Genomic DNA, 57,671 nt, shown 5'->3' on the forward strand with positions numbered 1-57,671 from the left:
ATCACGCTATAAGAATGTTTCAACTGATATAGGTCATTTACATCAAAATTAGTATCATCATCCAGATTCAATGTCACCCCATCCAATTTTGTCAGCGTACGTCCGTACGAAAAACGTCCTCCGGCAGCCAAATTATCTTTCAAAGCATAACAAAACATAGGACTTACCTTAAACGTGTATCCGTCAGAATTAAAACCATCAACAATCAGAAATTGATAATTTTGTTCATTATGCTCGGAATAAGAAACAGAGCTTCCTACAATCCACTGCCCTTTCGGAACAAATGTTCGAGGTTCTATATTGCGTTTAAACTCTTGTGCCTGAGCAGTTATCCCCCAGATAAACAACAAGAATAATAATATTTTTTTCACTCTATAATCATTATAAGTTTATTCTTCCAATTCACTCTCGTCATATACCAATTTCAAGTTGTCTAACCACATAGAACTGCCGGTACTTCCCTCAAAATAATCTCCGTATTTACTCGCCGAAGCCACCACTACAATACTTGTAGGAATACGTTCAAGACTGTAATTCAAACGGATAACAAAGGGATGCATATTCTCACCTTCGGTAGACGAATCCCATGTCTGTTCACCATAAGCTATAACGTTATCTCCTTTCGGATCAAAAAAAGTAGCAGCATCTCTCGTATCCACAATCAACGGCCAAGTTTCTCCACCGTAAGTTTGTCCTTCCCAGTCTCCTAGTGCTATAAACACTTGCCCTTTGTCTTGTTCTCCATTTTCGATATACTTTCCTCCGTTATCTACAGTTCCCGAAGTATAACGTATATATCCGGTCAATGCAACTGGACGGGAGGTAAACGAACGTCCCCATCCCAAAATTCCATTCATTTTTTGTGTATCCAAATACTTACCGATGAACAGATTTCCTGCGGCAAACTTAATAACTATTTTTTTAGACTGTAATTTCGCAGAATACTTGCCTTCCACTTTCACAGAAGAATCCGCTGTTGTCAAATCTGTAGCAAAAGCAGAAACAGAAGAGGAACCATGATTACCACTATCCCAAAAGAAATCACTGCTTGAAGCCGCAATATACATAGGCTTACTTCCCGACCACTCCTCAAATCCACAATTCTCCAATTGGAGCGTCTTTTCTGTCGTGAACTGACATTTTACATTGGATGCCATTGCCCCCTCCATAACTTGATATTCATATTCTGAGAAAAGTTCATTATCACTATTCTTCAATCCAGTCACCTCAGCAGTAAGTACAGAACCGTTTCGTACCGCAGGCACCGTCTGCCATTCAGTAGTTCCCACTTTCCGGTAGCGGAATGACAATTCTGATTGTGGTTCTCGTTCCGGCAGCACTTCACCGAACAAAGTCGCCTTTGTTGCCCATATAAGATATTTCTTATCATCCGGAATAGCGACTGTTTGTACAGCAATATCAGAAGCCACAATTTGCCAGTCTACTATACGCTGATAGCCTCTCTGGTCTGTTACAGAAAAACGAATACTACGTGTACCATTCTCCGCTGTATATTTCCGGATTAGTGAAGCGGAAAGATTTATATCCATAGCATGCCCCAAAGAAGCTTCTTTTTTATCGATCGTGATTCCGCCATTTGCGAGCAGATCTTCTTCCTCAGTTGTCAGATTTTTCAAGTCAAAAGTCTGTTGCGCAGTAGGTGCACCAAGAAAATCCGGAAACTGTTCAGAGGCTATTTCAATCTGCGTCAGTTTTGTAGAACCCTTTATCATCACCGTCATATCCTCTCCATCACCTATTTTCATGTATGCAGGTTGTGTCAAGACTAAATTTTGTCCCCCCATTTCAGCTTTAACTGACGGTCGGCGATAAATCGTCTCTTCTGTTTCCACTTCTCCAATAGGAGTTACATCCACCACCAAATTTATCATTCCCCCTCCGGTATCCGGCACTTCCACTTCCGATTCCTTAAATTCATAAGTCAAGTTGTAAAGTGTAGCCGACACCACATCGGGAATCGTATCTATATGTACAAACGGTGCTCCGGTAAGCTTATTGGTTGCCTCAAATGTACAAAATAGCGTATCGCAAGCAACAGGAACAGAGAAATATCCTAATTTTCCGACATCATCTGCCGTAAAATCAAGAATTCCATTTTCAGCCTTTACAGCCACCCCCACCATGCAATTTTCAAAATAAGGATTCATTGTCTCTGCAAAAGCTACAGTAGCCACTGTATTACCTACATTAGCCACGACATCAACTTTTACATCTGCCCCTTTTGTTATAGTAAAAGACTTTATACCCTCATAAAATTTCTTATCGAATGATGCAGAAACCACCTCTCCAGCTGTCACCTTTACTTGGTAATCACCGGAAGCAAGCAAAATATCATCAGGTACATTTTCTACTCCTTGATACTTACGTACCAGTTTCAAATCCTCTTTTTCACGTTGGTAGATACGAACCTTACAGTCTTTCTCCAAGATAGCTTGTTCTTCCGATGTAAGAGCACGGGTAGCTACTACTTTCAAATCATTCTTCATCCCAATAGACAACCGAAGACTCCCCTCACCATCAGTCGCAGTATATTCGTCACGCTGACATCCTGTGAAAAAGAAAAGAAGTAATAACCAATATAAATAATATTCTTTTATCTTCATTTCTTACCTATTTATTCTTTTATAGTAAATGTTAACGTCTTCGATACACTCTGCCCTTTCCGATCAATTAAAGTAATATGGAATTTGTGTGGTTTCTCACTTGGAAAATTCCTCAATAACGGTGTAAATTGAGTAATTACAAAATCCAACTCCGTTTTTCCTACAACCTGCTCTTCCACAGGAAAACCGAGACTTGTCAATGTTTCCTTATATTCTCCCGGTTCAGCCAAATCAAAAGTTCCAGCTTCACCAAACATCATTTTGATAGCATCTCCAAACAAATCATCACCCGCTTCTATTTGCACATTCACATGTCCGATAGTTTCCGACGCATTAAGTTTCACAATAATCTCCAATGGGTTCTCTTCAGTCACAGTCTCATCAAGAACGTAATCAAACTTTTTGCAGGTAATCGTAGGCTCTCCGTCCACATCACCCCCACCATCCGGGAAATCATCTATTTCCGGTTCGTCAGGACGAACACCACCATTTATATTTTCCACATCACAGCTATTGTCCACTTTCACAGAAGCATTAGCATCACCTCCAGTATTCGGATCACCGTCAGCATCGCTCAATTTATAAGTCATGGTTACAAGATAACCGATTGATACACCGGATACCGAACGCGTATTCACTGTCTGTACTTCATCTTTTATTCCATCTTCCGTTAGAGTGCTCAAAAATTTGAAATCGACAATATTACCGCTTTCATTGGCAGGAAAATAAGCAGCACGTACTTCATCTCCCATCTTAAACGTAAGTTGATCATTGCTATTTATTGTTACCGTAACTTCGGTATCGTCTCCCAAAAGCGGTTTCAATTCGTCCGTATAACCTATTTTTACCATAATACAATGCAACTTGCACTCTATCTTAGCAACATTGGTCACTTGATCTTTTTGTATCTCAATACTCTGCGAACCTTGACAATAAGGAACATCAAACACTGGTTCTCCTCCATCTGGAGAATGGGCTATGATTTTGTATTTGCCGACTTTCAATTGAAATATTTCAGGCATATCACTATACTTCCATTCGGAAATTAAAGTTGTTCCGTCTTCATTGTAAATACCAACGATATAACTACCAGCATCTACTGTGACAGCACGAGACAGTGGTGTCGCATTTACATCCACAGAAAGTTGCATGGAGGACAATTGAATTTGTCCATAACCATCCGATTCGTTGCCGAAGTCCATCTTTTCACGATCGCAAGCAGAGAGGATGAAAAGGCTTGCTACAAATATTGCTAATATTTTTATTTTAACTAATTGTTTCATATTCATCAATTCACTTTAATTCATTATTTAGCATACTCTAAATGTACATCATCTATTACTAAGACATTTCCTATACCACGAGTATCGGCATTACCACTCCAAGTATTAATCTCTCCACTATATTCTTTAATAGCCGGACTAGAAGAGGTTGATGACAAAAACACGATAGATATATGTGTCGGTTGTAATTCTTCATTTGAATAGGATATATTTAAAGTAGCCTTATCAGTGTTAGTTGTCGATAAATTCATATATCCATTTCCTAAATTAACAATATTATCTCCTTCTCTATGTTCTATTTGAATCGAAGCGGAAGCAGCTTCTCCATTATATGAGTAAAAACGATAATTAAAAGTCATTTGCGTAGGGCGAGAAGCAAAAGTATGTCCATGAACTTCTCCTGTTGATATATCATATTTTCCAATATACAAAGTGCTAGATGTTTTCTTGTTACAACTCAAACCTCCCCAAGGTAATCCTGTTGTACAGGTACTGCCTTCCCCCCATCCAATAGTTGCTATTTCTGCGGAATATGAACCATTAATTGGAGATGTAGATAATTTCATTCTAGTACTAGCCGACCAAGAAGAATTCACATAAGTAGTTCCTGGATATGCTACATAATAATAAGAGTAAATGCCTGCTTTAGCTGTAGTCAAATCATTCTGTGTACTCCACCAAGGATCCAAATCACTATCCTCATAAGGGTAAAAAGTATAAATATCTATGCTGCCAGGTTTTCCTGTTCCTTTCCACACAAACTTCTCACTCCACGTTTCAAAATCCGAATTAGGAATCTGCAATTCTGCTTCCGTCTCAATACTCAATTGATTCGAAGCCCCTACAATATCACCTTCTTCATCTTTTTTGGTAAATTGATAAGTGTAGCCGGTAGCCGGAATTAAATTAGTCAAAGAAATGGTAGAACCAGACAAAGGACAATTTATAGCATTCCATACACCATCATTTCCGTCATTATCCTTCTGAGAGCATAGGAAATTCCATCCATCTACATTGCCTTTTAACTGCAACGTAGCCTGTTTCGTCCAAACATCTCCTGGATACTGCAAACTAAGTACCACAGGATCTCCCATAGCCGAATTCAATGTCCCTTTACGTCGCAAATACCGAGCCTCCATCTGAATATCAGCATATTGGGATTCATCAAACTTAAACAGCAAATCATGTGATGTTCCATTCGACTTTATGGAACTTGGCACTACTTGCTGTTCTGTCTCGCCTTTCTTCAACCAATAGGTCACCTTGGCGGGATCACCGTCAAGAGTCAAATTAGCCTTCATCTTTGTCGTACCATAAAGAACTGATTGTCCTGCACTCACCGCAAACAGATTATCCTTACTGGAAACTCTAAATTTCAATGGTTCCACATTCTCTTTAGACAATTTATCAGTAGCCCGCAGTTCAAAAAGATGTTCTGTACCCTCTTCCGTATATTCCAAAAAAGGTACTACATTTGTAAAGTCAATCTTTGCAATCTTATCTTTTTTGTCACCCAATCCTGCCATCTGAAACCCTAACTTCTGCATTGCGCTCAGACTTTCTGCAGACACACTAGTCAAGTCCACAGTTTCAGGCCATCCTTGTTCGATCAACGAAAAAGAATGGGTCGTCAAATAACAATGAGCTATTCCACCGGCTGCATTCAAATAAGCATACACTTCTGAAGCTTCCGCTGATTTTCCTTCAACAACGTCAATCGGTTGGTCATCATTAAACCCATTTGCTGTAAAATAAGGTGCCGGAGCACTTAAAGCCTCATCCGAAACAGTGATTTTCACAGGTTCCTGATTAGGAATATCATCACTAAATGATATATTAATAGAAGGAGTACCTGCATCCAAATCAAGTGTCAGAATATAGGCATGGCGAGCTTCAAGAGCATAATCCTCACCAACTTTCAAAGTTACTTCCTGTGAATAACCCTCCTTCTTTTTTACCTTCACACGTACTTGTACTTCTCCCGGCTTGAAATAGGCATAACGTGTTTCATCAGAAACATAGTTCACTGTATTGCCAAGCGAAGTAGTGACTTCAGCCGTATACTCAGAAAAGTAGTCCTTAAATTCATCTGTATAGACAATCGACAATTTAGCATTTGCCAGATAACAGGTCACTTCCACAGTGGTGGTCTGTCCCCGCTTTATAACAAACGGCTGATTTCCCTCATAATAAGGCAACTCGAAACCTTCATTATTGACATCGCCATACGAAGCCTTCGCTACATAGTTATTACCAGACCGAAGAGTCAACTCATCATCAGCCAAAAACTCAGCTAATGTAGCCCACTCTCCACGAAGAGTTTCTCCTTTAAATATAGAAAAAGAGAAATCATTGACATCGGGCACTTCCTGTTCTATTCCATCATTAACCCGAGTATTTGTTCCCACTAATACTTCGGCATTTGCACTAACTTGTACACGTAATGTTCCATTTCCTTCACTTCCCTCATCACGTTCCGAAGAACAAGAAAAAAAGAAAGGTAGGAGACATACACAAAAAGCCAGTTTTACTAATTGTCTGTTACTCATCTCTCTAGAATCTCTTTATATCTTAAAAAACGACCGCAAAAATACAGTTTTCTTTCTTTATAATAAAGTATCCAAAGAAAGATTTATCCCGAAATATGAAAATGAGAACACAATTAGCCTGCCCGACCTTAAAAAAAGGCCATATTTTTAAGCCTATCACAAAAGAATTTCACCTTTTAGATGAAAAACAGAACGTTACCCCCTACATTTATTGAATATAAGACCTATTGATTCAGACACGAGTGTTATTTTTTTTAATAGACTCATAATATAATTATAGTTCCTCTTTATTTCCACCAATTTCATTTTTATATAAAGCCACCTATACTCCCGGCATCAGCACCACCCCAAGTTTCTTCTTTCCATCCATCTTGACCACTATCGGTTTCTCAAAGCGGACATGGCGGAGGAACTTCGTTTCTTCCACAGCCGGTTGCGCATTGAGGAACTCTTGGTTGTAGACACCATCATTCATAAAGGCATTGATCGTGAAGTAACCCACTCCGAACGAGGTAAGATTCTGGAAGAAATGCGTACCCTGGCTGGGATCAACGCGGTAATTAGTCAGTCCCGCCTCCACTATCACACGGGCTGCCGAGATGTGCGGCCACTTCACCGGAATACCCAGCCACGTGTCGCTGCTTCCCCAACGTCCGGGACCGACAAGCACATAGTTCTTCCCCTCGTTCAAGAACTGCTGATTGATCTTTTCTATCTCCCAAGCAATAGCCTGATTATTGGAAGCACTGTAGCCGTCTGTCTTCACATAGACAACATCCTGAATCTCGTTCATAATGCCATGTCCCAGCGAATTATACGAGCGAAGAATCACCTCATCATCCGGTATATCGTTCAAATCCTCATCCAGCATCTCCTTGCTATCCACAATCGGACGGATCTGCAAAAGATAGAAAGTACCCGTCTTATCCTGATCACGACTTAACGTTGCCGCAAACTCAATCTCAACCGGACGACGCATCTCCTGTTCCCCGTATTTCAAAACCAACTGTAAAATACGAGCCAACGGGAAAACATCATGTTGCAGGATATTAGCAAACGTGATCACCTTGCGTCCTCCCGGATACAAACCATCCCGGATTATCTGGTCGTACGGGTCGTATGTAGAAGCGATATACTGCAAAGCACCGTCATTTTCCGCCTCTTTCACATGAAGTTTCAACAGATTAAAGCCGTCATCGATCGAAAAGTCATGCCCTGCATTCTTCAAGTCCAACGCATAGAAACGGGTCTGAGTCTCTTTCAAAGCTATTTCCATCTCGCTGGTCTGTAACACCTGATTGGGATGATAAGGAGAAAAACGAAGTGTCATACCGCCATCCACAATATATTTTCCCAATCCAAGAGCCAGATTCACCGTTCCTTCCTCCGCCTTTTCATCACCCAGCGGATAATAATTGAGCGAGCGTGCCACACCGGACATGGAAGGATAATAACGTTCTCCGTATTGATTACCAACGACTTCCTGCAAAATAACAGCCATCTTTTCCTGGTCTATCACGTTCGACGTAGCTTGCATATAAGCCTTGCTGTCACGGAAGTATACCGAAGCATACACTCCCTTGATGGCATCGGAAAGCATACGCAGCATCTCATAGCGATCGTCCAGATAAGGAATCATATACGTATTGTAAATCCCCGCAAACGGCTGATAATGGGAATCTTCCAACAGAGACGAAGAACGGATGGCAATTGGTGACTTCACCACATCAAAGAAAGTAAAGAAGTCTTCCACCAACCGGTCCGGCAACTTCGCTTTCAGGAAATACCTCAGAATCAAATCATCATCCGCATCCGAAAGGGCAATCTGATACAGATTGTTCGTGTCCATAAACTCATCGAACACATCCGTACAAAGCACCACCGTCTTGGGAATGGCTACCCGTGCATTCTCAAACTCATCAAACTCCGGATGACGCTTCACCATGTTATCTATGAAAGCCAGTCCGCGCCCTTTACCTCCGAGCGAACCGTCACCGATACGGGCAAAATTGGAATAACGGTCGAAACGGTCCCGTTTAAAGACGGCAACGACTCCCTGATTCTTCATCTTGCGATATTTCACGATCGCCTCAAAAATGATGCGGCGATGGGCGTCCACATCCTGAAGACTGCTCCATGTTATCGGTTTCAAAAACTCCGCCACGGGAAACATAGCCCGCGAATAAAGCCAGCGGGACACATGATTACGGCTAATGTGATATAAGAATGATTCCGCAGGAACGGCAAACAGAATATTCTGCAACTCTTTCAGATTCCGTACACGGGCAATCTCCTCCCCCGTCTCCGGATTACGGAAAACAAAATCACCGAAACCGAAGTTATCGGAAACAATACGGCGCAGGTCTACATCCATCTTCTTGGAATTCTTGTCAATAAAGCTGGCTCCGTACTTTGCCGCATAGGAAGCATTCTCCGACTCGGAAGACTGGATAATCAAGGGTACGAACGGATCATTCTTACGTATCTCGGCACATAGCTTGATACCCGCCAGACCGTCTTTCTCTCCCCGCTCCACCTTCGGGAAACGTACATCCGTGATCACCCCCAATATATTATTCTGATACTTACGATAAATATTCATTGCCTCCTGATACGTACGCGCCAACACGATTTTAGGCCGTCCGCGCATACGAAGCGTACGCTGGTGTGCATTCAGAGCCTCCGTAGAGAACTCCTGACTCTGCTTCAACACGAACTTATACAGATTGGGAAGAATGGAAGAATAGAAGCGAATGCCGTCTTCCACAACAAGTATCAACTGTACTCCTACCTCCTGCACGTCATGCTCCAGATTCATCTTGTCCTCCATCAGCTTAATGATAGAAACCAGCAAATCGGTATTGCCCAGCCAGCAGAAAACGTACTCGAAAGCACTCAGATCCTCATTGATAATCCGTTTGGTAATACCGTGACTGAAAGGAGTCAGAATGACGATAGGAATGTGTTCATATTTCTCCTTGATATGCCGTCCGATGTCGAAACTGTCATTATCTCCCGTGCTCGGCATACAAATCACCAGGTCGAATGACATACTTTCCAACTGCGCCAATGCCTCCTCTTCGGTAGACACCTGCGAGAAACGGGGCGGATAACGCAGAGAGAGCGAAGTATATTCATTAAAAATCTTCTCATCGATACGTCCGTCATCTTCGAGCATGAAAGCGTCGTACGGGTTGGCTATCAGCAGCACGTTGAAAATTCGCCGGGTCATCAAATTGGCGAACTGGGTATCTTTGAAGTAAAGCTGGTTTAATTTATATTTACTAAGCATAGAATTATTCTCCTTTCTTATACCAAATCGTCTTGTTTCAAAATCACATTTTGCAAAGTTAATTCTTTAAATCTCATTTTCCATCATCTTCTTTATAAAGTTTACTTGTTTATCTCTTATTATTTTGTAGTTTTGTACCAATAAGTTTATTCAAAAAGACTTTTTATTCACATGAAAAAAGTAACTTTATTAATGAGTGGAATCATGGTAATGTCATGCGCTCCCCAACAAAAAAAAGCCGGTCTACCCCGAGACGGCAAAAGTAGACACTGTAGACGTGTATTTCGGTACGCAAGTTCCCGACCCTTACAGATGGTTGGAAAATGATACCAGCGCAGCTACCACCGCTTGGGTAGAAGCGCAGAACAAAGTGACAAATGAGTATCTGAGCCAAATACCTTTCCGGGAGAACCTCTTGAAACGGCTGACGGAACTGGCTGATTACGAGAAGATCAGCGCTCCTGTCAAGAAACACGGCAAATATTATTTCAGCAAGAACGATGGTTTGCAGAATCAAAGCGTGTTCTACGTACAAGATTCATTGGACGGCGAGCCTCGCGTGTTCCTCGACCCCAACAAATTGTCGGATGACGGCACAGTGGCCCTCACGGGACTTTATTTCTCACACGATGGCAAATACACCGCGTACACCATCTCGCGAAGCGGCTCCGACTGGTCTGAAATCTACGTGATGGACACCGAAAGCGGCAAGTTGCTCGAAGACCACATCGAATGGGCCAAATTCACCGACGCTGCCTGGCAGGGAGACGGATTCTATTATAGTGCTTACGATGCTCCGACCAAAGGAAAAGAGTTCTCCAACGTGAACGAGAATCATAAGATCTATTACCACAAGATCGGCGAACCCCAATCGAAAGACAAGCTGATTTACCAGAATCCGGCTTATCCGAAACGTTTCTACACCTCCGGCACCAGCGAGGATGAACGTATTCTATTCCTGACCGAATCCGGAGCCGGAAGAGGGAACAACCTGTTCATACGGGATTTGAAAAAGCCCGCCTCTCCTTTCATCCAGCTCACCACCGACCTCGATTACCAATATTACCCAATTGAAGTAATCGGCGACTGGATTTATATCTACACCAACTACGGAGCACCGAAAAACCGGATTATGGTGGCGGACATCAACCGTCCGAAACTGGAAGACTGGAAAGAACTCGTACCCGAATCGGAAGCAGTGCTCTCCAACGCGGAAGTGATCGGTGGCAAACTGTTCCTCACATACGACAAAGACGCCTCCAATCACGCATACGTTTACGACCTCGACGGCAAGCAGTTGCAGGAAATCGAACTGCCCTCGCTCGGTTCGGTAGGATTCAGCGGCAACAAGGACGACAAGGAATGCTTCTTCGGATTTACCTCGTTCACCATTCCCGGCGCTACCTATAAATATGATATGGACAAGAACAGCTACGAACTGTACCGTGCCCCGAAAGTGCAGTTCAACTCGGACGACTTCGTAACGGAACAGGTGTTTTTCCCCAGCAAGGACGGTGTGAAGATTCCGATGTTCCTTACTTATAAGAAAGACTTGAAGAAAGACGGCAAAAATCCGGTATTCCTCTACGGGTACGGAGGTTTCGGTATCAGTCTTAATCCGGGCTTCAGCTCCAACCGTATCCCGTTCCTCGAAAACGGCGGTATCTATGCCCAAGTCAACCTGCGTGGCGGCAGCGAATACGGTGAGGAGTGGCACGTAGCCGGAACCAAAATGCAGAAACAGAACGTGTTCGACGACTTCATCTCGGCCGCTGAATATCTCATCAGCCAGAAATACACCGATAAAGACAAGATAGCGATTGTCGGCGGTTCCAACGGCGGTTTGTTAGTAGGCGCCTGTATGACGCAGCGTCCCGACCTCTTCCGCGTAGCCATCCCGCAAGTGGGTGTGATGGATATGCTCCGCTACCACAAGTTTACCATCGGCTGGAACTGGGCCAGCGATTACGGCACCAGTGAAGACAGCAAAGAGATGTTCGAATACCTCAGAGGTTACTCTCCATTGCACAACTTGAAACCGGGCACAAAATATCCGGCAACTCTGGTAACCACTGCCGACCATGACGACCGGGTAGTCCCCGCCCACTCATTCAAGTTTGCCGCTACCCTGCAAGCCGACAATGACGGGACCAATCCGACCTTGATCCGCATCGACAGCAAAGCCGGACACGGTGCAGGCAAACCTATGGCAAAAGTACTGGAAGAGCAAGCCGACATTTACGGATTCATCATGTATAATCTGGGCATGAAACCGAAATTCTAAAGACCGGCTTTCTATTTGCGAACACATAGAAGCCCCGTTACCTGTTTTTTACATCACAGGTAGCGGGGCTTTGCGCTTCTTGGACTCCAAAACTGTCATTTTATCATTATTTAATCAAAATAACGCCTTAAAAATAATCACATTTCAAATATTTCCCTATATTTGCAGATAGTTAGTTGACATTTTATCAGAATTAACCTTTTAAACTATAGTATCATGAACATCCAAAAAATCATGTCCTCTCTGGAGGCAAAACATCCCGGTGAATCTGAGTATCTTCAAGCTGTCAAAGAGGTTCTTCTGTCCATTGAAGATATATACAATCAACATCCTGAATTTGAAAAAGCCAAAATCATAGAAAGACTGGTCGAACCCGACCGTATCTTTACTTTCCGTGTGACGTGGGTGGACGATAAAGGCGAAGTGCAGACCAATCTCGGCTACCGCGTACAATTCAACAACGCTATCGGCCCGTACAAAGGCGGTATCCGTTTCCATGCTTCCGTCAATCTTTCCATCCTGAAGTTTCTCGGCTTCGAACAGACTTTCAAGAACGCACTGACCACTCTGCCTATGGGTGGCGGCAAAGGCGGTTCCGACTTCTCACCACGCGGCAAGAGCGACGCTGAAATCATGCGTTTCTGCCAGGCGTTCATGCTGGAGCTGTGGCGTCATCTGGGTCCGGATATGGATGTTCCCGCCGGTGATATCGGCGTAGGAGGACGCGAAGTGGGTTATATGTTCGGTATGTACAAGAAGCTGACACGTGAATTTACAGGAACTTTCACTGGCAAAGGATTGGAGTTCGGCGGTTCTCTGATTCGTCCCGAAGCTACCGGTTTCGGCGGTTTGTATTTCGTGAACCAGATGTTACAGGCAAAAGGTATTGATATAAAAGGTAAGACCGTCGCTATCTCCGGGTTCGGAAACGTAGCTTGGGGGGCAGCCACGAAAGCCACCGAACTGGGTGCTAAAGTGATTACAATCTCCGGACCGGACGGATACGTTTACGATCCCGACGGTATCAGTGGCGAAAAGATAGACTACATGCTGGAGCTTCGGGCTTCGGGCAATGATATAGTTGCTCCATACGCAGAAAAATATCCGGGTGCGACCTTCGTCGAGGGCAAGCGTCCGTGGGAAGTAAAAGCTGATATTGCACTTCCTTGTGCAACTCAGAATGAATTAAATGGAGAAGATGCACAAAATCTCATAAAAAATGACGTACTTTGTGTCGGAGAAATTTCTAACATGGGCTGTACGCCGGAAGCCATCGATCTATTCATCGAACATAAAAAGATGTACGCACCGGGTAAAGCAGTCAACGCAGGCGGTGTTGCCACATCCGGACTGGAAATGTCTCAAAACGCCATGCACCTCAGCTGGAGTGCCGCAGAAGTGGATGAAAAGCTTCATGCAATCATGCACGGCATCCATGCCCAATGTGTGAAATACGGCACGGAGCCCGACGGATACATTAACTATGTGAAGGGAGCCAACATTGCCGGATTCATGAAAGTAGCCCATGCAATGATGGGACAAGGCGTCATTTGATAATTAAAAATTAAAGATTAAAAGGTAGAAAATAGAAGGTGGACGGGAGCTGGTTGGCTTGGGATTCACAAATTATTTAATTTTTAGTTTCTAATTTTTAATTTCTAGATTCATTTAGAAGACTTTGTTTAGTTGTATTTGTATTTGTGGTTTGCGCCACTCGCCTCCTGTGACAGGACGCGGGTGGCGCTATTTTTATGAGATTAACGTTATTTTCGATGGGAATTAATTATCTTTGCAGCATTATCGAATAAATAAATAACTAAATAAAAATGCTACAACCCGAATTAAAATTCCGTCGCGATAAGATTCGCAGTCTGATGGCGTTGCAGGGCATTGACGCTGCGCTCATTACTTGTAATACAAATCTGATTTATACATACGGCTGCGTTGTCAGCGGTTACCTTTATCTTCCGCTCCATTCACCCGCATTGTTGTTTTTCAAACGTCCCAACAATATCACAGGCGAACATTCGTTCCCTATCCGCAAACCGGAACAGATTGTCGATCTGCTGAAAGAAAACGGATTGCCCATGCCAACCAAGCTGATGTTGGAGGGCGACGAACTTCCTTACACGGAATATTGCCGTCTGGCAAGTCTCTTCCCCGAGACCGAAGTGGTGAACGGCACTCCGCTGATCCGTCAGGCACGTAGTGTGAAGACACCGGTTGAAATCGAAATGTTACGCCGTTCGGGCATTGCCCATGCGAAAGCTTACGAACAGATTCCGAGCGTATACCGTCCGGGAATGACGGATATAGAATTCTCTATCGAGATAGAACGTCTGATGCGCCTGCAAGGGTGTCTGGGCATTTTCCGGGTGTTCGGACGCAGCATGGAAATCTTCATGGGCAGCGTACTCACGGGAGACAACGCCGGATACCCTTCTCCATACGACTTCGCACTGGGCGGACAAGGTCTCGACCCTGCCCTGCCGGGAGGAGCCAACAAGACTCCGTTGAAAGAAGGACAAAGCGTCATGGTCGATTTAGGCGGCAACTTCAACGGATATATGGGCGACATGAGCCGGGTGTTCTCTATCGGAAAACTGCCGGAAGAAGCTTATGCGGCACATCAGGTCTGTCTGGATATTCAGGAAAAGATAGCTTCTATTGCCCGTCCGGGTGTTTCCTGCGAGCAACTGTATGACACCGCCATCCAAATAGCGACGGAAGCCGGATTCAGAGACAAATTCATGGGAACCAACCAGCAAGCGAAGTTTATCGGCCACGGCATCGGCCTCGAAATCAACGAAGCTCCCGTACTGGCCCCCCGCATGAAGCAGGAACTCGAACCGGACATGGTGTTTGCCCTCGAACCGAAAATCGTACTTCCGGGAGTAGGTCCTGTAGGTATAGAAAACTCTTGGGTGGTGACGAACGAAGGTATCGAAAAACTAACGAACTGCCGTGAAGAAATCATTGAGCTGAGTTAAACTCGTCCGGACACAAACCTTATTCAAACAACCCAATAATATGAATTACGCATCTGTTTCATTCATCGGCAGTGCTTTACTTTTGCCTACATTATCCATCCATGCGCAGCAAAGAAACGCCCAACCGAATATTTTATTTATTCTCTGCGATGACATGGGATATGGAGATTTGGCCTGCTACGGTCAACCGTTTATCCGCACCCCTCATATCGACGCTATGGCAAATGAAGGGATGCGCTTCACGCAGGCGTATGCCGGTAGCCCTGTCAGCGCACCTTCAAGAGCTTCAGTCATGACGGGACAGCACAGCGGTCATTGCGAAGTGCGGGGAAACAAAGAATATTGGAAAAATGCTCCCACCGTGATGTATGGGGACAATAAAGAATACGCGGTAGTAGGGCAACATCCATACGATCCGGAACACATCATACTGCCGGAAATAATGAAAGACAACGGATATACTACAGGAATGTTCGGTAAATGGGCAGGAGGCTATGAGGGCTCCTGCTCCACTCCCGACAAACGGGGTATAGACGAATACTACGGCTACATCTGCCAGTTTCAAGCGCACCTCTACTATCCTAATTTCTTAAACCGTTACAGTAAAGCATTGGGTGATACCGGAGTGGTACGCATAGTTATGGACGAAAACATCAAGTATCCGATGTTCGGTCCCGAATACCGGAAACGTCCTCAATATTCCGCTGACATTATCCATCAAAAAGCTTTGGAATGGCTGAACAGACAAGATGGCAAGCAACCGTTCTTCGGCATATTCACCTACACTCTTCCTCATGCGGAACTTGTACAGCCGGAGGACTCGATTCTGAACGAATACAAAGCGGAGTTTAGTCCTGATAAAATTTTCAAAGGTAGTAAATGGTCACGTTATAATGCGGTTACCCATACGCACGCTCAATTCGCCGGCATGATTACCCGTCTGGATTATTATGTAGGCGAAGTACTGAAAAAGCTGAAAGAGAAAGGGCTGGACGAGAACACATTAGTCATTTTCTCCAGCGACAACGGTCCTCATGAGGAAGGTGGAGCCGACCCTACTTTCTTCGGTAGAGACGGAAAGTTGCGCGGATTGAAACGCCAGTGCCACGAAGGCGGTATACGCATTCCGTTCATAGCCCGTTGGCCGGGACGTGTACCCGCCGGTGAAGTGAGCGACCACATCTGCGCTTTCTATGACTTAATGCCTACTTTCTGCGAAGTGGCGGGTATCAAGAATTATGAAAAGAAATACCGCAATAAAAAGAAGGAGACCGACTATTTTGACGGAATCTCTTTTGCACCGACATTACTGGGAAAGAAAAAGCAAAAACAACATAAATTCCTGTACTGGGAATTCGACGAGACAGACCAGATAGCAGTGCGCATGAACGACTGGAAGCTAATCGTAAAAAAAGGAAGTCCCTCATTGTATAACTTGAAGACGGACATCCACGAAGACAACGATATAGCCCTCCAGCACCCGGACATTGTAAAAAAAATGAAAGCCATCATCTTTGAACAACATACTCCGAATCCACATTTTTCGGTAACATTACCTAGCCGATAACCGGTGTCAGCCCCATCTTCTTTGCCCGTGCCAACATAAAGGTGCGGGCAGCTTCATATTCATTCGGGATCACTCCATCCAGAATCGCATCCTTTATCGCACTTTTCAGAGTCCCCACCTCCCGGCACGGTTGCAATCCGAAAGTTTCCATGATCTCCTCACCGCTCACAGGGGGCTGGAAATTGCGAATCCGGTCTTTTTCCTCCAGGTCTTTCAGCTTCTGCCGCACCAGTTGAAAGTTATTCAGGAAACGTTGCTTACGTTCCATATTTTTAGAAGTGATGTCCGCTTCACAGAGCGTCATCAGGTCGTCGATGTCATCCCCCGCCTCAAAAAGCAGACGGCGGACAGCCGAATCCGTCACTACATCATCCGCTATCACGATAGGACGCATATGGAGACTGACCATCTTCTGCACATACTTCATCTTCTCATTCATCGGCAACTTCATCTTCCGGAAAATATTCGGAATCATCTTCTCACCGATAAAATTATGATTATGGAAAGTCCATCCCGCCTTCGGTTCCCAACGTTTAGTCACAGGTTTGGCAATGTCGTGCAGCAAGGCAGCCCAACGCAACCAAAGATTGTCGGTCTTTTTGCTGATATTATCCAGCACTTCGAGCGTATGATAAAAATTATCCTTATGCGAACGCCCGTTCCGGGTTTCCACCCCTTGCAAGGCAGCCAGCTCCGGAAAAATCAACGGGAGCAGCCCGCTACGGTCCAAGTCAATAAAACCTTTCGAGGGAATCGGTGAAAGAATTATCTTATTGAGTTCGTCGGCAATACGCTCGCGCGATATAATTTCAATCCGGTCCTTATTGCGGCAAAGAGAATCGAACGTGTCATCGTCAATATAAAATCCCAACTGCGTGGCAAAACGGATACAACGCATCATCCGCAACGGATCGTCACTAAAGGTGATGTCCGGATCGAGCGGAGTGCGGATCGTCTTCTCCTTCATATCCTCCAGTCCTCCGAACGGGTCTACCAGTTCACCGAAGCGTCCCTTATTGAGGCAGACGGCGAGGGCATTAATTGTGAAGTCACGACGGTTCTGATCGTCTTCCAACGTCCCGTCCTCCACAATCGGCTTGCGAGAATCCCGTTGGTAGGACTCTCTGCGCGCCCCCACAAATTCCACTTCCGTACCTTTATATTTCACCTGTGCCGTTCCGAAGTTCTTGAAGACAGAGACATGAGCGCCGCGTCCCAGATGTTTTCCGAGCGCTTCCGCCATCGCTATCCCACTGCCTACTACCACCACGTCTATATCTTTAGAGGGACGTTGCAGAAAAATATCACGAACATAGCCGCCTACGACGTAACACTCCAGACCGAGCGTATCGGCCGTTTCGGCTATCTTCCCGAAGATGGGCTCGCTAAAATGCTGCTTCAATTCCTCTTGAGTCAACTCTATCATTCTTCTTAGTTATAAGTTTTGAGGGGACAAAATTACAAAAATAAGGGATATATTCGTACTTTTGCCCTAAATAACCAAATAGTAAACAGAATTTGTGATGAAAAAACTAACAATCTTCTTTTGCGGAACACTGGCACTGGCTGCCTGCGGAAATGGAATCGAGAAAAAAGCCAATGAGAAACTGATGGTTGCCCAAGCGGCCTACGAACGTGGCGATTATGAAGAAGCCAAGTCGCAGATCGACAGTATAAAGATTTTGTATCCCAAAGCGTTCGAGACACGCAAAGCGGGACAGGCATTGATGCTGGATGTAGAGACGAAAGCGCAGCAGAAAACGCTTGCTTACCTGGACAGCGCCCTCCGGGCCAAGACTGAGGAGTTTAATGCCATCAAAGACAAATTCATCCTTGAGAAAGATGCGGAATACCAACAGGTGGGCAATTATCTATGGCCTACGCAGACTGTCGAAAAAAACATGCACCGTTCTTTCCTCCGCTTTCAGGTGGACGAGCTGGGCAAGATGAGCATGACTTCCATCTACTGCGGTTCCGGCAACATTCATCACGTAGGGGTCAAAGTGATTGCTCCCGACGGCAGCTTCGCAGAAACTCCCGCCTCCAAAGACAGTTATGAGACAACCGACATGAATGAGAAAATAGAGAAAGCGGACTATAAACTGGGGGAGGACGGTAACGTTATCGGCTTCATCAACTTCAACAAGGACAAAAATATCCGTGTGGAATTTATCGGCGACCGCTCCTATAAAACGACTATGAGCCCGACCGACCGCCAGGCTGCGGCAAATGTCTACGAATTGGCGCAAATCCTCTCCGCCATGCAGGAGATAAAGAAAGAACAGGAAGCCGCCAACTTGAAAATCGGATTTATCAATAAGAAGAAAGAACGGAAAGCACAGGAAGAACCGACGGATAAATAATGAAAGCCATCACTCTAAGATAAAAAAGACAGACGGGTCACTTCACCCGTCTGTTCAATTGATTATTAGCCTTTCCGGGCTTTGATTTCCCCACTCGTTTACCGGAGCCTTTCTTTTTCCCGGTTCCTGTCTTTGCCTTTCCGGCAAAAGGGTTGTTATTTTTCTTGATCGGCATAACGCTACCTATTAGTCCCCCTCATAAAATTCTCTCAGAAACCAGCGAGCCACGAAGTCCCAGTTGTCGTGAAGCAATGCCTTTCCGTTCTCAAACGGGAATTGCGCCTCGGGCAACAAGTTATGTTCCATGCCATACTTCAACAAATCGAACGGGCACAATCCCCCTTCACAGAACATCTCGTATGCTTCCTCCTCCGTTGTCGCAGCGTCATACAACGGATTATTCCCTGCTGCAAAGTATTTGGCAACATCCGGAGCCACCAGCACGCCTTTCGGATTGCCATAGACAACGAAGTTGTCAAACTCCGCCAGTTCGGGCAACAAAGTCTCTTCATCGTCTTCCCATTTCAGAGAATGGACGAAGAAAAACTTCAGGGCATCATACGAGTCAAAGAACATGAGCGGTTCGCCTTTACCGGCTTCCAGAAAATGTTCCACATCCGTCGGCAATGCCGCTCCCGGCACAATCTCAGGCAGAGGTTCACGTTCCTTTTCCATCAGCCTCCTGTCCATCATCCAGTTCGAAGCCAGCTTATCACTGATAGGAGCCGACTCGAAAGCCGCATCCAGACGTTCGTAAAGTACGTCCGCCAACTCAAGCAACGTCTCATCCAACGGATTCTCCACGTCGTTGAACGGGCAACTGTCACTGCTCTTCGAACTGAGCGTCCACAGAAGAAAAGCGATATCCTCACGGTTAATCTCGTCCGGCAAGTAATCCTCCGTCAACGAATAGAACGGCAGATAACGACCATAACTCCTCTTATGCCAATGGATAAATTCCCGCCAGTTTCCCGCATCCGCCACGCAGTCCTCCAGATACAAAGCGCACGTCAGAGCCAACCGGCGCTGGTCTTCCGCTACGTCCGGGTTTCCTTCATACAAAGGGAAAGTCATCACCAACGGCAACAGCTCATTGGCCAACCCCATGTACCACTCGTCCGTATCCGTTTTCTTCGTCCGGTGATGAATCTCAAGCCACGGGCGCATATAAATCTTTGATTGCTTCATCATTATAATCGTTTCAAAGCCAGTTTAATAACCTTTTCCACCGGAGCTTCCGGCTCTTCCTTCAAGATAGCCAGCACCACCTTCTGCGAAGGCGCAGCAGCAAAGCCAAGCATCGTCAATGCAGCCACAGCTTCCTCCTGCACTTCCGCGTTGGCAGCCTGCAGCAGCATACCACCAACGGCACTTCCACCGGCAGCGGACGCTCCCATTGTTTTTATCTTATCTTTCAGGTCGACAATCACCCGTTGCGCAGTCTTCAGCCCGATTCCCTTCACCGTCTTCAACAAGTTCGCATTCTCGGTACTGATGACGTTTACCAGCTCGGCAGGCGAAAGGGCGGAGAGGATCATACGCGCCGTATTCCCGCCAATGCCCGACACGGAAATCAGCAACAGGAAAATCTCCCTCTCCTGCTTCTCGGCAAATCCGTAGAGCACATAAGCGTCCTCACGAATGGCTTCATATATATACAACTTACAGGTTTTCTTTCCCTGAATGGCCGAATAGGTGTTCAGAGATATATTGGCGGCATAGCCCACCCCGTTACAGTCGATCACTGCGGTTGCCGGACTAAGTTCGGCAAGCTCGCCTCTAATGTATTCTATCATAACGGGTACAAAGATAAAACAATTTCACCACAGAGGACACAGGGGCCACAGAGTTTTTTCGATGCAGCACATCACACCCTGATTTGCTTTCATGCGGACCGGTATTGCCTGCTAGTGAAAAAAAATAAAATATTAAAGCTGACGAACCAAAGTTAGTAGTAATTTGTTTACTTTTGTAGTCAAAAGAAAGAAATTTGTTCATTAAAACCAAGAAAAGAATGAAAAAAGTAAGAGCTGCCATCGTTGGTTATGGCAACATCGGGCATTATGTACTTGAAGCGCTTCAGGCAGCACCTGATTTCGAAATAGCCGGAGTCGTTCGCCGTGCCGGAGCAGAGAACAAACCGGAAGAGTTAGCAAACTACGCAGTAGTGAAGGACATAAAAGAGCTGGGAGAGGTAGACGTAGCTATTCTTTGCACGCCGACCCGCAGCGTAGAGAAATATGCCAAAGAATACCTGGCGATGGGCATTAATACAGTGGACAGTTTCGATATCCATACCGGCATCGTAGACTTGCGCCGTACACTAAACGCTACCGCCAAAGAGCATAAAGCCGTATCGATCATCTCTGCCGGATGGGATCCGGGAAGTGACTCCATCGTACGCACCATGCTGGAAGCAATCGCTCCGAAAGGTATCACGTACACGAACTTCGGTCCGGGTATGAGCATGGGACACACCGTAGCCGTGAAAGCGATTGACGGAGTGAAGGCTGCCCTTTCCATGACTATTCCGACCGGAACGGGAATCCACCGCCGCATGGTATACATCGAACTGAAAGACGGATATAAATTCGAAGAAGTAGCTGCTGCCATCAAGGCAGATCCTTACTTTGTGAACGATGAAACACACGTGAAACTCGTTCCGAGCGTAGACGCCCTGCTCGACATGGGACACGGCGTGAACCTGACCCGCAAGGGCGTATCCGGCAAAACCCAGAACCAGTTGTTCGAATTCAATATGCGTATCAACAACCCTGCACTGACCGCACAGGTATTGGTGTGCGTGGCACGCGCTTCCATGAAACAGCAACCGGGATGTTACACAATGGTAGAAATTCCGGTAATCGACCTCCTTCCGGGCGACCGCGAAGAGTGGATCGGACATTTGGTTTAGTCGGGTTTAGTCGAGGGACATTGAAAAACAAACGATATAGTAACCGGGAAGAATGGGCGAACACCCTCAGTCATGGGGCAGGCATTCTTCTCGGAATCGTAGCAGGATATTTCTTACTGCGAAAAGCTTCCGTTGCTGCTGATCCGCGATGGGCAGTGCCCTGCGTGATTGTCTATCTGGCGGGGATGCTTTCTTCTTACGTCAGTTCTACCTGGTATCACGGCAGTCGTCCGGGAGCGCTGAAAGAACAGCTCCGTAAATTTGACCACGGAGCTATTTATCTGCACATAGCAGGCACTTATACTCCGTTCACACTACTCGTCTTGCGCCATGCAGGCGGTTGGGGATGGGGTATTTTCACATTTGTCTGGCTGTCCGCCATTGCCGGTTTCATCCTTAGTTTCAAAAAGCTGAAAGAGCATAGCAATCTCGAAACGGTTTGTTATGTGGGTATGGGGGCATGTATACTGGTGGCAATGAAGCCTCTTCTCGATCAGTTGGAAATGGCCGGTGCCTCCCCCGCTTTCTGGTGGCTGATAGGCGGAGGTATTTCATACATTACAGGAGCTGTATTCTATTCGCTGCGCAAGCCTTATATGCACGCCGCTTTCCATCTGTTCTGTCTCGGCGGAAGCGTAGGACACATCGTGGCGATCTGGCTGGTTTTATAGATATCAGACATCCGTTAACATTCAACGCAGTTAAATCTGAAAATTAACAAATAACCCATCATAATATAGACAAGAAGAACAACGGAGAGTTTCACACAACTTTTAAAGAATAACTTAAAGAAAAGTTTCCCAAAACGGAAAACTTTCTGTATCAGCAAGAAAGAAAAGTTTCCCAAAATTTAATGTTAAAAGCGAACCAAGCTATTGGATTATCTCCTATCTTTGTATCCGGTTTCGGAACTAAAAAGAGGTTTAGTCAATGAGGGAACGCTGTGCAAATCGGCGACAGTACCCGCTGCTGTAATTCTCTAAGAATCCGCACGGTAAGCCACTGCATCGGCAACGGATGTGGGAAGGTGTTGCGGGGGAGGGATAAGTCAGAAGACCTGCCGGAATCAGAATCAACTTATTATTAATCACTTTCGGGAGTTAAAGTTATGAACTACGCGGAAATTTGTATCATCAAACGTGATGGTAAAAGAGAAGATTTCTCTATCAGTAAGATCAAGAATGCGATCAGTAAGGCATTCAATGCAACCGGTATCCAAGATGAACAGCAGTTGGTGGCTGACATCACGATGAACGTAATCAGCCAATTTGCCACCCCTACTATTACCGTAGAGGAGATTCAGGACCTGGTGGAAAAAGCATTGATGAAGGTGCGCCCTGAAGTAGCGAAGAAGTACATTATCTATCGCGAATGGCGGAACACGGAACGGGACAAGAAAACCCAGATGAAGCACGTGATGGACGGTATCGTCGCCATCGACAAGAACGATGTCAATCTGAGCAACGCCAACATGAGCAGCCACACGCCTGCCGGGCAAATGATGACTTTCGCCTCCGAAGTGACCAAAGATTATACCTATAAATACCTGTTGCCGAAACGTTTTGCGGAAGCACACCAACTGGGCGACATCCACATCCACGACTTGGATTACTATCCGACAAAGACGACGACCTGCATCCAGTATGACTTGGACGACCTCTTTGAACGCGGATTCCGTACCAAGAACGGAAGTATCCGCACGCCACAGAGCATTCAGAGCTACGCCACGCTGGCAACCATCATTTTCCAAACCAACCAGAACGAGCAACACGGAGGACAGGCAATCCCCGCCTTCGATTTCTTCATGGCGAAAGGAGTAGCGAAGTCATTCCGCAAACACTTGGCTTCGTTCATCAACTTCTACGTGGCGATGGAAAACGGAAGCCAGGCGGACGAAAAGACTATCCGCACGTTGATCGAGGAATATCTTCCCTCCATCAAGTCCACCGAAACCGAACGCGAGACATTACGCATCGCTCTGATAGCCTTGCAGATCATCATAGACAAGGAGCACCTCGCAAGAATTGTGGAAAAGGCTTATCAGCAGACCCGCAAGGACACGCATCAGGCGATGGAGGGATTTATCCACAACCTGAACACGATGCACTCTCGTGGAGGTAACCAGGTGGTATTCAGCTCGATAAACTACGGCACGGACACTTCCGCCGAAGGCCGCATGGTGATTGAAGAGTTACTGAAAGCCACAATCGAGGGACTGGGCACACGAGGTGAAGTGCCCGTTTTCCCCATTCAGATTTTCAAGGTGAAGGACGGGGTGTCTTACTCGGAAAAGGATTTTGAAAAGGCTATGAAAGCGGAGAATATAGAAGAGGCCATGAACGACCGTTACGAAGCTCCCAACTTCGACTTGCTGCTGAAAGCCTGCCAGACAACCGCAAAAGCGTTGTTCCCGAACTTCATGTTCCTCGACACGCCTTTCAACACGAACGAGAAATGGAAAGCGGATGATCCGAAACGGTACATCTACGAGTTGGCAACGATGGGTTGCCGCACCCGTGTGTTTGAAAACGTGGCAGGAGAAAAGTCATCATTGGGGCGAGGCAATCTGTCTTTCACCACGCTCAATATGCCGAGACTCGCCATCGAAGCCCGCATCAAGGCGGAGAATCTGATAGAAGACGAACGCAACACGGCTGCCATAGAACAGAAAGCTAAGGAGATTTTCATTGAATCCGTGCACTCTATGGCTGCTTTGGTGGCAGACCAGCTTTACGAACGTTATCAGTACCAACGTACAGCTCTTGCACGCCAGTTCCCTTTCATGATGGGGAATAATGTATGGAAAGGCGGTGCGGACTTGAACCCGAACGAGCAGGTGGGCGACGTATTGCGCAGCGGAACGCTGGGAATCGGATTCATCGGCGGACACAACGCGATGGTGGCACTCTACGGAGAGGGGCACGGACACAGCCGAAAGGCATGGGACACGTTATACGAAGCGGTGATGGAAATGAATAAGGTAGTAGACGAATACAAAGCGAAATACAACTTGAATTACTCTGTTCTGGCTACTCCCGCCGAAGGACTCTCCGGACGTTTCACCAAAATGGACAGACGGAAGTACGGGAAGATTCCCGGAGTAACGGACCGGGATTATTATGTCAACTCTTTCCACGTGGATGTAAAAGAGCCGATCAGCATTGTAGAGAAAATCAAGTGCGAAGCTCCTTTCCACGCCATCACACGCGGTGGACATATCACGTATGTAGAACTGGACGGCGAAGCACAGAAAAATGTACGCGCCATCGCCAAAATCGTGAAAGTGATGCACGACGAGGGAATCGGCTACGGCTCGATCAATCATCCGGTGGATACGTGCCACAACTGCGGTTACAAAGGGGTGATTTTTGATAAATGCCCGGTTTGCCAAAGCGAAAGCATCCTCCGTATGCGTCGCATCACAGGCTATCTGACCGGTGATTTAAACTCGTGGAACTCTGCCAAACGAGCAGAAGAAAAGGACCGGGTAAAGCACTTGTAGAAGTTGAGAGTTGAGAAGGGAGAGTTGAGAGTGAAGGGAGATGATGTTTTAACTCTTAACTCTCAACTCTTAATTCTTAACTCCCAACTCTCAACTCTCAACTTATTAACTCCTAGCTCTTATTTTTTCACTTAAATCACTTTATCTCAAACAGTTATGAAAACTCTCAACTCTCAACTCTCAACTCTCAACTTATTAACGGCCTATCCGGAGACGATAGTAGATGGTGAGGGGATCCGGTATTCTATTTACCTTGCCGGATGTTCTCATCACTGTCCCGGCTGCCACAATCCGGAAAGCTGGAATCCGGAAGCGGGGGAACGGTTGACAGAGGAGAAGATTCAAAGCATTATCAAGGAGATTAAAGCCAATCCGCTACTGGATGGGGTGACATTCTCCGGTGGAGATCCGTTCTATAATCCGGAAGCATTCCTGTCGCTCGTCAGGCGGGTGAAGGAGGAAACCGGGATGAACGTGTGGTGCTACACTGGTTATACTTACGAAGAGATTCAGGAACAACCCCGCTTGAAGGCAATACTAACCTATATCGACGTACTGGTGGACGGACGTTTTGAGCAGTCGCTTTTCTCTCCCTATCTGGAGTTCAGAGGAAGCAGTAATCAAAGGATTCTGAAGCTGAACCGTTAAATTTTAACATAGAGTCCGGCTTCTTGCGGGACAAGGCGGGAAGGGAAATGGAGAAAGGGCGGTTCTTGGTAGAGAGAAAAGGCGGTTCCTTAAATACAAAAAAGGCGTTTTAACACAGTGTTAAAACGCCCTTTTTGTATTTAAGAGAACAGGGATGTTAGTTTGTTGATTATAAGCTATTTGCTATACAAATACGCTCTTGCTTCCCTGTAATCGGAAGGTCTTTCTACTTTTATAAAGTTTCATGAAGTTGCTGAAATCGCAACTTCATGAAAACAGGATTTCCTTCAAGAGATTCAGAAGAAGAACCTCAAAATATCATTGAAATTCGCCCATATAAGAAGACCGAAGAGCAGGACCATACCGGTCATCTGGGCATACTCCATAAACTTGTCGCTCGGTTTGCGGCGGGCTATCATCTCGTAGAAGAGGAAGAGCACATGACCACCGTCCAATGCGGGAATAGGCAGTATATTCATGAAAGCCAGAATAATGGACAGGAAAGCTGTCATGTACCAGAACTGATGCCAATCCCACGTTGCAGGGAAAATACTGCCAATCGTTCCGAAGCCACCCAACTGCTTGGCTCCTTCTTTAGAAAAGAGGTACTTCATATTTCCGACATAGCCTTCCAACGTCTTGACACCGAGCGAGATACCTGCGGGGAAAGATTCGAGGAAAGCATACTCCTTTTTCACCATCGGCAACAAACGGTCGGTCAACACGCAAGCGGTCACACCCATCAGGTAAGCGGAATCCACACGCATACTCAGCGTGTCCTCCACACCGCCACGTACATAAGTGAGGGTGATCAAACGCGGGTCGATACTGTCATTGAGAAGCGCAGCCTCGTTTTTCTTACGTTCCGCCATCATTTCCTTGAAATCGGAGAAAGAGATAGGCGTTCCGTTCAGGGCAATGATACTATCGCCCGGCAAAATACCCGCTTGCGCGGCAGGAGAGTTGACCATGACGCTATCTACAACGTACGGAAAACGATAGGAGGCAAAACGGACACTGTCCACCAGGAGGCGTTGCATAAAGTCTTCGGGAATGTAGACTGAGGCTTTCGCACCGTTGCGCAGTACGCTTACTTCGCGGGCGTCGGCAATCTGACTCAACATATCACCGTCATATCGCTCGAAAGGAACACCATCGGCAGAAAGCAGTATGTCACCGTCTTTGAAGCCGACAGACTTGGCGGTCTCGTTGAAGTCCATGCCGAGAGGAGCTTCCTGTACCTTTATATACTGGTCGCCCCATGCAAAAAGAATCATCGAATAGATAAACAGCGCCAACAGGAAGTTGAACAGCACCCCGCCAACCATAATGAGCAGGCGTTGCCAAGCGGGTTTGGAACGAAACTCCCACGGTTGCTCAGGCTGCTTCATCTGTTCGGTATCCATCGACTCGTCAATCATACCGGCAATCTTCACATAACCGCCCAACGGCAGCCAGCCTACGGCATATTCCGTTTCGCTTTTCTTGGGTTTGAACTTAAACAGAGTGAACCAGGGGTCGAAGAATAAGCAGAATTTTTCTACACGCACCTTAAACAGACGGGCAAAAAGGAAATGCCCGCCTTCATGAATGATAACGAGCAAAGACAAGCTCATAATCAATTGGAGGGCACGAATCAAAAATGTTTCCATGTTTATTATATTACAATTTATATTTTACGAATTACTATTTACTTTTTACTATCCACACGAATGAATAGTTTTTTTGGGGGAGGAACTAAAGACTTTGCCGACCCACCAGTCCGGAAGCAATTCGCCGCGCTTCCGCATCGGTAGCTACATAGTCATCGTACGTGGGGTTGGCTACAAACGTAGCCTGCTCCATCGTCTTCTCTATCACATCACTCATGCCGAGAAAGCTGATACCGTCTTTCAGGAAAGAAGCGACTACCACTTCGTTGGCCGCATTGACGATGCAAGGCATATTCCCTCCCCGATACATCGCTTCGTAAGCGAGAGCGAGGTTGCGAAACCGTTTCGTGTCGGGCTGTTCAAACGTCAGGTTCGTGCATTTGGAGAAATCAAGCCTGTCGAAAGAGGCACTGATACGGTCCGGATAGGAGAAGGCGTATTGGATAGGCAGACGCATATCAGGCATACCGAGCTGCGCTTTCACCGCCCCGTCTTCAAACTGCACCATAGAGTGAATCACGGATTGCGGATGCACCACGACTTCAATCTGGCTGGGCTGAACGCCAAACAACCACTTCGCCTCGATAACCTCAAAACCTTTGTTCATCATAGAAGCGGAGTCGATGGTAATCTTGGCCCCCATCTCCCAGTTGGGGTGTTTCAAGGCTTGCGTCTTGGTCACGGACTTAAGCTGCTCCAGCGTGCAGGTACGGAAAGGTCCCCCCGAAGCGGTCAGTATGACTTTCTCTATCGGATTGCCGACTTCTCCTGCCAAACACTGAAAAACAGCGGAATGTTCGGAGTCCACCGGCAAAATCGGTGTACGGTATTGCTGTGCCAGTTCATTAATCAGTTCTCCCGCCACGACCAACGTTTCCTTATTCGCCAATGCAATGGCTTTCTTTGCCCGAATCGCATTCATGGTAGGTTTCAGTCCGGCGTAGCCGACCATCGCCGTCAATACCATATCAATCGGCCCGGCCTCCACTATCTGGCAGATGGCGTCAGTTCCCGCGTATACCTTTATAGGCAGGTCGCTCAAAGCTTCTTTCAGTTCGGTATATTTCTCTTCGTTGGCTATCACGACAACTTCCGGCTGAAACTTCCGCGCCTGAGCTATCAGCAGCTCCACACGATTGTTGGCCGTCAGCGCGTATGCCTCGTACAGATCGGGATGTTCCTCTATCACCTGCAATGCCTGTGTGCCGATAGACCCGGTAGAGCCTAAAATGGCTATTTGTTTCTTCTTTTTATTAGTTTCTATATTCATTTCTTATATATTCTCCTCACTAAAAAACGATATACTTCTCAGGATTCACCGGATGGCCTTTGTACCAAAGCTCGAAATGCAGGTGCGGACCCGTGCTGAAAGTTCCACTGTTGCCCACCAAAGCGATGGCTTCGCCCCCTTTCACACGGTCACCCTCTTTCTTGAGCAGAGAGCCGCAATGCTTATAAACCGATATCAAATCCTGACTATGTTGCACACCGATCAGGTAGCCTGTTTCGGCGGTGTAGGTACTCAGAATAACGGTTCCGTCCATCGTTGCCAGCACACTTTCATTGGGATTGGCGGCAATATCCGTTCCGTAGTGTTTCTTTTTCGCATCGAAGCGATCGGAAACCATTCCCCGCGTCGGGCGGTACAGGATAAGTCCCGTCACATCCGGCTGGGAGGTGATGGAAGTCAGGTTGTATTTCTCTGTTTCTTCGTATTGACGGCGGAATTCCTCTTCGCGCTTGGTGCGTTCCATCAAGGTGTCTTTGCGGACGGTAGTCAGCGAGTCGAGCGTCTGCACACTGTCGACGGGTATATTGCCGCTAAAAATGTCCTGAATGTTCATAATATAGAGGTTCTGCCGGTTGAGTACCTGTTGCAGAGAGTCCACCCGCAAGGCGTTACCCACGATTTGGGAACGGACCTCACTGTTCATATAACCCGGAAGGTAGTTGCGCAAAGGGGTGAAAGCGATGATGCAGGCTGCGATCAGAAACAGCACCGTCAGTACGCTGAGCAACACGGAAAGGCCATTGAGTTTGGACACACGAAGCCCGACAATCTCTTCAAGCGTGTTTTCATTGACAATCGTCAGTTTATACTTGAACTTGAAATTTTTCCAGAAAGCTTTGCTTCGTCTTCTCTTTGGCATTTGAACAATTAAAAATTAAAGATTAAAAATTAAAAAGGAGGACCGATTTATATTCCTCTTCAGATACGGATTATACGGGACAATCCGTATCCTCCGCGTCCAAATCTTCCAAATTGAGCAACCCTTCGGGAAGCTCTACGGTGATGAGTTTCCGTCTCTGGTCTATGCCTACGATAAATTCCTCTTGGGCGGGAACCAGCAGTTCCTCACCGTCTTTCTCGACTACGAAAAGGGTGTTGACGGTAGCGGTATCCACCTCCGCCACCTCACCCAAAAGTCCGTGACGAGTGTCCTCCATGCGGAAACCGACGAAAAAGTTCCAGGACAATTCACCGTCTCCGACTTCTTCCGCATACTTCACAGGGAAATAGACTTCGACATTGGTAAACGCCCGGGCACGTTCGGCGGTATCGACCCCCTCCAGCTTCACCAAAGCGGTGGAGTCGGAACGGAAACGGTATTCTTCGATGAAAAAGGGTACAAAAATTCCGTCGAGCAGGCAGACCAGATAGTCGCAGTCCACACGGTCAAAAATATCATCCGTAAAGGTAAACTGCAACTCACCGTGAATTCCGTGCGGCTTATTGAACAATCCTATCTTATATACTTCTTCTTTCTTTATCATATCCGGGTGATTCTGGCTCCGATGGCATTCAGACGTCCTTCGATGTTCTGATAACCACGGTCTATCTGTTCGATGTTACTAATGGTACTGGTTCCTTCGGCACTCATGGCGGCAATCAGCAGGGCGATACCGGCACGTATATCCGGTGAAATCAGGCGGGCGCCGCGCAGCTTGAAGCCGTGGTTGTGGCCGATGACTACGGCACGGTGAGGGTCGCAGAGAATAATCTGCGCTCCCATATCAATCAGCTTGTCTACGAAGAACAGGCGGCTTTCAAACATTTTCTGATGAATCAGCACGCTGCCTTTGGCTTGTGTCGCCACAACGAGCATGACACTCAGCAAGTCCGGAGTGAGTCCCGGCCAGGTGGCGTCGGCTATCGTCATGATGGAGCCGTCGATAAAAGATTCTATCTCGTATGTTTCCTGTGCGGGAACGTAAATATCATCGCCTCTCTGTTCGAGCTTGATGCCCAGACGGCGGAAGCTCTCGGGGATGATTCCCAGATTCTCGTAAGAAACATTCTTAATGGTGATTTCACTTTTCGTCATGGCTGCCATACCGATAAAACTGCCGACCTCAATCATATCGGGCAGTACGGTGTGCTGTGTGCCATGCAGTCTGTCCACCCCTTCGATGGTAAGCAGGTTGGACGCGATACCGCTAATCTTCGCTCCCATCCGGTTGAGCAAGCGGCAAAGCTGCTGAACGTAAGGCTCGCAGGCTGCATTATAAATAGTGGTAGTGCCTTTGGCAAGCACGGCAGCCATCACGATATTGGCTGTTCCGGTGACGGAAGCCTCGTCCAGCAACATATAATTGCCCCGAAGTTGTTTGGCGGTAATCTCGTAGATTCCACGCTCCTCATCGTAGCGGAAGTCTGCCCCCAAATTCTGAATGCCGACAAAGTGGGTATCCAGACGACGGCGACCAATCTTGTCCCCTCCCGGTTTGGAGATCAGTGCTTTGCCGAAACGGGCAACCATCGGACCTATCAGCATGACGGAACCCCGCAGGCTGGAACATTTCTTCAGGAACTCATCGCTTTCGAGATAAGCCAAATCTACATTTTCGGCCTTAAAGCTATAAGTATCAATGCCTTTCTTTGCAACCGTCACTCCCATCTCACGCAAGAGCTGAATCAAGTTGTTGACATCCAAAATGTCAGGTATATTGTTCACCGTCACTTCCTCTTCAGTCAGCAACGTAGCGCAGATGATCTGCAAAACTTCGTTTTTGGCACCTTGCGGATGAATCTCGCCGCAGAGCCGGTGTCCTCCTTCGATTACAAATGAAGCCATTGATGTTCGGGGTATTAATTTTTTTAATATCGTCTCTTGTTATTCTGACGATTGTTATTGTAGTTCATCTTCGGGCGGTAGTTCTGGCTCAAACGCTCGGCCATCAGGCGGATGATGTCATCGGTCATCTGGAGTTTGCCGTCGGACAGTTCATAAAGGTCTTCGGCTATCTTCCGGTCGTCCACCGTGTCTTTGTTCCACGCCATGTAATCCTTCTTCATGTGGTTGCAGATCAAGGCTATCAAGTTCCTCTTTTCATTTCCTTCGGGAAATTCGATGGCTTTCTTGATCAGTATCTCCAAAGTGTGACCGTAATGACGGTAACGCATACGGGCAGTAGAGTAAGGTATGTGTTCCGGACGGGTCACCAGATTGTCTTTGCGGATAATCTCGTAAGGGTAATCGATGTCCAGCTCAAAACCGGACATAATGGCCAAATGATCCCAAAGTTTATGCTTGAAATCGGGCACGTCACGCAAATGAGGGAACATATTGCCCATGATATTTATAATCGTGTTGGCACAACGCTGACGTTCCGCACGGTCTTGTATAGTCAACGCATAGTCAACCATATTTTGTATGCTGCGCCCGTATTCGGGAAGCGGCATTCTTTTCTGTTGGGTATTATATTGCATAATCTTAAAAAGTTGAAAGTTGAAAATCACTTTCGTCCATTATTAATTGTTTATTGCTAATCAAGTTACTGCTAATTGCTCATCACCAATTCATCAAAGGAGTTTCTTCGGTGTGGACGCAACGAATTCCTTCAGGTAGAAAGGTTCGAAGTAGGCCACGTCCTTATAATCCTCTTTCGCTATTGCCTTCTCTGCAAGCGGGAACATCATTTTGGCTAACGGATGCACCTTGTCGATAAAATGCGCGTTGGGATGCGTTATCTTCTCGCGGCATTTGGCAGCCCCGTTACCGAAGAAATAAACCGGGCGTTCGTTCAGGAACTCCAGATAGGAATTTTCGTCCACTATATCGGCTGCAACGGCACGCTTCACATCTAAGGCACGGTCGTAAACGGCTGCATAAACTTCCATACGTCGGGCGTCGATCATAGGACAGAGCAAAGCGTCTTCGGGAAGATTCTCATGCAGCAAGACCGGAACACACAGCACCTCAAGCGTCGGAATCCCGATCAACGGAATGTTGCGTCCGTAACAGATTCCCTTCGCCATCGAAACCCCGATCCGGAGTCCGGTGTAAGATCCCGGCCCGCAACTGACCGCAACCGCATCCAACGGGATAGCATGACTGTCGATAAATGACAATGCCTCATCGACAAAAACTCCTAAAGAAACGGCGTGTGAAGGGCCTTTCAGGTCTTCTTCCACAAACGGAACCATTCCGTCCTCACTGATTGCCACCGAGCAAACGGAGGTGGAGGTTTCAATATTCAGTATACACGACATAAAAATCAGCTTATTAAATTGTCGCAAATTTACATGATAATTTCCAATTCTTAAAATAATCGTGTAAATTTGCACAAAACTTTAAGATTTATGATACAATCGATGACAGGTTACGGCAAAGCTACAGCCGAACTCCCTGATAAAAAAATAAATGTAGAAATTAAGTCGCTCAACAGCAAGGCTATGGATCTTTCCACTCGCATCGCTCCGGCTTATCGTGAAAAAGAGATCGAAATCCGTAACGAGATTTCCAAAGTGCTGGAACGCGGCAAGGTGGATTTCAGCCTGTGGATCGAGAAGAAAGAGGGGGCGGAAAGCGCTACTCCTATCAATCAGGCTCTTGTGGAGGGCTACTACAAACAGATTTTGGCCATCTCGGAAAATCTTAATATTCCTCTTCCTGCCGACTGGTTTCAGACATTGCTCCGCATGCCGGACGTGATGACAAAGACTGAAATTCAGGAACTTACGGAGGAAGAATGGAAAGCGGTGCACGCTGCTGTAGCGGAAGCGATCGGGCATCTGGTGGATTTCCGCAAACAGGAGGGGGCTGCACTGGAAAAGAAGTTCCGCGAGAAGATTGCCAACATCACAAGCCTGCTCGAAAAGATTACTCCTTACGAGAAAGAACGTGTGGAAAAGGTGAAAGAACGTATCACAGACGCTCTCGAAAAGACGCTGAGCGTGGACTACGACAAAAACCGTCTGGAGCAGGAGTTGATTTACTATATCGAAAAACTGGATGTCAACGAGGAGAAACAACGCCTCAGCAACCATCTGAAATATTTTATCAGTACGCTGGAAAGCGGCAACGGACAAGGCAAGAAATTGGGATTTATCGCTCAGGAAATGGGACGTGAAATCAATACGCTGGGCAGCAAGTCCAATCATGCCGAAATGCAGAAAATCGTGGTTCAGATGAAAGATGAACTGGAACAGATTAAAGAACAGGTACTGAACGTGATGTAGACGAACGTCTCTCATCCTTCATCCTTCATTCTTAATTCTTCATTCTTAATTTAACTATGACTGGCAAATTAATTATATTCTCCGCTCCGTCGGGTTCGGGGAAATCTACAATCATCAATTATCTGCTGACGCAGAATTTGAATCTTGCGTTTTCTATCTCCGCCACCAGCCGTCCTCCACGCGGAACGGAACAGCATGGGGTGGAATATTTCTTCCTTACTCCGGAAGAGTTTCGTAGCCGCATCGAGAACAACGAATTTCTAGAATACGAGGAAGTGTATAAAGACCGTTACTATGGGACGCTGAAAGAGCAGGTGGAAAAGCAATTGGAAGCCGGACAGAATGTCGTGTTCGACGTTGATGTGGTAGGCGGATGCAATATCAAGAAATTTTACGGTGAGCGTGCGTTGTCAGTATTTATCCAGCCGCCTTCGGTGGAGGAATTGCGTTGCCGGTTGGAAGGACGAGGCACAGACACTCCCGAAGTGATAGAAAGCCGCATCGCCAAAGCGGAATATGAATTGAGCTTCGCTCCGCAATTTGACTGCATCATCATGAATGATAACCTAGAAACGGCCAAAGCCGAAACGCTGAAAGTGATTAAGGAGTTTCTGGAGAAATAAACTAAAGTTGGAAAAGGGAGTTACCAGTTACCAATCCAATGGAAAAAGTAGCTTATAACAAGGAAGGAAGCAACCAATGAAAAAAAGCCATCGACTGAAAACCGGAATATTCAGTGGGTCTTTCAACCCGATTCATATCGGACACCTCGCATTGGCCAATTACCTTTGCGAGTACGAAGGCTTGGATGAAATCTGGTTCATGGTCACTCCTCAAAACCCTCTGAAAACGCAAGATGAGCTATGGAGTGACGAACTGCGTCTCCGGCTTGTAGAACTGTGTATCAGCGATTACCCCCATTTCCGTGCTTCGGATTTTGAATTTCATCTTCCCCGTCCTTCTTACAGTGTATATACGCTCGAAAAACTGCGCGAAGCCTATCCCGACCGTGAGTTTCACTTCATCATCGGTTCGGACAATTGGGCGCGTTTCGACCGTTGGTTTCAGTCGGAGCGCATCATTAAAGAGAACCACATCATTATTTACCCCCGTCCCGGCTTTCCCGTAGCGGCGGAAGAATTGCCGGAAACTGTCCGCCTCGTCCATTCTCCAGTGTTTGAAATCAGCTCCACATTCATTCGTGAGGCGCTGAAGGCGGGAAAGGATGTCCGGTATTTCCTGCATCCGAAGGTGTGGGAGCAAATAGAAAGTGTACTTACTCCTTCAACCGATGCAGAGTAATCATTATAACCTCCGCCGGAGCACCGATACGAATTGGTAATTGGGAGGTTCCGATCCCGTTGGTTACAATCAAAGGAATTTTAGCCGAATTACAAGCCAGTCCGGTGAGGAAACGTGTGCCGTAATTCGAGTTCAACACCGGAGCAATCCCGAACACACATACTTGTCCGCCATGCGTATGCCCTGCCAAAGCGAGATCTGTATTGACTACAGAAACATCTTCCACGTAGTCCGGAGTATGCACCAGCATGATAACGAAATCTCTGGGAGAAAGGGCTAACGTGGGGGACTTTCCGTTCTGCCCCAAGTCAAAAGGATTGCGCACACCGGCAATGATAATTTGCTGACCGTCCTTGCGGAGTGTGTCCACTTCGTGTTCCAACGGGTGCATTCCATAATGCTTCATCGTGCGGATAATCTCGTCATGACAACGCTCGTAATCGTTATTCCCCATCACCCCGTAGGTCCCCATCGGTGTCTTCACCCGTGCAAGCGCCGAAAACAAAGGATCTACATACTCACAACCTTCCTGATAATCGCCGCCCATCAAGAGTACATCCGCTTTCTGGGCAATCAGCAGACGAACCAAATCATTCAGCCCTTTCTCTTTCAACAAACTCTTATAATGCAAATCGGAGATAAAAGCGATGCGAAAACCCTCGAAGGCTTCGGGAACGTCCCGGTGGGTAAAGTCATATTTCACGACACGATCCACCCCTGAATAGACGGAGGAAACGTCCACTTCGGAAGAAGTTATTTTCGTACCGCGAAGTACCCAGTCCTCCGATTTATATGCATCAGCAGAAGATTTATTTTTCTTGGCTCTGCGTTTCCTGCCTTTCGAAACGTTCAGATCTTTGAGTTGCGAGTGATCCGGAGCAAACAGTCCGGCTATGACGTTGGACGTATCCGCAACAATGGAGTCTGTGTTCAAAACAAGACGCGGCAAGGTTGCTACCATCCTCTTTTTCGACTTGCAGGAAACAAGTAAAAGCAGCGTCAGCAGTAGAAACGGATAAATAGATTTCTTCATCTTCTCTTAGTTTGAAGTTTTTAGGGGCGCAAAGATACGAAAAATCATGTATCTTTGTCCGTCAAAACTCTTTATAAAATATTAAAGCATGGAAGAAGTAAAGCGTAATTCACTGAAAGCATGGCTATTAGCCGCACGCCCTAAGACTCTCACAGGAGCTATCACTCCGGTTTTAATCGGTACAGCCCTAGCGGCAATGGACGGACGTTTCCATTGGTTGCCTGCCCTTGTCTGCTGCCTGTTTGCCGGTCTGATGCAAATAGCCGCGAATTTCATCAACGATCTTTTCGACTTCCTCAAAGGAACCGACCGTGAAGACCGGTTGGGTCCCGAACGTGCTTGCGCACAAGGATGGATCTCACCGCAGGCAATGAAAACCGGAATTGCCGTTACCGTCACACTTGCCTGCCTGATTGGTTGCACGCTATTACTTTTTGCCGGATGGGAGTTGATCATCATAGGAGCGCTTTGTGTATTATTCGCCTTCCTTTACACTACCGGACCTTATCCCCTCTCCTACAACGGTTGGGGAGACGTGTTAGTCATCATTTTCTTCGGATTTGTTCCCGTAGGCGGAACTTACTACGTGCAGGCACTGACGTGGACACCGGATGTCACCATTGCCTCCTTCATTTGCGGACTACTAATCGACACGCTGTTAGTTGTCAATAATTATCGAGACCGCGAAGCGGATGCCCGTAGCGGAAAACGGACCGTCATCGTCCGTTTCGGTGAGAAGTTCGGACGCTATTTCTATCTGCTGCTAGGCATTTCGGCTTCCCTACTCTGCCTATATTTCTTACGCGAAGGACATATTTACGCTGCCCTTCTTCCACAACTTTACCTGGTTCCCCACGTCCTCACCTGGAGACGAATGGTAAAAATACACAGCGGTAAAAAATTAAACAGCATATTAGGCGAGACCTCGCGTAATATGCTGTTTATGGGAATTCTTTTAGCTATCGGGATGATTCTTTGAAAACGAGATCATTCCCCATTTAATCACTTTTTTTAATCTACTTTCCGTACATCTTTTCGTAATATCCCTGATAATCTCCGCTGGTCACTTCTTCCACCCAAGCTTGGTTGTTCAGATACCACTCGATGGTTTTCACGATGCCGACTTCAAATTTCGTTTCGGGATACCAGCCCAGTGCATTTGTTATCTTTGTTGGGTCAATGGCGTAACGTTGGTCGTGTCCCAGACGGTCTTTGACGAAGGTTATCAGTTCTTCGTTGATCCAATCGATGGAAATCTCCCCGTTCTCATCTTTCACCCGTTTCTTGAGCACCTGGCGATATTCCGGATGTTCCGTCATCAACCGATGAATAGTAGAGATTGTCAGCTTCACGATTTCGAGGTTTGTCTTCTCGTTATGCCCACCCACGTTGTACACCTCGCCTTCTTGTCCTTCACGCACAACAAGGTCGATAGCTTTACAGTGGTCTTCCACATAAAGCCAGTCGCGCACATTACTTCCATCGCCATAGACAGGCAGATGTTTTCCTTCAAGTATATTCTTGATAATCAACGGAATCAGTTTTTCCGGGAAATGATACGGACCGTAATTGTTGGAGCAACGGGTAATCGTTACCGGCATTTTATAAGTGTCGTGATAAGCCATCACAAACAGATCCGCACTTGTCTTGGATGCGCTGTACGGGCTATGAGGACAGAGCGGAGTTGTCTCCGTAAAATACCCTTCGGCTCCCAGCGAGCCATACACCTCGTCGGTAGACACTTGATGATAACGCACTCCTTTTCTCCAAGTGGGGTATCCTTGTTCATCCTTGCCCATCACCCATGCGCGACGTGCGCAATCCAGCAAGTTCTGTGTTCCTAAAATATTGGTTATCAGGAACAGTTGCGGATTCTCAATACTACGGTCAACATGACTTTCGGCAGCGAAATTCACTACATAATCAAAGCGATATTCAGCAAATAGGCTGTCTACCACATCGCGGCTCCCGATATCACCTTTGATAAAGACGCAACGTTCATTGTCAATGTCTTTCGCAATTGTCCCTAAGTTACCTGCATACGTCAATGCATCCAATATCACGACTTTTATATCGCTATGCTTCGCTAAGATGTATTTGATGTAATTTGCACCGATAAAACCTGCGGCACCGGTCACTAGATAAGTTTTCATATTTTACTTTTTATGTTGATTTTAGGATTGTTTCGCCAGTTCTATCAAATATTTGCCGTACTCGGTCTTTTCGAGGCGTTGTCCCAGCAGCAGCAGTTGTTCGGTCAGAATCCACCCCTGACGCCAGGCTATCTCTTCAATACAACTGACATAGAAACCTTGTCGGTTTTGGATGGTGGCAACAAAGTTGGAAGCCTCCAGCAGACTGTCACAGTTTCCCGTATCCAACCACGCGAATCCGCGTCCGAAAAGTTCCACTTTCAAAGTGCCTTCTTCCAGATACAGGCGGTTGAGGTCTGTTATTTCGTATTCTCCACGTGCTGAGGGCCGAAGAGCCGCCGCTTTTTCCGTCACGGTGGCATCATAGAAATACAATCCGGGAACGGCGTAATTGCTTTTCGGCACTGCCGGTTTCTCTTCCAGCGAAATAACCTTTCCCTGTTCGTCAAATTCCACCACGCCGTACGCGCGAGGGTCTTTCACATAATAGCCGAATATACAAGCTCCCTTCTCTATATTGGCAGCCCGGCGAAGCATGGCGGAGAAACCTTGCCCGTAAAACATATTATCTCCAAGAATCAGGCAGCCCGGTTCTCCATTCAGGAAATCGGCTCCCAACACGAAAGCCTGCGCCAACCCGTTAGGCTGCTCCTGCACTTTGTAAGAGAAAGACATACCCAATTCCTCACCCGTTCCCAGCAAATCGCGGAACATCGGCAAGTCACGCGGAGTTGAGATGATCAAAATCTCACGAATTCCCGCCAGCATCAGTGTAGACAGGGGATAGTAAATCATCGGCTTGTCGTAGACAGGCATTATCTGTTTGGAGATCGCTTTAGAAAGCGGATAGAGGCGAGTGGCACTGCCACCGGCAAGAATAATTCCCTTCATGTTCGTCTTCATTATTCATAAACTGGGTGCAAAGGTCGGAAAGAAATCCGAGATGACAAAAATAATATGAAAAATTATTTATCTGCCAACTCGATAACTTCCAAGTCCTTAAACGTTCCCCGCTCGATGACAAAGCGCACCAATGTACGCACTTTATGAAATCCTGACATCCCCGCAGCTCCGGGATTGATGTGCAACATATCCAACGTCTTGTCGTACTTCACCTTTAATATATGAGAATGCCCGCTAATGAACAACTTAGGCGGGCGTGTCATCAGACTTCCAATTATCGAAGGATCATACTTTCCCGGATAGCCGCCTATGTGTTTTATCAGCACTTCGGTGTCATCCACCGTAAAACGGTTCACCTGCGGATACAGCTTCCTGATAGCCTGCCCGTCAATATTTCCGTAGACTGCCCGGAAAGGACGGAACGCCGCCAACCTCTCCGCCACTTCCACCGAACCGATATCACCGGCATGCCAAATCTCATCGCACGGCTCAAAATACTCCAGGTATTTCTCATCCCAATAAGCATGGGTATCGGATAATAATCCAATTCTTATCATAAATTTCTTTGTTTAATCCTACAAAGATACTATATTTGGAAAAATCTTAAAGCATATGGAAAACAAATATAAATATTTCAAGCGAGATATCAGTTGGCTATCGTTCAACTACCGCGTGTTGCTGGAGGCTTTGGACGAGCGTCTCCCCCTTTACGAACGCATCAACTTTATTTCCATCTACTCTTCCAACCTCGAAGAATTTTATAAAATCCGTGTAGCAGACCACAAAGCTGTTGCTTCCGGCGCAACGGAAAGTGATGAAGAAAGCGTACAATCCGCCCGCGAACTTGTAGAGGAAATCAACAGGGAAGTCAACCGGCAACTAGATGACCGTGTGCGCATCTACGAACAAAAAATATTGCCTGCCCTACAAAAGAACCACATCATCTTTTATCAGGACAGCCATGTAGAGCCGTTCCATCAGCAGTTTATCAAAGACTTCTTCAAAGAAGAAATCTTCCCCTACCTGCAACCCGTACCCGTTTCCAAAGACAAAATCGTCTCTTTCTTACGAGATAACCGACTCTATCTCGCTATCCGACTCTATCCGAAAGAAGAAAGAAAAGAATCCCCCATCCTCGAGTCCTCCCGTCCTCCTCTTTACTTCGTGATGAAGCAGCCCTACGCAAAAGTCCCCCGTTTCATCGAGTTGCCGTGTCATGAAAAAAATCATTACCTGATGTTTGTCGAAGACATCATCAAGGCGAACCTCGATCTAATTTTTCCCGGTTATGATGTCGAGTCGTGTTACAGTATAAAAATCTCCCGTGACGCCGACATATTAATTGACGACACCGCCAGCAGTGCCGACCTTGTGGCCCAGCTCAAGAAGAAAGTAAAGAAGCGTAAAATAGGAGACGTCTGCCGCTTCGTCTACGACCGTGCCATGCCGCACGACTTTCTGGATTTTCTCGTAGACGCGTTTCACATTCACCGCGACGAACTCGTTCCCGGCGACAAACACCTGAACCTGGAAGACCTGCGCCATCTCCCCAACCCCAGCAAGTCACTCCACAGCCCCGAAAAGCCGAAGCCGATGAAACTCACCATCCTCGACGAAAAAGAATCCATCTTCAACTACGTCGCCCGGAAAGACCTGCTGCTCTATTACCCCTATCACTCCTTCGAGCACTTCATCCACTTCCTTTACGAAGCCGTGCACAATCCGGAAACCCGTGAAATCATGGTGACGCAATACCGTGTGGCGGAGAACTCCGCCGTCATCAACACCCTGATAGCCGCTGCCCAGAACGGCAAGAAAGTCACAGTATTTGTAGAGTTGAAAGCTCGTTTCGACGAAGAGAACAACCTGGCCACGGCCGAAATGATGCAAGCCGCCGGTATAAAAATCATATACAGCATTCCCGGTCTGAAGGTGCACGCCAAGGTAGCCCTTATCCGCCGTCGTGGACTGAACGGTGAGAAAATCCCCAGCTACGCCTACATCAGCACCGGCAACTTCAACGAGAAAACCGCCACACTTTATGCCGACTGCGGACTATTCACCTGTCGCAAAGAAATAGTAAACGACCTTTACAACCTCTTCCGCACCCTTCAAGGCAAAGAAGATCCGAAGTTCACCACCCTCCTTGTCGCCCGTTTCAACCTCATCCCAGAGTTGAACCGCCTCATCGACCGTGAGATTACCCTAGCCGATCAAGGCAAACCCGCCCGCATCATCCTAAAAATGAACGCCCTTCAAGACCCCGCCATGATAGACCGCCTCTACGAAGCCTCCGAACACGGTGTGCAGACAGACCTTATCATTCGCGGAATCTGCTGCCTCATCCCCGACCAGCCGTACAGCCGCAACATCCGCATCACCCGCATCGTAGACAGCTTCCTGGAACACGCCCGCATCTGGTACTTCGGCAACGGCGGCAATCCCAAAGTCTTCATGGGCTCACCCGACTGGATGCGCCGCAACCTCTACCGCCGCATCGAGGCCATCACCCCCGTCCTCGACCCCGACCTGCGCAACAGCCTGATCGAAATGCTTACCATCCAACTCGCCGACAACCAAAAAGCCTGCCGAGTAGACGCAAAGCTACAAAACATATTCAAAAAAAGAACGCCCGGAACCCCCGCCATCCGAGCGCAATACACACTATATAACCGGCTTTGTTCAAATAACACCCAGCAACCCAAAGACCAACCAGCCATGCCCCAATAACCGCCACCCCCAAAGACCAACCAGTCATCTCCCCCAATAACCGCTCCCATCCGCATGGTTTCCCCCGGCCTACTTTTTTCTCCGTCAAGCGAGCTCCCGTAACGGAGCGTAAAGAAGGGCAGACTGTTTGAGCGAAGCGAGTTTCTGCCCTTCAGCGGAGTGCAGGAAGCGAGTAGGAGAAAAAAGTAAGCCTTGAATTTTTCTTTGCTTCTTTCTTTTGTTGCAAGACAAAAGAAAGAAGATTGTAACACAAATGTAACATCTATGACATTTCCCTGCAACGTCAAATTCCGTCCTTTGCCGCCGAAATTACATACATACATTTATGGAGACAATTTACTTATGCATTATCATTTTTCTGTTCGTCCTCGCCGTGTTCGACCTCATCGTCGGCGTGAGCAATGACGCGGTCAACTTCCTGAACTCCGCGGTAGGCGCCAAAGCCGCATCGTTCAAGACCATCCTGTTCATAGCCGGTGTCGGCATTTTCATCGGCGCCTCCCTGTCCAACGGGATGATGGACATAGCCCGTCACGGCATCTACCAGCCCGAGCACTTCTACTTTGCCGAAATCATGTGCATCCTGCTTGCCGTCATGCTGACCGACGTAGTGCTTCTCGACGTATTCAACTCAATGGGCATGCCCACCTCCACCACCGTTTCACTAGTCTTCGAGCTACTTGGAGGAACCTTCGCCCTCGCGCTCATCAAAGTGCACAACAGCGACACCCTCGCGCTGGGCGACCTCATCAACACCGACAAAGCCCTTTCCGTCATCATGGCAATCTTCGTATCCGTAGCCATCGCCTTCTTCTTCGGAATGCTTGTGCAGTGGATTGCCCGTGTGATATTCACCTTCAATTACACTAAAAAGATGAAGTACAGCATAGCCCTCTTCGGAGGCATCGCCGCCACCTCCATCATCTACTTCATGCTCATCAAAGGGCTGAAAGACAGCTCCTTCATGACACCCGAAAACAAACACTGGATACAGGACAACACCCTGCTGCTCATCACCGTGTTCTTCGTATTCTTCACCCTGCTGATGCAAGTCCTCCACTGGCTGAAAGTCAACGTCTTCAAAGTAGTCGTGCTGATGGGAACCTTCGCCCTCGCCCTCGCTTTCGCCGGCAACGACCTCGTCAACTTCATCGGTGTTCCCCTCGCCGGTTTCTCCTCCTTCATAGACTACACCGCCAACGGATCGGGCAACCCGGACAACTTCCTGATGACCTCCCTGCTAGGACCCGCCAAAACTCCGTGGTACTTCCTGATCGGAGCCGGAGCAATCATGGTCTACGCACTCTGCACCTCCAAAAAGGCGCACGCCGTTATCAAGACCTCCGTCGACCTCTCCCGCCAAGACGAAGGCGAAGAAACCTTCGGAAGCACCCCGATAGCCCGTACAATCGTCCGTTTCAGCATGGCGCTCGCCAACGGAATCTCACGAATCACTCCGAACAGCACCAAGAAATGGCTCGACACCCGCTTCCGCAAAGACGAAGCCATCATAGCCGACGGCGCAGCGTTCGACCTTGTCCGCGCCTCCGTCAACCTCGTGCTGGCAGGCCTGCTCATCGCTTTGGGAACATCACTGAAACTTCCCCTTTCCACCACCTACGTCACCTTCATGGTAGCTATGGGAACCTCACTGGCCGACCGTGCCTGGGGACGTGACTCCGCCGTTTACCGCATCACAGGCGTACTGAGCGTCATCGGCGGCTGGTTCATCACCGCCGGAGCCGCCTTCACCTTCTGCTTCTTCGTCGCCCTCGTACTTCACTACGGAGGAAACATTTCCATCATCGTCCTCATCGGCATCGCCGTGTTCATCCTGATACGCAGCCAAGTGATGTACAAGAAACGCAAAGCGAAAGAGCAAGGCAACGAGACCCTGAAACAACTGATGCAGACCACCGACAGCGAAGAAGCTCTGCAACTGATGCGCAAGCACACCCGCGAAGAGCTCGGCAAGGTGTTGGAATACGCGGAAACGAATTTCGAGCTCACCGTCACCTCCTTCCTCCACGAGAACCTGCGGGGATTGCGTCGCGCGATGGGCTCCACCAAATTCGAGAAGCAGCTCGTCAAGCAGATGAAGCGTACCGGAACCGTCGCTATGTGCCGTCTCGACAACAACACCGTGCTCGAAAAAGGGCTTTACTACTACCAGGGCAACGACTTCGCCAGCGAACTGGTGTACAGCATTTCACGTCTCTGCGAACCGTGCCTGGAGCACATCGACAACAACTTCAACCCATTGGACGCTATCCAAAAAGGCGAATTCAGCGACGCGGCCGAAGACATCACTTACCTGATCCAGCAATGTCGCAGAAAACTGGAAAACAACGATTACAATAACATGGAAGAAGAAATCCGCCGTGCCAACGACCTTAACGGACAACTCTCGCTGCTGAAACGCAAGGAACTGCAGCGCATCCAAAGCCAGTCGGGAAGTATCCGCGTCAGCATGGTATACCTGACGATGGTTCAGGAAGCCCAAAACGTGGTGACTTACACCATCAATCTAATGAAAGTAAGCCGTAAGTTCCAGATCGAGACCGACTGATCTGATTTCCCCACAAAAAAATCCCCCCTTACCATTCCTTAATATCACAACGGTATGGGGCATAGAACGAAGCGGTTTTTTCAATGGTCGGGAAAAATGGGCGAAAGGTTTTGAAAACCAAAGGGTTTAGGCATGATCGGGAAAATGGGCTGAATATTTCGAAGCGGTTTTTCTCTTTACATGGCTTACATCTGCTTTACGTTTGAGGGGCTTTTCTTCGGATATTCGGGGGATTGCTTTACATCGGGCTTGCAGATGGGGCTAAAACGGCCTGGAAGGGTTTTATTTTCGGCTGTGTGGCCGTTTTATGGCTGGGTTGATGGATTTTGTTATATGATGGTGTGAACGGCTGTGTGGCCGTTTTTTGTGCCTATTTTTAAAGATGTTGCCTTAAAATTCTTCTAAATAAGTATTATTTGGTATATTTGCAGCATAATAGAAACGAATATGGCAAAAGTGATTCATGTGCATTTGCTGCATAAAATAGACGGGACGAAGCAGAAAGATTGGTATTTCAGCAGTATATCGGCTGTTTATACGGTTCTGACGGCAGATCAGGTGGGGGCAACCAAGAATTACCTGCTTCATGCCGGGCTGTCTGGTAACGGCACAATATGCACGAAAAAGGCTATAATTAAGCAATCTACGCTCATCTCGGGTGGTAGTAAGGGAATGGTTAGAACGATATAATAGCGCCGTTAGAAAGGCTTGTAGGCGTTATTTCTTTGAATGCTGATTGGGGAGCTTATGGCTCCCTTTTTTTATGCCCCTACGGTTGGTTTTATTTGGTTAGGGGTTACTATTGGGGTTACTGTTAGGGGTTACTACTTCTTTAAGTTAGGGGTTACTTTAGGGGTTACTTTTTCAGTTCTCAGAGGGTACGCCCGAAATAGGAAACTATGTTATAAATGAAAGCAAGTGCCGTTTTTCTCTGTTTTCAGAGAGGAAAAACGACACTTGTTTGTGTGATATACCTTATTATAATAAAATAAATCCTTTGATTTACAGTGTATTTACGAGTTTGCTTCAGGTAAATTCCTTCAAAAGTGTGTGCGTGCGTCCTTTTTTAGCCTTCTGTAGGAGGCATGCGTGTACCACTTAGAAGAACTTGCTGATGCTTCCAATGACTTCAAAGACATTCATGATGCGTGATTTGTCGAATTCCTGCTCATCGTAGTCCTCTGTATTAATGGGAATGAAGCGCAACTTGCTTGGATCCGGCGACCTGCGCAGGATTTTGATGGTACGGATGGTGTCCAATACCACTGCATAGATTTCTCCATACTGGATGTCGTTGAGTGTGCATTGTCGCAGGGCGATGATGTCGCCATGGTTTATTTTGGGCTCCATGGAGTGGCCGGTGACATTGCACCAGAGGCTGGCTTTTTCGAATCCCCTTATTACGATGTTGGTGGCGGGTATGTTTACCTGAGAGTTGAACACCTCATCGAATCCCCCAATAAAGTCCACATCGTAGTATGGTGTGCCGACAGATGGGTTCATGGATGTGGTAGGCATGAACGAAGGATTGGCTTCGTCTATTGTTTTAATGCCGTTCAAATCATCTTTCAACATGCTTCCTGCACCAGTAAGCAACCATCCTGTTGAATATCGGGGATAATTTTCAACTATTATACTAAGCCATTTGGCTTGAATGTCGGTCCCGTTATTGATTGCTCTTGAAAGCACGCCTTTACTTGCGCCAATAGTTCTTTCCATGGCGCCAATAGTTATCCCCTCATTGGAGGCTATTTCTTGTATTCTTGATAAAATATTGCCCATAATTGAAAATTATCCCCGTTTTTATTTCGATGGTTGAAAATTATCACTATATTTGCAGCGTGTTTAAGATGTAAACAGCGCGCCAAATATACAAAAAAGGCGTGTGATTAGCGAATTTTAAGGATTAAAGAAAATGAAAGCAAAAGTAATTATAGCTCAAGCAACAGCTGAGACCGCCGAAGCTCTTTACGGACTGGTCAAGAAGATGGTAGATACAACAGCAATCAAGGCTTATCCCAGTGTGGATTATCAGGCAGTTTTCTTTTCAGCTGATAGATACGACTTAGACTTTGTAAAAAGAGTATTGGCGGATAAGTGCTTTTCTTTCAAAATTGAAGATGCAGAATAATACAATAAAATAAGTGAGTTTATGACACAGCAAGAATTTATGGAACGGACGGGGATAACCCCTACAGCAGAGGATTTTGATTACATCCATGCGGTTTATCTGAACACTTCGATGAACAAGGATGAGTTCTGCAAAGATTTCAAGAAACATGGGGACAGCCGGATTATCCGCGATGTCCATGTACGGGTGCTGAACTATGAGATGAAATGTGAACGGCAAAAGGAAGTTATCGGCAACCTGACCGACTTCCTGATTGGAAAGGCGCATGCGTATGACGATACCGATTTCCGCAAAGAAGCGGTAGGGCTGGTCGGTGAGATGGAAGTGGTGAAACGGACCATTGAATTGGGGCTTCCGCTTTGGGATGAAGACAGGATGGTTGTCCTTTCGATGATAGAAGAACAAGGCAAATAGATTGCCGGATAACTGGCAGCCCGGAAAGACGGGCAGGGGCGGCAGGCACGGCCGGAGAGTTGGTAAATCGAAATAAGAAAGCGTAGAAAGCCGTCGGGGTTCGATTCCCCGCGCCCCACGATATAAACTTTTAAAATTTAGAGTTATGGCAAAGAATTTCAATCCGAGAACAGCAGAGAGTCTGTTCAAACAGAAGTTGCGCACGATGATAGGCAGTACGGCACATACGCAGAATATTGCCGACCAGGCGATGGAGCTGGCTGGACAATTCATGACGGAGGATGAGATAAGCAACTCGGATGCCTACCGGGTGATAGAGAATGTGAGCTGTGTGTGTGAGGAAGCGATGCAGGTGCTGGTCGAAGAACTGCAGAAAGGGACACGCCTTCATGAAATACTGACGGGTGATTAGGAAATAGCGGAAGCCGTTGAAAACCTTTGAACGAACGATAACGATTAAAAAGTATGACGATATGAGAAAGCAGATTTTGACAGATAACGAGACCAAGACCTTCTTGATGAAGACATTCGGATGCAGCCGTCAGGCTGTGTGGCAAGCACTGAATTTTGTCCGTGACAGCGATCAGGCGCGCCGGATACGCACTCTTGCCCTGAAGCGAGGCGGCAAACTGACTGACGGGAACTTCATCCCGAACTGCGAAACCACCTTCGAGGAGTGCGAGAAGACCATGACCTGCACTTTCGGTCCCCGTGTAAAACTCGTGGTCCACAGAAAGACCAATGATGTGGATGTGTACGTGGACGGAAAACGGACTGAAACCTACCAATGTGAATTTGTATCGGATTTCATGCAGCTGCAGCACGAGACCCAACAGATGGCATCTGCCTTATAAATAGAAATGAAATGGAGTATTATGGAAAGATATTGTGCATATCCTACAATGACCTGACTTACGATGACCGACCGGTGATGGTGAACGGAAAGGCAGACTACAGCAGAAGCCGCACGCTGAAAGGAGTTCATCCTTCCACTCTTTCCGAAGAAGAACTTGCTCCCATCATGTCGATACCCAATTACAAGAAGTTAGCGGCAAAGGAGAAAATCAATGTAGTTCGATCCGGAAGAGGTCTGGGAGGTTACGTTTTGGTAGAAATAGCCACCATGCCCCTACGGTTTCAGGAAAGGATAAAACTAAAATACGGAGATATGAAAGAAGACGTAATAAGAAACTGGCTCGGCAGCCATTACCACATCGATGCGAAAGCCCGGGAATTTTACACCCGGTTCCGTTTTGACAACGGAGATGCACTGCCACCGGAACACATCCAAGAATATACGGTAAACGCTTCGGTAATTGAGGCAGTGATGCGTGCCATGGAGGATGCCACGTTTATGCGAAAGGCCATGAAGGCCGGGCCGGTGAACTGGGGCGAACTGGCAGGAGCCATCAGTTACTACCAAGCAGAGTTCGGACATACCTTGCCTGTCAGTTCCAACCGCTTCAAGAAGCGTGTGAATGACTTCAAGGCCAACGGCTATGAAAGCCTTATCAGCCGCAAGTTCATGAACCAGAACCGCCGGAAAGTGACCTATGACATTGAACGCCTGCTGCTGAGCATCGATGCCCAACCGGAGCAGCCCTTCAATACCACCGTGTGGGAACAGTACAATCTATTTGTGCAAGGAGAACTGGAGCTATATGACCCCGAAACCGGCGAGGTGTTGAATCCGGCAGACTTTACCGACAAGGATGGAAATCCGCTGGTATTGAGCCCGGCCACAGTAGCCAACTACCTGAACAACCCCAAGAACAAGGCCCTTCGCGGTAAGCTGCACATGAGCCAATGGGATTTCAACAATGCCTACCGTCCTTATCATCTGCGCAGCATCGGTGAATATTCCTTGAGTAAGGTTTCTCTTGACGACCGCGACCTGCCGCGCCCAATGAAGGATGGCAACCGAGTGAAAGCCTATTATGCCTACGATGTGGTGAGCGGTGCTGTGGTGGGATATGCCTACAACCGGTACAAGACTACCGAGTTATTTTTAGACTGCATGCGAAACATGTTCCAGACCCTGGACCGGAACGGCATGTATATCCCCGCCGAGTTAGAAGTGGAACACCACCTGGTAAGCGACTTTGCCGACGGATTGATGCAAGCCGGTACCGTCTTCCCCCTGATCCGCTGGTGTAACCCCGGGAACTCGCGTGAAAAACGTGCCGAGCACAAGAACCGCGAAAAGAAATACGGTGTGGAGAAACGCACGCAGGTAGGTATCGGCCGATGGTATGCCAAGCTGGAGGCCAACCGCCCGAAGGAAGAAAAGGTGTATGACGAAAAGAACAACACCTACAAGGTGAAGACCTATAGTTATGAAGAATTGGTAGCCGATGATATACGCGCCATTGAGACCTTCAACGCACAGCCTCACCCCAACCAAAAGCGCTATCCGGGCATGAGCCGTTGGGATGTGCTTTGCGCCCATCAGAACCCGAACCTTGCACCTTGGGACAAGGCCGTTCTTTACCGGTTCATCGGACAGCACACCGAAACAACCATCCGGCAGAACACCTACTGCACGGTGATGTACAACCAATACGGACTGCCCAGCCCGGAAATCATCGAAAAGCTGGAGCCGAGGAACTACAAGGTAGATGCCTATTATCTGCCCGATGCCGACGGAACCATCAACGAGGTATATATCTACCAGAACGGACGATATATCGCCACCTGCAAGCCCGTAGCCCGTTACAATGAGAATACAGCCGAGCAGACCGAGTACGACAAGGCAGCCTATACCGAACAGTCCAAGTATGTAGCTCAATTCGACAAGATGATGAAGGACGGCAAGATCAAGCGTGTGGGCATCCTTGCCAAAGAGGAAGCAAAGCTGATAACAGAGGTACAGGCGGAAGCCGTTCCCCTTCCTGCACAAGCCGAGGAAGAAGATTACTCAGCCTATATGGACATCAGTGCCTTCGAGCATGATGCAGTAGCCAAGATATAATTAACGACGTTAGAACGAATTTAAAACAGCATTCAAATGGAAATAACAAATGAAGTAAAGCAACGTATTGTGGCAGCGATAGCCGCCGACCGTGAAAATTATCCCAGTGACAACCGCCATGCCACGGCACTGGGCATAGCCCCCAGCGTTTACAATGCCATCAAGCGGGGCAATTATGAAAAGCAGGTCAGTGATGCCAACTGGGTAGGTATAGCCCGAAGATTAGGCGTGCAACTGCGTACAGAAATACCTTGGCTGGCAGCACAGACCCCGACCTACGTGTTTGTGAGCAAGCAGCTGGAAGTGTGCCAGGGAAGCGGGCTGAGTGCCATCCTGTGCGATATGCCCAATATCGGCAAGACCTTTACAGCGAAAGCTTACGTGAAGCAGCACAAGCACGCCGTATATGTGGACTGCAGCCAGGTGAAGACCAAACTGAAGCTGATACGCTACATTGCCAAGGAATTCGGTGTGACCAGCAACGGACGCTATAGCGACGTGTATGAGGATCTGGTGGCCTACCTGCGCACGATTGATACGCCCCTGGTTATCCTGGATGAAGCCGGGGACCTGCAGTATGAAGCCTTCCTGGAGTTAAAGGCGCTTTGGAACGCTACGGAACGCTGCTGTGCCTGGTATATGATGGGTGCCGACGGATTAAAGGAGAAGATCAACCGCGCCATCGAAGGCAAGAAGGTGGGCTATACCGAAATGTTGAGCCGCTACGGTGACTCCTACAGCAAGGTGACCCCGGACGATGCGCAGGAACGCGAAAAGTTTCTGAAGGCACAGGCTGCCATCGTCGCAAAAATCAATGCCCCGGACGGTGCCGACATTGCCAAGATTGTTCATAGCACCGGAGGCGGCTTGCGGCGCGTATATACCGAAATCGAAAAATTAAGGAGGATGCAGGCATGATAAGCAAGATAGAAATGCAAGCGATGGATGCTGTTATCGGTATCCATCGCGAGATGAGAAAAGCGAATGAGATAGACTGGGAACAGCGCAGATATGAAATTGCCAAAAGCATGCTTCCGGTAGTAAGAAGCAATTCATCAGGTATAATGTCTATAAAACAAGTTGCCAGACTTGCTGTGGACTATGCTGATGCTCTTATTGAAGAATTGAAAGGAGGTAACCGTGAAACTGAAGAGAGCCTACAGTCCCGGTGAGGTGCTGAACATGAAGATTCCCCGGTTCGAGTTTTCCGGGGACTGGCAAACCTCGATAGGCAACCCGGCCAAGAGCGGCGTGTGGATTATTTGGGGAGCCAGCGGAAACGGTAAGAGCAGCTTTGTGATGCAGCTGGCCAAGTACCTGTGTAGCTTCGGACGCGTAATTTATGACAGTTTGGAAGAAAGTACCGGTTTGTCGTTCCAGATGAGCCTGAAACGGCACAAGATGGGTGAAGTGAAAAAGAAGCTGATTATCCTTGACCGGGAACCGATGGAGCAATTGGAGGAACGGTTACGGCGCAGAGGCAGTCCCGGAATCGTGATTATCGACAGCTTCCAATACAGCGGCTTGAACTACAAAACCTACAAGGAGTTCAAGGAACGTCATCCCAAGAAACTGTTTATCTTCATCAGCCATGCCGAGGGGCTTCATCCGGCAGGTAGAAGCGCCCGCAAGGTGGAATATGATGCCGATGTGAAAATCATGGTAAGCTGTTTCAAAGCCTGGTGCAAAAGCCGCTTTATGGAGCGGCCCGGTGAGCCCTACGTGATATGGGAAGAAGGTGCTGCCAAAACATTGAAGGACGATAATATGGAGGATTATTTGAATGATGGAATGGGAGAATAAGCTGTACCAGATACTCCTGAAAGAACAGGAAGCGGAGGCCGTGGTGGACGATTGGGTAGAACGTAACATACAAAGCGACCTCCGTCTGCGCAGGGCCAAGACAAAGGGACACGTAGTGATAGAAACCAGGGATGTGATGTTTGCTCGGAATATTCAGGTATGGCATCCGTCCTGCCAAATAAACATTAAAGATTTGAAGTGATGGAAAAGAAAGAAGAAAAGAAAGTGTGCTGCATCTGCGGCAAAGAGTATGAGGGCTACGGATACAATCCGTTCCCGGTGAAAGAAGAAGGCTGCTGCTGCCAATCGTGCAACTACAGTGTGGTGGTTCCGGAACGGTGGGAACGACACAAGGCTTTTCAACGTGGTGAAGCGACCGGTGCCGGGAAAGTGTACATCAGCGGAGCCATCGCGCACTATGATATGAATGAGCGCAAGGAAGCCTTCAGCCGTGCCGAGGAGAAACTGATGGCACAAGGCTATGATCCTGTAAACCCTTTCAGGAACGGATTGCCGGATGAAGCTCATTGGAGAGCCCACATGCGGGCCGACATTGCCCTGTTGCTGGCTTGTGACTATATCTACATGCTGAAGGACTGGGAACTGAGCAAGGGAGCCAAACTGGAGCTTGACGTAGCCAGTTCGTGTGGCATTAAAGTATTGTTTGAATAACCTTTTAATAGTGAATGTATGGAAGAAAAACAGAAAGTTCAGGTCGTATTTGAATTTGACCGTTCCGAGTATGACGCGTATCTCTTTTTGATGAATCAAAAGAAGACGAAAGAGGTAGAGCAAATATGGAACACCATGAGCGGTGAGCCTGTGGTTGCGGATATTGATTTGTTTGAAGAGGACAGCCAGTCTGTAAAACTTATGATGATAAGTTTGGCAATTCTTTCAGTGGAGAAAAAAGTGAAAGGATGATATGGCACAGGAAGTAACCAATTTCGCCCGGTTCTATGCATTGTTCAACAAACTGCCTTATCAGGGCGATCGGGAGGAATTCAAAAAACAAATCGTGCTGCAGTACACGTGGAACCGGACAGACAGTCTGAAGGAAATGACGGCCAAGGAGTATGAAGTTTGTTGTACTGCTCTGGAGAAACTGAGCGGACAAGACGAATGGCGGCAGAAACTTCGCGAGGAACTGCGACGGAAACGCAGCGTCTGCCTGAAGCTGATGCAACAGTTGGGTATAGACACCACCGACTGGAACCGGGTGAACGAATTCTGCAACAACCCCCGGATAGCCGGCAAGCCCTTTGTTCAGGTTAGTACAGCCGAGCTGGAACAACTGGCCATCAAACTGCGGGCTATCCAACGAAAAGGAGGTTTAACCGATAAATAGAGCAATATGGATAAAAAAGCACATGAAGTGCTTGAGCGCATAAGAAAAGACGTGACCCTTACGACATCCGATATGGAGAACCAGGATGCAGCGGAGTTTTTCAACGAACTGGCCGACTGGGCGTATGCCAATGGGGAGGCCATGCTGATAGACGATGAACCGGAAAAGCAGGATGATTATGAGGATAGATGACCAAGACAAGCTGATAAAAGCGGGGTTCTGTATAATACGAAAGGATGATTATCCAGGCCCGAGGATAAAGATGTGTACCGGCATAAACGGTGGCTGGAAGACATACAAGAAGTTTGAAACCAAAGCAGAAAGAGACAGGACATTCGCTTTGCTGCTGAAGGATGACAAAGTAATAGCTGATTAACAACTAAAATGATTTAAAATGGAAAAGAACAATCAAAGTGTGGACATCAAGTCCCTGAGTAAAGAACAGCGAGCAGCCCTCATGGCCCAGCTGCAGCAAGAAGAGAAAGAAGACCGCATCGCCCGTCGTGAAACTTACGAGGCATTACGCGGTGAGTTTATGCACGAAGTAAAGACCAACGTTCTTGAGATGGTGAATGCCGTGACCGGGTTCCGCGGATGGCTGGAAAAAGAAGCCGATGCCTTTACCAAGGTGATGAAGGAATACGGCCAGGTGAAAAGCGACGAACAGCGCAGCTATACCATTACGGACGGAGACTTCCGTCTGGAAGTGAAAAGCAACAAGGTGAAAGGCTTCGATGAACGAGCCGACATGGCAGCCGACCGTCTGATTGACTATTTGAAGCGCTACATGCAGAACAGCGAGAAAGGTTCTGATGATCCGATGTATCAGATGGCCATGACCCTGCTGGAGCGCAACAAGATGGGCGACCTGGACTACAAGAGCATTTCAAAGCTGTATGAACTGGAAGATAAGTTCGATGAAGAGTATGCAGACATCATGCGCCTGTTCAAGGAAGCTAATGTAGTGCAGCGCAATGCCACCAACTACTACTTCAGCCGCCGCAACCCTGAAAACGGCGTATGGACCCGCATTGAACCCAGTTTCTGCCGTTTGTAGCCGAAACCCGTTAACCCTATAAACAGAAAGCGCCGCAGTTGTTATAATTGCGGCGCTTTTGTTCTTAAAATAGATGGAAATCAGTTATTTTTGTAAGAGAAATAAAATGTATGGGCAAAGGACGGGATAAAGAACTGATCAAGCTGCGTGACGAGGCACTATGCCGTCGTTACTACTATTGGACAGAAATACAGCGGTTGCGGTTCGACGATGCTTTAAAAGTGTTGTCGGAGCGCGAATTCTTTATATCCGAGGAACGTATCATGACCATCATCCGCCGGAAATCACGTGAGGGAACAGACTACAATCTGAAGCCTGTTCCCAAGGTGAAAGCCCCCCGTCTGACTGCCGCCCAGCTGGAACTATTCCCCATAAGATGACGGCATGGCCGATTCATCGTGCAGTGTGAATGAGAACGTCATTTCATAGACCTTGATGTAATGCGGCATGGCATACGAACGGCTTTTCTCGCGTACCAGCGGCGAAGCGTTGTCCGTGCATTGCAGACACTGCAGCGACTTGTATAATTTCTTGGCCAGCTGCTGCCTTTCCCTCACCTTGTCATACGTGCCGGATGCGTAGCTTGTATCGTCGTAACAATCGATGGCCAGCCGGACGGTCAGTGCGGATTCGCTTTTCTGTGCCCCGTATCCGAGGTCGTGCCAGTCGGAGTTTGTATTTCCGATTAATACACAAGGGAAAGTGACCGGGTACTGGTCTTCTTCTGCTCCCATTTCCAATTGTCCGTAGTCCTCGTCGATGAGAGAGAGTTCCGGCATTTCCTGTGCAATCTGTTCCATGATTGCGATAAAAATTTCGTCCATATCGTTATTGGTTTAAAATGTTGGTAATTTCCTGGTCCACCTTTTCCCGGATACGCCGGTTCAATTCTTCGCTTTCGCCCATGAACTGGCGCTGCGGGATGCGGATGTGCAGTTTCTTTTTTTGGGTAAGCGCCATGTTCCTCCAGAACTGTGCCTGCGGATTCAGTTCCTTCGGCTTGGAACGTCGTTTGACGCGTTTCTTTTGCCCTGTGCCGGCTTTTTTTCTTTTTCCCGAAGCCTTGTAGAACTTGGCCCATGCAAAGCGCCTCATGCGGTCTGTGACGGTGACATCGATTTCCCCGCCCCAGTTGTTGATGGGTGCATAGACCACCTCGTTGAATACCCTTACCCGGTAGTCTGCAGGTGTATATCCGACCGATTTGAACAGATGTTTCCTGCCGGAGAGCAGCGTTCCATAATTGCTGGCGGCATCGGAACCTCCCGAGGACAGCCGTTTGGCTTTGGGCCAAGGGTGAAGACCGCCATTGACAAATCCACCCTGCCGGAAGTTATCCTGAAAATGGTCTTTGGCCATTCGTCCTACCATGACTGGCATTTTGCGGCGCATCATACTGTCCAGCCTGTCACGTTTCCGCTTTATCATTTCCGTAAAATCTTTTATGTCCATAATCATCAGTAATTCAAGAATAATTTATAACTTTGCAACCGAGGCTTCCAATATGCCTTTTATGCGTTATGAATATACCGGAACAAGTAAAGAACGAGGCCCGTGTACTTATTGAGCAATACGGTGACACCTTCGAATACCTTGGTATTTATGAAGGCCAGGAAGCCTATGTGTTCAAGTTTCCGGGGGACTCCTGTACCGGTTATCCTTTCGTCTATCTGTATGACGGTAAAGACGCAACCGAAATAACCGGTCCGTTATCCCTTGACGTTATCGATTCATGTATCGAAAATATCGAGGAAGGAGACATCGAATAGCTTATTGTCAATTCTCAGGACTCCCCTGCAGTTGTGGGAAGTCGCAGCTCCTATTTCACATAAATATTTTACGTCTTTCCATTCCATTCCTGAACCGGCAGAATTATCGCTTTGGGGTTCGATATACCTTAGTTCACCATCCGCAAACCGTTGCAGGATTGTAGCATGCCCGCCCCCGCTTTTCCAGCCGATGCACAATTCATATACGCCTTCTTCCTTACATACCTCATTGAAATACTCCATGTACCTTTTAGGGGTCATTTTCAGGTATCCTTTGTGCGCAAGCCAGCTGTTTATACTTATATGTTGCGCCGGAGTACCGTCGGTGTTTTTCCAGACTTCAAAAGCACGTCCATTACTCAGATATTCAAGTTTAGACCCTGCGACATTGCCTTTGGCGGTAATATCCCATCCACGTAATCGTAAAGCGTATGCCGGTGCGCAAGTCTGGCAGTTGATACTGTATGGAGTATCCCGTTTTTTATCGTAATCGCTGTTCTTCCGGTATCTGTTTCCCCTTTTATCGCGGTATATTCCTTTGGAATCCAAAATATACTCTTCCACATGTTTGGGATTTGCATTCTGTTTGTCCGCCTTATCCACATCCATAGGTTTTCCTTTTTTGATTTTAAGAGCCTTTTCCATTTCGAGGTTGTTCCGGGCAATGGCCATTTTTTCCTCCCCGGTAAGGTAGTCCGGCATTTCCGCAATCATCTCGTCAATACGGGCCATAAGTTTATCCACCGCTTTTTGGGCACCCTTGTGGGCTTCTGCCTGATATGGATGATTGTCGGAAAACAGTTTGCCGTCCGTTCCCGGATTGTTATCCAGTCCGGGCTGGGGCTTGTTCTTGTCGTCTTCGTCCGGAAGTGGTGTCGGCTCCTCGTCGGTGGCAGTGAGGTCGCACTTGCAGTTCCACCGGTCGCCCGGTCGGTGGATGTTCCAGAACGTGTCATCAATCGGCCGGATGGTATTCCAGAACGGGCGGTGGTCAGCCCCCGGATGAATGGAGGTGGACGGTAGCCATTTGAGGTTGGGCAGAATATCGCGTTCGCGCAGGAACTGTTGCCAGTCAGCCGCCTGATGCGCCCGGATGACCGCCGTATCATACTCCGTCCGCAGCCAGTGACGAACCTGATGGGAAGCAATGGGCAAGACTTCCTGTACCCATTTGTCGAACGGTTTTAAAATGCCGTTTGAATCCAATAAAAGTCGTGCCATGTCATTCTGCATACGATGTACCTTGAATGCCGAGAATACGGCATTGTTCCGGAGTATGGCATTTCTGAAATCCTCGTCCGGAGTAATGGCCTTGGATTTGCTGAACCCTTCCTTTGCCGCCTTGTCCATCTTTGCC

The 57,671-nt window shown here is 47.3% G+C and carries 56 protein-coding genes, 1 pseudogene and 1 riboswitch (2 of these 58 cut by a window edge); of the genes and pseudogenes, 33 read left to right on the forward strand and 24 right to left on the reverse strand.

Features of this window, described 5'->3' with window-relative positions; all coding sequences use genetic code 11:
* The 5 genes from BACFIN_RS13015 to BACFIN_RS12995 all read right to left on the reverse strand — a co-directional run.
* Positions 1–371, reverse strand: the 5' portion of a protein-coding gene (locus BACFIN_RS13015; protein ID WP_007751395.1) for a hypothetical protein. The gene continues 352 nt to the left of window position 1, outside the view; the window shows 371 of its 723 coding nt (coding positions 1–371); its start codon is at positions 369–371; the stop codon falls past the left edge of the window.
* Positions 372–389: 18 nt separating this feature from the next.
* On the reverse strand, positions 390–2,624 hold the full coding sequence (locus BACFIN_RS13010) for a DUF4493 domain-containing protein (protein WP_007751397.1): 2,235 nt from the start codon (positions 2,622–2,624) through the stop codon (positions 390–392).
* Between the two features lie 11 nt (positions 2,625–2,635).
* On the reverse strand, positions 2,636–3,907 hold the full coding sequence (locus BACFIN_RS13005; RefSeq protein ID WP_022276291.1) for a DUF4493 domain-containing protein: 1,272 nt from the start codon (positions 3,905–3,907) through the stop codon (positions 2,636–2,638).
* A gap of 23 nt (positions 3,908–3,930) precedes the next feature.
* Positions 3,931–6,456 (reverse strand): DUF4493 domain-containing protein, encoded by a 2,526-nt coding sequence (locus tag BACFIN_RS13000; RefSeq protein ID WP_007751402.1) that lies wholly within the window; start codon positions 6,454–6,456, stop codon positions 3,931–3,933.
* A gap of 322 nt (positions 6,457–6,778) precedes the next feature.
* Positions 6,779–9,748 (reverse strand): PEP/pyruvate-binding domain-containing protein, encoded by a 2,970-nt coding sequence (locus BACFIN_RS12995; protein WP_007751404.1) that lies wholly within the window; start codon positions 9,746–9,748, stop codon positions 6,779–6,781.
* Positions 9,749–9,919: 171 nt separating this feature from the next.
* Here BACFIN_RS12995 and BACFIN_RS20675 point away from each other — a divergent pair.
* The 4 genes and pseudogenes from BACFIN_RS20675 (at position 9,920) to BACFIN_RS12975 (ending at position 16,589) form a co-directional block, all read left to right on the forward strand.
* Positions 9,920–12,032 (forward strand): annotated as a pseudogene (locus BACFIN_RS20675) (prolyl oligopeptidase family serine peptidase).
* A 216-nt stretch (positions 12,033–12,248) separates the two neighbouring features.
* Positions 12,249–13,586 (forward strand): NADP-specific glutamate dehydrogenase, encoded by a 1,338-nt coding sequence (gdhA, locus tag BACFIN_RS12985; protein WP_007751409.1) that lies wholly within the window; start codon positions 12,249–12,251, stop codon positions 13,584–13,586.
* A gap of 272 nt (positions 13,587–13,858) precedes the next feature.
* Positions 13,859–15,022, forward strand: a complete 1,164-nt coding sequence (locus BACFIN_RS12980; protein WP_007751411.1) for a M24 family metallopeptidase — start codon at positions 13,859–13,861, stop codon at positions 15,020–15,022.
* 40 nt (positions 15,023–15,062) lie between these two features.
* Positions 15,063–16,589, forward strand: coding sequence for an arylsulfatase (locus BACFIN_RS12975; RefSeq protein WP_007751413.1), 1,527 nt, complete (start codon positions 15,063–15,065; stop codon positions 16,587–16,589).
* Here the strand turns inward: BACFIN_RS12975 and BACFIN_RS12970 are convergent.
* A complete protein-coding gene (locus tag BACFIN_RS12970) occupies positions 16,579–18,015 on the reverse strand; it encodes a CCA tRNA nucleotidyltransferase (RefSeq protein WP_007751415.1) in 1,437 nt (478 codons plus the stop codon). The two genes, BACFIN_RS12975 and BACFIN_RS12970, sit on opposite strands and share 11 nt — an antisense overlap.
* Positions 18,016–18,112: 97 nt before the next feature.
* Between BACFIN_RS12970 and BACFIN_RS12965 the strand changes: the two genes are divergently transcribed.
* Positions 18,113–18,952: an outer membrane protein assembly factor BamD gene (locus BACFIN_RS12965; RefSeq protein ID WP_007751417.1), complete on the forward strand. Its 840-nt coding sequence runs from the start codon at positions 18,113–18,115 to the stop codon at positions 18,950–18,952.
* 37 nt (positions 18,953–18,989) lie between these two features.
* Here the strand turns inward: BACFIN_RS12965 and BACFIN_RS22965 are convergent, their stop codons facing one another.
* The 3 genes from BACFIN_RS22965 to ruvA are packed head-to-tail and all read right to left on the reverse strand — an operon-like array spanning position 18,990 to position 20,748.
* Positions 18,990–19,127: a hypothetical protein gene (locus BACFIN_RS22965; RefSeq protein WP_007751419.1), complete on the reverse strand. Its 138-nt coding sequence runs from the start codon at positions 19,125–19,127 to the stop codon at positions 18,990–18,992.
* 11 nt (positions 19,128–19,138) lie between these two features.
* A complete protein-coding gene (locus BACFIN_RS12960) occupies positions 19,139–20,140 on the reverse strand; it encodes a DUF3843 family protein (protein WP_032839477.1) in 1,002 nt (333 codons plus the stop codon).
* Positions 20,141–20,142: 2 nt separating this feature from the next.
* Positions 20,143–20,748: a Holliday junction branch migration protein RuvA gene (gene ruvA / locus BACFIN_RS12955; protein WP_007751432.1), complete on the reverse strand. Its 606-nt coding sequence runs from the start codon at positions 20,746–20,748 to the stop codon at positions 20,143–20,145.
* 218 nt (positions 20,749–20,966) lie between these two features.
* Between ruvA and BACFIN_RS12950 the strand changes: the two genes are divergently transcribed.
* The 4 genes from BACFIN_RS12950 (at position 20,967) to nrdG (ending at position 26,016) form a co-directional block, all read left to right on the forward strand.
* On the forward strand, positions 20,967–21,866 hold the full coding sequence (locus BACFIN_RS12950) for a diaminopimelate dehydrogenase (RefSeq protein ID WP_007751442.1): 900 nt from the start codon (positions 20,967–20,969) through the stop codon (positions 21,864–21,866).
* Positions 21,867–21,886: 20 nt separating this feature from the next.
* The gene (gene trhA / locus BACFIN_RS12945; RefSeq protein WP_032839451.1) at positions 21,887–22,537 is read left to right on the forward strand and encodes a PAQR family membrane homeostasis protein TrhA; all 651 of its coding nucleotides are present in this window, start codon (positions 21,887–21,889) and stop codon (positions 22,535–22,537) included.
* Positions 22,538–22,755: 218 nt separating this feature from the next.
* Positions 22,756–22,945: riboswitch (cobalamin riboswitch) on the forward strand.
* 29 nt (positions 22,946–22,974) lie between these two features.
* Positions 22,975–25,368, forward strand: a complete 2,394-nt coding sequence (locus BACFIN_RS12940) for an anaerobic ribonucleoside triphosphate reductase (protein WP_007751451.1) — start codon at positions 22,975–22,977, stop codon at positions 25,366–25,368.
* 156 nt (positions 25,369–25,524) lie between these two features.
* Positions 25,525–26,016: an anaerobic ribonucleoside-triphosphate reductase activating protein gene (gene nrdG / locus BACFIN_RS12935; protein ID WP_007751453.1), complete on the forward strand. Its 492-nt coding sequence runs from the start codon at positions 25,525–25,527 to the stop codon at positions 26,014–26,016.
* Positions 26,017–26,312: 296 nt separating this feature from the next.
* On the opposite strand, the gene rseP is transcribed toward nrdG, so the two are convergent.
* From rseP to tsaB, 7 genes are all read right to left on the reverse strand, one after another.
* Positions 26,313–27,668 (reverse strand): RIP metalloprotease RseP, encoded by a 1,356-nt coding sequence (gene rseP / locus BACFIN_RS12930; protein ID WP_007751456.1) that lies wholly within the window; start codon positions 27,666–27,668, stop codon positions 26,313–26,315.
* An 85-nt stretch (positions 27,669–27,753) separates the two neighbouring features.
* A complete protein-coding gene (locus BACFIN_RS12925) occupies positions 27,754–28,938 on the reverse strand; it encodes a 1-deoxy-D-xylulose-5-phosphate reductoisomerase (RefSeq protein ID WP_007751458.1) in 1,185 nt (394 codons plus the stop codon).
* A 19-nt stretch (positions 28,939–28,957) separates the two neighbouring features.
* Complete coding sequence (locus BACFIN_RS12920; protein ID WP_007751461.1) at positions 28,958–29,818, reverse strand: M23 family metallopeptidase; 861 nt, start codon at positions 29,816–29,818, stop codon at positions 28,958–28,960.
* A gap of 70 nt (positions 29,819–29,888) precedes the next feature.
* On the reverse strand, positions 29,889–30,443 hold the full coding sequence (rimM, locus tag BACFIN_RS12915; RefSeq protein WP_007751464.1) for a ribosome maturation factor RimM: 555 nt from the start codon (positions 30,441–30,443) through the stop codon (positions 29,889–29,891).
* On the reverse strand, positions 30,440–31,744 hold the full coding sequence (gene murA, locus BACFIN_RS12910; RefSeq protein ID WP_007751465.1) for a UDP-N-acetylglucosamine 1-carboxyvinyltransferase: 1,305 nt from the start codon (positions 31,742–31,744) through the stop codon (positions 30,440–30,442). The genes rimM and murA overlap by 4 nt, the downstream gene beginning before the upstream one ends.
* A gap of 23 nt (positions 31,745–31,767) precedes the next feature.
* On the reverse strand, positions 31,768–32,379 hold the full coding sequence (locus tag BACFIN_RS12905; protein WP_032839452.1) for a DUF4290 domain-containing protein: 612 nt from the start codon (positions 32,377–32,379) through the stop codon (positions 31,768–31,770).
* A gap of 93 nt (positions 32,380–32,472) precedes the next feature.
* Positions 32,473–33,162 carry a tRNA (adenosine(37)-N6)-threonylcarbamoyltransferase complex dimerization subunit type 1 TsaB gene (gene tsaB, locus BACFIN_RS12900; RefSeq protein ID WP_022276300.1) on the reverse strand — a complete coding sequence of 230 codons (690 nt, stop codon included), beginning with the start codon at positions 33,160–33,162 and terminating at the stop codon, positions 32,473–32,475.
* Between the two features lie 90 nt (positions 33,163–33,252).
* Between tsaB and BACFIN_RS12895 the strand changes: the two genes are divergently transcribed.
* The 3 genes from BACFIN_RS12895 to nadD all read left to right on the forward strand — a co-directional run bounded on the left by BACFIN_RS12895 (position 33,253) and on the right by nadD (position 35,433).
* Positions 33,253–34,131: a YicC/YloC family endoribonuclease gene (locus BACFIN_RS12895; RefSeq protein ID WP_007751476.1), complete on the forward strand. Its 879-nt coding sequence runs from the start codon at positions 33,253–33,255 to the stop codon at positions 34,129–34,131.
* A 56-nt stretch (positions 34,132–34,187) separates the two neighbouring features.
* Positions 34,188–34,754 (forward strand): guanylate kinase, encoded by a 567-nt coding sequence (gene gmk / locus BACFIN_RS12890; protein ID WP_007751477.1) that lies wholly within the window; start codon positions 34,188–34,190, stop codon positions 34,752–34,754.
* Positions 34,755–34,830: 76 nt separating this feature from the next.
* Positions 34,831–35,433: a nicotinate (nicotinamide) nucleotide adenylyltransferase gene (gene nadD, locus BACFIN_RS12885; protein WP_007751479.1), complete on the forward strand. Its 603-nt coding sequence runs from the start codon at positions 34,831–34,833 to the stop codon at positions 35,431–35,433.
* Here the strand turns inward: nadD and BACFIN_RS12880 are convergent.
* Positions 35,408–36,466 (reverse strand): metallophosphoesterase, encoded by a 1,059-nt coding sequence (locus BACFIN_RS12880; RefSeq protein WP_007751480.1) that lies wholly within the window; start codon positions 36,464–36,466, stop codon positions 35,408–35,410. The two genes, nadD and BACFIN_RS12880, sit on opposite strands and share 26 nt — an antisense overlap.
* A gap of 88 nt (positions 36,467–36,554) precedes the next feature.
* On the opposite strand from BACFIN_RS12880, the gene BACFIN_RS12875 reads away from it, so the two are divergent.
* On the forward strand, positions 36,555–37,445 hold the full coding sequence (locus BACFIN_RS12875) for a 1,4-dihydroxy-2-naphthoate polyprenyltransferase (RefSeq protein ID WP_007751483.1): 891 nt from the start codon (positions 36,555–36,557) through the stop codon (positions 37,443–37,445).
* A gap of 37 nt (positions 37,446–37,482) precedes the next feature.
* On the opposite strand, the gene rfbB is transcribed toward BACFIN_RS12875, so the two are convergent.
* From rfbB to BACFIN_RS12860, 3 genes are all read right to left on the reverse strand, one after another.
* Positions 37,483–38,619, reverse strand: a complete 1,137-nt coding sequence (rfbB, locus tag BACFIN_RS12870; protein ID WP_007751485.1) for a dTDP-glucose 4,6-dehydratase — start codon at positions 38,617–38,619, stop codon at positions 37,483–37,485.
* Between the two features lie 21 nt (positions 38,620–38,640).
* Positions 38,641–39,510, reverse strand: a complete 870-nt coding sequence (gene rfbA, locus BACFIN_RS12865) for a glucose-1-phosphate thymidylyltransferase RfbA (RefSeq protein ID WP_022276303.1) — start codon at positions 39,508–39,510, stop codon at positions 38,641–38,643.
* A gap of 74 nt (positions 39,511–39,584) precedes the next feature.
* On the reverse strand, positions 39,585–40,079 hold the full coding sequence (locus BACFIN_RS12860; protein ID WP_007751491.1) for a metallophosphoesterase family protein: 495 nt from the start codon (positions 40,077–40,079) through the stop codon (positions 39,585–39,587).
* A 55-nt stretch (positions 40,080–40,134) separates the two neighbouring features.
* Between BACFIN_RS12860 and BACFIN_RS12855 the strand changes: the two genes are divergently transcribed.
* The 3 genes from BACFIN_RS12855 (at position 40,135) to BACFIN_RS12845 (ending at position 45,511) form a co-directional block, all read left to right on the forward strand.
* The gene (locus BACFIN_RS12855) at positions 40,135–42,252 is read left to right on the forward strand and encodes an RNA degradosome polyphosphate kinase (RefSeq protein ID WP_007751493.1); all 2,118 of its coding nucleotides are present in this window, start codon (positions 40,135–40,137) and stop codon (positions 42,250–42,252) included.
* Between the two features lie 325 nt (positions 42,253–42,577).
* Positions 42,578–44,821, forward strand: coding sequence for an inorganic phosphate transporter (locus tag BACFIN_RS12850; protein WP_007751494.1), 2,244 nt, complete (start codon positions 42,578–42,580; stop codon positions 44,819–44,821).
* A gap of 447 nt (positions 44,822–45,268) precedes the next feature.
* On the forward strand, positions 45,269–45,511 hold the full coding sequence (locus tag BACFIN_RS12845) for a hypothetical protein (RefSeq protein WP_007751495.1): 243 nt from the start codon (positions 45,269–45,271) through the stop codon (positions 45,509–45,511).
* Between the two features lie 408 nt (positions 45,512–45,919).
* Here the strand turns inward: BACFIN_RS12845 and BACFIN_RS12840 are convergent, their stop codons facing one another.
* A complete protein-coding gene (locus BACFIN_RS12840) occupies positions 45,920–46,603 on the reverse strand; it encodes a S24 family peptidase (protein ID WP_007562554.1) in 684 nt (227 codons plus the stop codon).
* Between the two features lie 133 nt (positions 46,604–46,736).
* Here BACFIN_RS12840 and BACFIN_RS12835 point away from each other — a divergent pair, with 133 nt between their 5' ends.
* The 16 genes from BACFIN_RS12835 to BACFIN_RS12760 all read left to right on the forward strand — a co-directional run bounded on the left by BACFIN_RS12835 (position 46,737) and on the right by BACFIN_RS12760 (position 54,925).
* On the forward strand, positions 46,737–46,952 hold the full coding sequence (locus tag BACFIN_RS12835; RefSeq protein ID WP_007751500.1) for a hypothetical protein: 216 nt from the start codon (positions 46,737–46,739) through the stop codon (positions 46,950–46,952).
* A gap of 21 nt (positions 46,953–46,973) precedes the next feature.
* Entirely contained in the window at positions 46,974–47,366 is a 393-nt protein-coding gene (locus tag BACFIN_RS12830; protein ID WP_007751501.1) for a hypothetical protein, read from the forward strand.
* Between the two features lie 145 nt (positions 47,367–47,511).
* Positions 47,512–47,778, forward strand: coding sequence for a hypothetical protein (locus tag BACFIN_RS12825; protein ID WP_007751507.1), 267 nt, complete (start codon positions 47,512–47,514; stop codon positions 47,776–47,778).
* Positions 47,779–47,839: 61 nt separating this feature from the next.
* Positions 47,840–48,220 carry a hypothetical protein gene (locus tag BACFIN_RS12820; RefSeq protein WP_007758937.1) on the forward strand — a complete coding sequence of 127 codons (381 nt, stop codon included), beginning with the start codon at positions 47,840–47,842 and terminating at the stop codon, positions 48,218–48,220.
* A gap of 11 nt (positions 48,221–48,231) precedes the next feature.
* Positions 48,232–50,337, forward strand: coding sequence for a hypothetical protein (locus BACFIN_RS12815; protein ID WP_007751512.1), 2,106 nt, complete (start codon positions 48,232–48,234; stop codon positions 50,335–50,337).
* Between the two features lie 36 nt (positions 50,338–50,373).
* Positions 50,374–51,255 carry an ATP-binding protein gene (locus BACFIN_RS12810; RefSeq protein WP_007751516.1) on the forward strand — a complete coding sequence of 294 codons (882 nt, stop codon included), beginning with the start codon at positions 50,374–50,376 and terminating at the stop codon, positions 51,253–51,255.
* Entirely contained in the window at positions 51,252–51,509 is a 258-nt protein-coding gene (locus BACFIN_RS12805; RefSeq protein ID WP_007751518.1) for a hypothetical protein, read from the forward strand. The genes BACFIN_RS12810 and BACFIN_RS12805 overlap by 4 nt, the downstream gene beginning before the upstream one ends.
* The gene (locus BACFIN_RS12800; RefSeq protein ID WP_032558186.1) at positions 51,478–52,140 is read left to right on the forward strand and encodes an AAA family ATPase; all 663 of its coding nucleotides are present in this window, start codon (positions 51,478–51,480) and stop codon (positions 52,138–52,140) included. The genes BACFIN_RS12805 and BACFIN_RS12800 overlap by 32 nt, the downstream gene beginning before the upstream one ends.
* On the forward strand, positions 52,121–52,342 hold the full coding sequence (locus tag BACFIN_RS12795; RefSeq protein ID WP_007751522.1) for a hypothetical protein: 222 nt from the start codon (positions 52,121–52,123) through the stop codon (positions 52,340–52,342). Before BACFIN_RS12800 ends, BACFIN_RS12795 begins: the two co-directional genes overlap by 20 nt.
* Positions 52,342–52,812: a DUF4406 domain-containing protein gene (locus BACFIN_RS23850; RefSeq protein WP_007562536.1), complete on the forward strand. Its 471-nt coding sequence runs from the start codon at positions 52,342–52,344 to the stop codon at positions 52,810–52,812. Before BACFIN_RS12795 ends, BACFIN_RS23850 begins: the two co-directional genes overlap by 1 nt.
* A gap of 18 nt (positions 52,813–52,830) precedes the next feature.
* On the forward strand, positions 52,831–53,064 hold the full coding sequence (locus BACFIN_RS12785) for a hypothetical protein (RefSeq protein ID WP_007562534.1): 234 nt from the start codon (positions 52,831–52,833) through the stop codon (positions 53,062–53,064).
* Between the two features lies 1 nt (position 53,065).
* Positions 53,066–53,488, forward strand: a complete 423-nt coding sequence (locus BACFIN_RS12780; protein ID WP_007562532.1) for a hypothetical protein — start codon at positions 53,066–53,068, stop codon at positions 53,486–53,488.
* A gap of 6 nt (positions 53,489–53,494) precedes the next feature.
* Positions 53,495–53,680, forward strand: a complete 186-nt coding sequence (locus BACFIN_RS12775) for a hypothetical protein (protein ID WP_007751527.1) — start codon at positions 53,495–53,497, stop codon at positions 53,678–53,680.
* A complete protein-coding gene (locus BACFIN_RS12770; protein ID WP_007562529.1) occupies positions 53,667–53,864 on the forward strand; it encodes a hypothetical protein in 198 nt (65 codons plus the stop codon). The genes BACFIN_RS12775 and BACFIN_RS12770 overlap by 14 nt, the downstream gene beginning before the upstream one ends.
* Positions 53,865–53,882: 18 nt before the next feature.
* Positions 53,883–54,545, forward strand: a complete 663-nt coding sequence (locus tag BACFIN_RS12765; RefSeq protein WP_007751532.1) for a DUF3164 family protein — start codon at positions 53,883–53,885, stop codon at positions 54,543–54,545.
* A gap of 110 nt (positions 54,546–54,655) precedes the next feature.
* The gene (locus BACFIN_RS12760) at positions 54,656–54,925 is read left to right on the forward strand and encodes a hypothetical protein (RefSeq protein ID WP_007562525.1); all 270 of its coding nucleotides are present in this window, start codon (positions 54,656–54,658) and stop codon (positions 54,923–54,925) included.
* Here the strand turns inward: BACFIN_RS12760 and BACFIN_RS12755 are convergent.
* Positions 54,908–55,369, reverse strand: a complete 462-nt coding sequence (locus BACFIN_RS12755; RefSeq protein WP_007562523.1) for a hypothetical protein — start codon at positions 55,367–55,369, stop codon at positions 54,908–54,910. The genes BACFIN_RS12760 and BACFIN_RS12755 overlap by 18 nt on opposite strands.
* Before the next feature lie 4 nt (positions 55,370–55,373).
* Positions 55,374–55,997 (reverse strand): hypothetical protein, encoded by a 624-nt coding sequence (locus BACFIN_RS12750; RefSeq protein ID WP_181975829.1) that lies wholly within the window; start codon positions 55,995–55,997, stop codon positions 55,374–55,376.
* 68 nt (positions 55,998–56,065) lie between these two features.
* Here BACFIN_RS12750 and BACFIN_RS12745 point away from each other — a divergent pair, with 68 nt between their 5' ends.
* Positions 56,066–56,314 (forward strand): hypothetical protein, encoded by a 249-nt coding sequence (locus BACFIN_RS12745; protein ID WP_007562519.1) that lies wholly within the window; start codon positions 56,066–56,068, stop codon positions 56,312–56,314.
* Here the strand turns inward: BACFIN_RS12745 and BACFIN_RS12740 are convergent.
* A protein-coding gene (locus tag BACFIN_RS12740; RefSeq protein ID WP_007562518.1) for a toxin glutamine deamidase domain-containing protein crosses the window boundary here: on the reverse strand, positions 56,276–57,671 show its 3' portion. Its footprint extends 110 nt past the window's final position; only the last 1,396 of its 1,506 coding nucleotides appear in the window; the start codon falls outside the window, past its right edge; the stop codon is at positions 56,276–56,278. The two genes, BACFIN_RS12745 and BACFIN_RS12740, sit on opposite strands and share 39 nt — an antisense overlap.

This window comes from Bacteroides finegoldii DSM 17565, assembly GCF_000156195.1.
Lineage (GTDB): Bacteria > Bacteroidota > Bacteroidia > Bacteroidales > Bacteroidaceae > Bacteroides > Bacteroides finegoldii.

What these genes read in the sequence shown, in the direction of transcription:
- BACFIN_RS13010 (WP_007751397.1), bottom strand. Translation starts at nt 2,624, where the DNA reads ATGAAGATAAAAGAATATTATTTATATTGGTTATTACTTCTTTTCTTT.
- BACFIN_RS13005 (WP_022276291.1), bottom strand. Translation starts at nt 3,907, where the DNA reads ATGAAACAATTAGTTAAAATAAAAATATTAGCAATATTTGTAGCAAGC.
- BACFIN_RS13000 (WP_007751402.1), bottom strand. Translation starts at nt 6,456, where the DNA reads ATGAGTAACAGACAATTAGTAAAACTGGCTTTTTGTGTATGTCTCCTA.
- BACFIN_RS12995 (WP_007751404.1), bottom strand. Translation starts at nt 9,748, where the DNA reads ATGCTTAGTAAATATAAATTAAACCAGCTTTACTTCAAAGATACCCAG.
- gdhA (WP_007751409.1), top strand. Translation starts at nt 12,249, where the DNA reads ATGAACATCCAAAAAATCATGTCCTCTCTGGAGGCAAAACATCCCGGT.
- BACFIN_RS12980 (WP_007751411.1), top strand. Translation starts at nt 13,859, where the DNA reads ATGCTACAACCCGAATTAAAATTCCGTCGCGATAAGATTCGCAGTCTG.
- BACFIN_RS12975 (WP_007751413.1), top strand. Translation starts at nt 15,063, where the DNA reads ATGAATTACGCATCTGTTTCATTCATCGGCAGTGCTTTACTTTTGCCT.
- BACFIN_RS12970 (WP_007751415.1), bottom strand. Translation starts at nt 18,015, where the DNA reads ATGATAGAGTTGACTCAAGAGGAATTGAAGCAGCATTTTAGCGAGCCC.
- BACFIN_RS12965 (WP_007751417.1), top strand. Translation starts at nt 18,113, where the DNA reads ATGAAAAAACTAACAATCTTCTTTTGCGGAACACTGGCACTGGCTGCC.
- BACFIN_RS22965 (WP_007751419.1), bottom strand. Translation starts at nt 19,127, where the DNA reads ATGCCGATCAAGAAAAATAACAACCCTTTTGCCGGAAAGGCAAAGACA.
- BACFIN_RS12960 (WP_032839477.1), bottom strand. Translation starts at nt 20,140, where the DNA reads ATGAAGCAATCAAAGATTTATATGCGCCCGTGGCTTGAGATTCATCAC.
- ruvA (WP_007751432.1), bottom strand. Translation starts at nt 20,748, where the DNA reads ATGATAGAATACATTAGAGGCGAGCTTGCCGAACTTAGTCCGGCAACC.
- BACFIN_RS12950 (WP_007751442.1), top strand. Translation starts at nt 20,967, where the DNA reads ATGAAAAAAGTAAGAGCTGCCATCGTTGGTTATGGCAACATCGGGCAT.
- BACFIN_RS12940 (WP_007751451.1), top strand. Translation starts at nt 22,975, where the DNA reads ATGAACTACGCGGAAATTTGTATCATCAAACGTGATGGTAAAAGAGAA.
- nrdG (WP_007751453.1), top strand. Translation starts at nt 25,525, where the DNA reads ATGAAAACTCTCAACTCTCAACTCTCAACTCTCAACTTATTAACGGCC.
- rseP (WP_007751456.1), bottom strand. Translation starts at nt 27,668, where the DNA reads ATGGAAACATTTTTGATTCGTGCCCTCCAATTGATTATGAGCTTGTCT.
- BACFIN_RS12925 (WP_007751458.1), bottom strand. Translation starts at nt 28,938, where the DNA reads ATGAATATAGAAACTAATAAAAAGAAGAAACAAATAGCCATTTTAGGC.
- BACFIN_RS12920 (WP_007751461.1), bottom strand. Translation starts at nt 29,818, where the DNA reads ATGCCAAAGAGAAGACGAAGCAAAGCTTTCTGGAAAAATTTCAAGTTC.
- rimM (WP_007751464.1), bottom strand. Translation starts at nt 30,443, where the DNA reads ATGATAAAGAAAGAAGAAGTATATAAGATAGGATTGTTCAATAAGCCG.
- murA (WP_007751465.1), bottom strand. Translation starts at nt 31,744, where the DNA reads ATGGCTTCATTTGTAATCGAAGGAGGACACCGGCTCTGCGGCGAGATT.
- BACFIN_RS12905 (WP_032839452.1), bottom strand. Translation starts at nt 32,379, where the DNA reads ATGCAATATAATACCCAACAGAAAAGAATGCCGCTTCCCGAATACGGG.
- tsaB (WP_022276300.1), bottom strand. Translation starts at nt 33,162, where the DNA reads ATGTCGTGTATACTGAATATTGAAACCTCCACCTCCGTTTGCTCGGTG.
- BACFIN_RS12895 (WP_007751476.1), top strand. Translation starts at nt 33,253, where the DNA reads ATGATACAATCGATGACAGGTTACGGCAAAGCTACAGCCGAACTCCCT.
- gmk (WP_007751477.1), top strand. Translation starts at nt 34,188, where the DNA reads ATGACTGGCAAATTAATTATATTCTCCGCTCCGTCGGGTTCGGGGAAA.
- nadD (WP_007751479.1), top strand. Translation starts at nt 34,831, where the DNA reads ATGAAAAAAAGCCATCGACTGAAAACCGGAATATTCAGTGGGTCTTTC.
- BACFIN_RS12880 (WP_007751480.1), bottom strand. Translation starts at nt 36,466, where the DNA reads ATGAAGAAATCTATTTATCCGTTTCTACTGCTGACGCTGCTTTTACTT.
- BACFIN_RS12875 (WP_007751483.1), top strand. Translation starts at nt 36,555, where the DNA reads ATGGAAGAAGTAAAGCGTAATTCACTGAAAGCATGGCTATTAGCCGCA.
- rfbB (WP_007751485.1), bottom strand. Translation starts at nt 38,619, where the DNA reads ATGAAAACTTATCTAGTGACCGGTGCCGCAGGTTTTATCGGTGCAAAT.
- rfbA (WP_022276303.1), bottom strand. Translation starts at nt 39,510, where the DNA reads ATGAAGGGAATTATTCTTGCCGGTGGCAGTGCCACTCGCCTCTATCCG.
- BACFIN_RS12860 (WP_007751491.1), bottom strand. Translation starts at nt 40,079, where the DNA reads ATGATAAGAATTGGATTATTATCCGATACCCATGCTTATTGGGATGAG.
- BACFIN_RS12855 (WP_007751493.1), top strand. Translation starts at nt 40,135, where the DNA reads ATGGAAAACAAATATAAATATTTCAAGCGAGATATCAGTTGGCTATCG.
- BACFIN_RS12850 (WP_007751494.1), top strand. Translation starts at nt 42,578, where the DNA reads ATGGAGACAATTTACTTATGCATTATCATTTTTCTGTTCGTCCTCGCC.
- BACFIN_RS12845 (WP_007751495.1), top strand. Translation starts at nt 45,269, where the DNA reads ATGGCAAAAGTGATTCATGTGCATTTGCTGCATAAAATAGACGGGACG.
- BACFIN_RS12840 (WP_007562554.1), bottom strand. Translation starts at nt 46,603, where the DNA reads ATGGGCAATATTTTATCAAGAATACAAGAAATAGCCTCCAATGAGGGG.
- BACFIN_RS12835 (WP_007751500.1), top strand. Translation starts at nt 46,737, where the DNA reads ATGAAAGCAAAAGTAATTATAGCTCAAGCAACAGCTGAGACCGCCGAA.
- BACFIN_RS12830 (WP_007751501.1), top strand. Translation starts at nt 46,974, where the DNA reads ATGACACAGCAAGAATTTATGGAACGGACGGGGATAACCCCTACAGCA.
- BACFIN_RS12825 (WP_007751507.1), top strand. Translation starts at nt 47,512, where the DNA reads ATGGCAAAGAATTTCAATCCGAGAACAGCAGAGAGTCTGTTCAAACAG.
- BACFIN_RS12820 (WP_007758937.1), top strand. Translation starts at nt 47,840, where the DNA reads ATGAGAAAGCAGATTTTGACAGATAACGAGACCAAGACCTTCTTGATG.
- BACFIN_RS12815 (WP_007751512.1), top strand. Translation starts at nt 48,232, where the DNA reads ATGGAGTATTATGGAAAGATATTGTGCATATCCTACAATGACCTGACT.
- BACFIN_RS12810 (WP_007751516.1), top strand. Translation starts at nt 50,374, where the DNA reads ATGGAAATAACAAATGAAGTAAAGCAACGTATTGTGGCAGCGATAGCC.
- BACFIN_RS12805 (WP_007751518.1), top strand. Translation starts at nt 51,252, where the DNA reads ATGATAAGCAAGATAGAAATGCAAGCGATGGATGCTGTTATCGGTATC.
- BACFIN_RS12795 (WP_007751522.1), top strand. Translation starts at nt 52,121, where the DNA reads ATGATGGAATGGGAGAATAAGCTGTACCAGATACTCCTGAAAGAACAG.
- BACFIN_RS23850 (WP_007562536.1), top strand. Translation starts at nt 52,342, where the DNA reads ATGGAAAAGAAAGAAGAAAAGAAAGTGTGCTGCATCTGCGGCAAAGAG.
- BACFIN_RS12785 (WP_007562534.1), top strand. Translation starts at nt 52,831, where the DNA reads ATGGAAGAAAAACAGAAAGTTCAGGTCGTATTTGAATTTGACCGTTCC.
- BACFIN_RS12780 (WP_007562532.1), top strand. Translation starts at nt 53,066, where the DNA reads ATGGCACAGGAAGTAACCAATTTCGCCCGGTTCTATGCATTGTTCAAC.
- BACFIN_RS12775 (WP_007751527.1), top strand. Translation starts at nt 53,495, where the DNA reads ATGGATAAAAAAGCACATGAAGTGCTTGAGCGCATAAGAAAAGACGTG.
- BACFIN_RS12770 (WP_007562529.1), top strand. Translation starts at nt 53,667, where the DNA reads ATGAGGATAGATGACCAAGACAAGCTGATAAAAGCGGGGTTCTGTATA.
- BACFIN_RS12765 (WP_007751532.1), top strand. Translation starts at nt 53,883, where the DNA reads ATGGAAAAGAACAATCAAAGTGTGGACATCAAGTCCCTGAGTAAAGAA.
- BACFIN_RS12760 (WP_007562525.1), top strand. Translation starts at nt 54,656, where the DNA reads ATGGGCAAAGGACGGGATAAAGAACTGATCAAGCTGCGTGACGAGGCA.
- BACFIN_RS12755 (WP_007562523.1), bottom strand. Translation starts at nt 55,369, where the DNA reads ATGGACGAAATTTTTATCGCAATCATGGAACAGATTGCACAGGAAATG.
- BACFIN_RS12750 (WP_181975829.1), bottom strand. Translation starts at nt 55,997, where the DNA reads ATGGACATAAAAGATTTTACGGAAATGATAAAGCGGAAACGTGACAGG.
- BACFIN_RS12745 (WP_007562519.1), top strand. Translation starts at nt 56,066, where the DNA reads ATGAATATACCGGAACAAGTAAAGAACGAGGCCCGTGTACTTATTGAG.